This window comes from Mycobacterium sp., from assembly GCF_049608025.1.
Lineage (GTDB): Bacteria > Actinomycetota > Actinomycetes > Mycobacteriales > Mycobacteriaceae > Mycobacterium.
Genome location: NZ_JBMYXC010000012.1, coordinates 1 through 57,671, shown reverse-complemented (window position 1 = coordinate 57,671; position 57,671 = coordinate 1). Strand labels below are relative to the sequence as shown.

At 66.4% G+C, this 57,671-nt stretch carries 50 protein-coding genes, 2 pseudogenes and 1 riboswitch (1 of these 53 running past the window's edge); of the genes and pseudogenes, 28 read left to right on the top strand and 24 right to left on the bottom strand.

The features are described from left to right. Together ACPGXI_RS06525 and nei2 are read left to right on the top strand one after the other, a co-directional pair. Positions 1 to 2,597: the 3' portion of an ATP-dependent helicase gene (locus tag ACPGXI_RS06525; protein WP_526651020.1), read on the top strand. 1,945 nt of this gene lie to the left of the window's left edge; only the last 2,597 of its 4,542 coding nucleotides appear in the window; the start codon falls outside the window, past its left edge; it ends in the stop codon at positions 2,595 to 2,597. Next, the gene (gene nei2, locus ACPGXI_RS06520; protein WP_526651018.1) at positions 2,597 to 3,349 is read left to right on the top strand and encodes an endonuclease VIII Nei2; all 753 of its coding nucleotides are present in this window, start codon (positions 2,597 to 2,599) and stop codon (positions 3,347 to 3,349) included. Before ACPGXI_RS06525 ends, nei2 begins: the two co-directional genes overlap by 1 nt. A gap of 100 nt (positions 3,350 to 3,449) precedes the next feature. Here nei2 and ACPGXI_RS06515 read toward each other — a convergent pair whose 3' ends face one another. Next, positions 3,450 to 4,592 (bottom strand): fatty acid desaturase family protein, encoded by a 1,143-nt coding sequence (locus tag ACPGXI_RS06515; RefSeq protein WP_526651016.1) that lies wholly within the window; start codon positions 4,590 to 4,592, stop codon positions 3,450 to 3,452. A gap of 77 nt (positions 4,593 to 4,669) precedes the next feature. Continuing rightward, entirely contained in the window at positions 4,670 to 5,776 is a 1,107-nt protein-coding gene (locus tag ACPGXI_RS06510; protein ID WP_526651014.1) for a ferredoxin reductase, read from the bottom strand. A 71-nt stretch (positions 5,777 to 5,847) separates the two neighbouring features. On the opposite strand from ACPGXI_RS06510, the gene ACPGXI_RS06505 reads away from it, so the two are divergent. Together ACPGXI_RS06505 and ACPGXI_RS06500 are read left to right on the top strand one after the other, a co-directional pair. Continuing rightward, positions 5,848 to 6,564 (top strand): TetR/AcrR family transcriptional regulator, encoded by a 717-nt coding sequence (locus tag ACPGXI_RS06505; protein ID WP_526651012.1) that lies wholly within the window; start codon positions 5,848 to 5,850, stop codon positions 6,562 to 6,564. An 80-nt stretch (positions 6,565 to 6,644) separates the two neighbouring features. Next, positions 6,645 to 7,313 (top strand): TetR/AcrR family transcriptional regulator, encoded by a 669-nt coding sequence (locus ACPGXI_RS06500; protein ID WP_526651010.1) that lies wholly within the window; start codon positions 6,645 to 6,647, stop codon positions 7,311 to 7,313. Here the strand turns inward: ACPGXI_RS06500 and ACPGXI_RS06495 are convergent. The 4 genes from ACPGXI_RS06495 to ACPGXI_RS06480 form a co-directional block, all read right to left on the bottom strand. Next, positions 7,282 to 8,052 carry an SDR family NAD(P)-dependent oxidoreductase gene (locus ACPGXI_RS06495; protein WP_526651008.1) on the bottom strand — a complete coding sequence of 257 codons (771 nt, stop codon included), beginning with the start codon at positions 8,050 to 8,052 and terminating at the stop codon, positions 7,282 to 7,284. The genes ACPGXI_RS06500 and ACPGXI_RS06495 overlap by 32 nt on opposite strands. A 193-nt stretch (positions 8,053 to 8,245) precedes the next feature. Continuing rightward, on the bottom strand, positions 8,246 to 9,088 hold the full coding sequence (locus tag ACPGXI_RS06490) for a pseudouridine synthase (protein ID WP_526651076.1): 843 nt from the start codon (positions 9,086 to 9,088) through the stop codon (positions 8,246 to 8,248). A gap of 133 nt (positions 9,089 to 9,221) precedes the next feature. Beyond that, positions 9,222 to 10,991 (bottom strand): glycerol-3-phosphate dehydrogenase/oxidase, encoded by a 1,770-nt coding sequence (locus ACPGXI_RS06485; protein WP_526651006.1) that lies wholly within the window; start codon positions 10,989 to 10,991, stop codon positions 9,222 to 9,224. Between the two features lie 32 nt (positions 10,992 to 11,023). Beyond that, positions 11,024 to 12,439 (bottom strand): NAD(P)H-quinone dehydrogenase, encoded by a 1,416-nt coding sequence (locus ACPGXI_RS06480; protein ID WP_526651004.1) that lies wholly within the window; start codon positions 12,437 to 12,439, stop codon positions 11,024 to 11,026. A 96-nt stretch (positions 12,440 to 12,535) separates the two neighbouring features. Between ACPGXI_RS06480 and ACPGXI_RS06475 the strand changes: the two genes are divergently transcribed. Further along, positions 12,536 to 13,009, top strand: a complete 474-nt coding sequence (locus ACPGXI_RS06475; protein WP_526651002.1) for a gamma-glutamylcyclotransferase family protein — start codon at positions 12,536 to 12,538, stop codon at positions 13,007 to 13,009. Positions 13,010 to 13,078: 69 nt separating this feature from the next. On the opposite strand, the gene ACPGXI_RS06470 is transcribed toward ACPGXI_RS06475, so the two are convergent. The 3 genes from ACPGXI_RS06470 to ACPGXI_RS06460 all read right to left on the bottom strand — a co-directional run bounded on the left by ACPGXI_RS06470 (position 13,079) and on the right by ACPGXI_RS06460 (position 16,468). Beyond that, positions 13,079 to 13,966: a type IV toxin-antitoxin system AbiEi family antitoxin gene (locus ACPGXI_RS06470; protein WP_526651000.1), complete on the bottom strand. Its 888-nt coding sequence runs from the start codon at positions 13,964 to 13,966 to the stop codon at positions 13,079 to 13,081. 166 nt (positions 13,967 to 14,132) lie between these two features. Beyond that, positions 14,133 to 15,293: an amidohydrolase gene (locus tag ACPGXI_RS06465; protein WP_526650999.1), complete on the bottom strand. Its 1,161-nt coding sequence runs from the start codon at positions 15,291 to 15,293 to the stop codon at positions 14,133 to 14,135. Then, the gene (locus ACPGXI_RS06460) at positions 15,290 to 16,468 is read right to left on the bottom strand and encodes a M20 family metallopeptidase (RefSeq protein ID WP_526650997.1); all 1,179 of its coding nucleotides are present in this window, start codon (positions 16,466 to 16,468) and stop codon (positions 15,290 to 15,292) included. The genes ACPGXI_RS06465 and ACPGXI_RS06460 overlap by 4 nt, the downstream gene beginning before the upstream one ends. Positions 16,469 to 16,517: 49 nt before the next feature. Between ACPGXI_RS06460 and ACPGXI_RS06455 the strand changes: the two genes are divergently transcribed. Together ACPGXI_RS06455 and ACPGXI_RS06450 are read left to right on the top strand one after the other, a co-directional pair. After that, positions 16,518 to 17,330 (top strand): purine-nucleoside phosphorylase, encoded by an 813-nt coding sequence (locus tag ACPGXI_RS06455; RefSeq protein ID WP_526650995.1) that lies wholly within the window; start codon positions 16,518 to 16,520, stop codon positions 17,328 to 17,330. Between the two features lie 12 nt (positions 17,331 to 17,342). Next, a complete protein-coding gene (locus ACPGXI_RS06450; protein ID WP_526650993.1) occupies positions 17,343 to 18,968 on the top strand; it encodes a phospho-sugar mutase in 1,626 nt (541 codons plus the stop codon). On the opposite strand, the gene upp is transcribed toward ACPGXI_RS06450, so the two are convergent. Next, positions 18,965 to 19,588: a uracil phosphoribosyltransferase gene (gene upp, locus ACPGXI_RS06445; protein WP_526650991.1), complete on the bottom strand. Its 624-nt coding sequence runs from the start codon at positions 19,586 to 19,588 to the stop codon at positions 18,965 to 18,967. The two genes, ACPGXI_RS06450 and upp, sit on opposite strands and share 4 nt — an antisense overlap. 63 nt (positions 19,589 to 19,651) lie before the next feature. Between upp and ACPGXI_RS06440 the strand changes: the two genes are divergently transcribed. The 3 genes from ACPGXI_RS06440 to satS are packed head-to-tail and all read left to right on the top strand — an operon-like array spanning position 19,652 to position 22,352. Beyond that, positions 19,652 to 19,948, top strand: a complete 297-nt coding sequence (locus ACPGXI_RS06440) for a type VII secretion target (protein WP_526650989.1) — start codon at positions 19,652 to 19,654, stop codon at positions 19,946 to 19,948. Further along, a complete protein-coding gene (locus ACPGXI_RS06435) occupies positions 19,948 to 21,039 on the top strand; it encodes a C40 family peptidase (RefSeq protein WP_526650987.1) in 1,092 nt (363 codons plus the stop codon). Before ACPGXI_RS06440 ends, ACPGXI_RS06435 begins: the two co-directional genes overlap by 1 nt. Before the next feature lie 53 nt (positions 21,040 to 21,092). After that, positions 21,093 to 22,352 (top strand): protein export chaperone SatS, encoded by a 1,260-nt coding sequence (gene satS, locus ACPGXI_RS06430; protein ID WP_526650985.1) that lies wholly within the window; start codon positions 21,093 to 21,095, stop codon positions 22,350 to 22,352. Between the two features lie 96 nt (positions 22,353 to 22,448). On the opposite strand, the gene ACPGXI_RS06425 is transcribed toward satS, so the two are convergent. Genes ACPGXI_RS06425 through ACPGXI_RS06415 form a run of 3 tightly spaced genes read right to left on the bottom strand, consistent with a single transcriptional unit; the run spans position 22,449 to position 25,277 of the window. Further along, positions 22,449 to 23,537, bottom strand: coding sequence for an adenosine deaminase (locus ACPGXI_RS06425; RefSeq protein ID WP_526650983.1), 1,089 nt, complete (start codon positions 23,535 to 23,537; stop codon positions 22,449 to 22,451). Positions 23,538 to 23,547: 10 nt separating this feature from the next. Beyond that, a complete protein-coding gene (locus ACPGXI_RS06420) occupies positions 23,548 to 24,873 on the bottom strand; it encodes a thymidine phosphorylase (RefSeq protein WP_526650981.1) in 1,326 nt (441 codons plus the stop codon). Further along, on the bottom strand, positions 24,870 to 25,277 hold the full coding sequence (locus ACPGXI_RS06415) for a cytidine deaminase (protein ID WP_526650979.1): 408 nt from the start codon (positions 25,275 to 25,277) through the stop codon (positions 24,870 to 24,872). Before ACPGXI_RS06415 ends, ACPGXI_RS06420 begins: the two co-directional genes overlap by 4 nt. 252 nt (positions 25,278 to 25,529) lie before the next feature. On the opposite strand from ACPGXI_RS06415, the gene sdhC reads away from it, so the two are divergent. The 7 genes from sdhC (at position 25,530) to ACPGXI_RS06380 (ending at position 32,596) form a co-directional block, all read left to right on the top strand. Then, positions 25,530 to 25,967: a succinate dehydrogenase, cytochrome b556 subunit gene (gene sdhC / locus ACPGXI_RS06410; protein ID WP_526650977.1), complete on the top strand. Its 438-nt coding sequence runs from the start codon at positions 25,530 to 25,532 to the stop codon at positions 25,965 to 25,967. Between the two features lie 125 nt (positions 25,968 to 26,092). Beyond that, entirely contained in the window at positions 26,093 to 26,512 is a 420-nt protein-coding gene (locus ACPGXI_RS06405) for a succinate dehydrogenase hydrophobic membrane anchor subunit (RefSeq protein WP_526651074.1), read from the top strand. 58 nt (positions 26,513 to 26,570) lie between these two features. Next, entirely contained in the window at positions 26,571 to 28,364 is a 1,794-nt protein-coding gene (sdhA, locus tag ACPGXI_RS06400; protein WP_526650975.1) for a succinate dehydrogenase flavoprotein subunit, read from the top strand. After that, the gene (locus ACPGXI_RS06395; protein ID WP_526650973.1) at positions 28,364 to 29,152 is read left to right on the top strand and encodes a succinate dehydrogenase/fumarate reductase iron-sulfur subunit; all 789 of its coding nucleotides are present in this window, start codon (positions 28,364 to 28,366) and stop codon (positions 29,150 to 29,152) included. The genes sdhA and ACPGXI_RS06395 overlap by 1 nt, the downstream gene beginning before the upstream one ends. 79 nt (positions 29,153 to 29,231) lie before the next feature. After that, the gene (locus tag ACPGXI_RS06390) at positions 29,232 to 30,086 is read left to right on the top strand and encodes a DUF4436 domain-containing protein (protein ID WP_526650971.1); all 855 of its coding nucleotides are present in this window, start codon (positions 29,232 to 29,234) and stop codon (positions 30,084 to 30,086) included. A gap of 96 nt (positions 30,087 to 30,182) precedes the next feature. After that, complete coding sequence (locus ACPGXI_RS06385) at positions 30,183 to 31,694, top strand: amino acid permease (RefSeq protein WP_526650969.1); 1,512 nt, start codon at positions 30,183 to 30,185, stop codon at positions 31,692 to 31,694. A gap of 41 nt (positions 31,695 to 31,735) precedes the next feature. Continuing rightward, positions 31,736 to 32,596, top strand: coding sequence for a universal stress protein (locus ACPGXI_RS06380; RefSeq protein ID WP_526650967.1), 861 nt, complete (start codon positions 31,736 to 31,738; stop codon positions 32,594 to 32,596). Positions 32,597 to 32,620: 24 nt separating this feature from the next. On the opposite strand, the pseudogene ACPGXI_RS06375 reads toward ACPGXI_RS06380, so the two are convergent. After that, positions 32,621 to 33,103 (bottom strand): annotated as a pseudogene (locus ACPGXI_RS06375) (aldehyde dehydrogenase family protein); the annotation flags it as partial. Positions 33,104 to 33,113: 10 nt separating this feature from the next. On the opposite strand from ACPGXI_RS06375, the gene ACPGXI_RS06370 reads away from it, so the two are divergent. From ACPGXI_RS06370 to ACPGXI_RS06355, 4 genes are all read left to right on the top strand, one after another. Beyond that, the gene (locus tag ACPGXI_RS06370; RefSeq protein ID WP_526650965.1) at positions 33,114 to 33,272 is read left to right on the top strand and encodes a hypothetical protein; all 159 of its coding nucleotides are present in this window, start codon (positions 33,114 to 33,116) and stop codon (positions 33,270 to 33,272) included. Next, complete coding sequence (locus ACPGXI_RS06365; protein WP_526650963.1) at positions 33,269 to 34,666, top strand: aspartate aminotransferase family protein; 1,398 nt, start codon at positions 33,269 to 33,271, stop codon at positions 34,664 to 34,666. The genes ACPGXI_RS06370 and ACPGXI_RS06365 overlap by 4 nt, the downstream gene beginning before the upstream one ends. A gap of 88 nt (positions 34,667 to 34,754) precedes the next feature. Beyond that, positions 34,755 to 35,756 (top strand): SMP-30/gluconolactonase/LRE family protein, encoded by a 1,002-nt coding sequence (locus tag ACPGXI_RS06360; protein ID WP_526650961.1) that lies wholly within the window; start codon positions 34,755 to 34,757, stop codon positions 35,754 to 35,756. A gap of 928 nt (positions 35,757 to 36,684) precedes the next feature. Continuing rightward, a complete protein-coding gene (locus ACPGXI_RS06355) occupies positions 36,685 to 37,902 on the top strand; it encodes a D-alanyl-D-alanine carboxypeptidase family protein (protein WP_526650959.1) in 1,218 nt (405 codons plus the stop codon). 45 nt (positions 37,903 to 37,947) lie between these two features. Here ACPGXI_RS06355 and yhjD read toward each other — a convergent pair whose 3' ends face one another. The 3 genes from yhjD to ACPGXI_RS06340 form a co-directional block, all read right to left on the bottom strand. Further along, positions 37,948 to 38,991 carry an inner membrane protein YhjD gene (yhjD, locus tag ACPGXI_RS06350; RefSeq protein ID WP_526650957.1) on the bottom strand — a complete coding sequence of 348 codons (1,044 nt, stop codon included), beginning with the start codon at positions 38,989 to 38,991 and terminating at the stop codon, positions 37,948 to 37,950. Between the two features lie 15 nt (positions 38,992 to 39,006). Further along, the gene (trpS, locus tag ACPGXI_RS06345) at positions 39,007 to 40,020 is read right to left on the bottom strand and encodes a tryptophan--tRNA ligase (protein WP_526650955.1); all 1,014 of its coding nucleotides are present in this window, start codon (positions 40,018 to 40,020) and stop codon (positions 39,007 to 39,009) included. Between the two features lie 129 nt (positions 40,021 to 40,149). Next, positions 40,150 to 40,974: an exodeoxyribonuclease III gene (locus ACPGXI_RS06340; protein WP_526650953.1), complete on the bottom strand. Its 825-nt coding sequence runs from the start codon at positions 40,972 to 40,974 to the stop codon at positions 40,150 to 40,152. 104 nt (positions 40,975 to 41,078) lie between these two features. Beyond that, a riboswitch (SAM riboswitch) is annotated at positions 41,079 to 41,198 on the top strand. A 123-nt stretch (positions 41,199 to 41,321) separates the two neighbouring features. On the opposite strand from ACPGXI_RS06340, the gene ACPGXI_RS06335 reads away from it, so the two are divergent. Genes ACPGXI_RS06335 through ACPGXI_RS06325 form a run of 3 tightly spaced genes read left to right on the top strand, consistent with a single transcriptional unit; the run spans position 41,322 to position 44,558 of the window. Next, entirely contained in the window at positions 41,322 to 42,689 is a 1,368-nt protein-coding gene (locus ACPGXI_RS06335; RefSeq protein ID WP_526650951.1) for a bifunctional o-acetylhomoserine/o-acetylserine sulfhydrylase, read from the top strand. A gap of 10 nt (positions 42,690 to 42,699) precedes the next feature. Next, the gene (gene metX / locus ACPGXI_RS06330; protein ID WP_526650949.1) at positions 42,700 to 43,830 is read left to right on the top strand and encodes a homoserine O-acetyltransferase MetX; all 1,131 of its coding nucleotides are present in this window, start codon (positions 42,700 to 42,702) and stop codon (positions 43,828 to 43,830) included. Beyond that, positions 43,827 to 44,558 (top strand): class I SAM-dependent methyltransferase, encoded by a 732-nt coding sequence (locus ACPGXI_RS06325; RefSeq protein ID WP_526650947.1) that lies wholly within the window; start codon positions 43,827 to 43,829, stop codon positions 44,556 to 44,558. The genes metX and ACPGXI_RS06325 overlap by 4 nt, the downstream gene beginning before the upstream one ends. A gap of 76 nt (positions 44,559 to 44,634) precedes the next feature. On the opposite strand, the gene ACPGXI_RS06320 is transcribed toward ACPGXI_RS06325, so the two are convergent. Beyond that, on the bottom strand, positions 44,635 to 44,928 hold the full coding sequence (locus ACPGXI_RS06320; protein ID WP_526650946.1) for a DUF3017 domain-containing protein: 294 nt from the start codon (positions 44,926 to 44,928) through the stop codon (positions 44,635 to 44,637). A 19-nt stretch (positions 44,929 to 44,947) separates the two neighbouring features. Beyond that, entirely contained in the window at positions 44,948 to 45,805 is an 858-nt protein-coding gene (locus ACPGXI_RS06315) for a bifunctional methylenetetrahydrofolate dehydrogenase/methenyltetrahydrofolate cyclohydrolase (RefSeq protein WP_526651072.1), read from the bottom strand. Positions 45,806 to 45,881: 76 nt separating this feature from the next. On the opposite strand from ACPGXI_RS06315, the gene ACPGXI_RS06310 reads away from it, so the two are divergent. Both ACPGXI_RS06310 and ACPGXI_RS06305 read left to right on the top strand, forming a co-directional pair. Beyond that, complete coding sequence (locus tag ACPGXI_RS06310) at positions 45,882 to 47,090, top strand: NADH:flavin oxidoreductase (RefSeq protein WP_526650944.1); 1,209 nt, start codon at positions 45,882 to 45,884, stop codon at positions 47,088 to 47,090. A gap of 222 nt (positions 47,091 to 47,312) precedes the next feature. After that, complete coding sequence (locus ACPGXI_RS06305; RefSeq protein ID WP_526650942.1) at positions 47,313 to 49,895, top strand: FHA domain-containing protein; 2,583 nt, start codon at positions 47,313 to 47,315, stop codon at positions 49,893 to 49,895. Positions 49,896 to 49,926: 31 nt separating this feature from the next. On the opposite strand, the gene ACPGXI_RS06300 is transcribed toward ACPGXI_RS06305, so the two are convergent. After that, entirely contained in the window at positions 49,927 to 50,478 is a 552-nt protein-coding gene (locus ACPGXI_RS06300; protein ID WP_526650940.1) for a pentapeptide repeat-containing protein, read from the bottom strand. Positions 50,479 to 50,775: 297 nt separating this feature from the next. After that, positions 50,776 to 51,381: a class I SAM-dependent methyltransferase gene (locus ACPGXI_RS06295; RefSeq protein WP_526650938.1), complete on the bottom strand. Its 606-nt coding sequence runs from the start codon at positions 51,379 to 51,381 to the stop codon at positions 50,776 to 50,778. A 330-nt stretch (positions 51,382 to 51,711) separates the two neighbouring features. On the opposite strand from ACPGXI_RS06295, the gene ACPGXI_RS06290 reads away from it, so the two are divergent. Then, the gene (locus tag ACPGXI_RS06290; RefSeq protein ID WP_526650937.1) at positions 51,712 to 52,386 is read left to right on the top strand and encodes a hypothetical protein; all 675 of its coding nucleotides are present in this window, start codon (positions 51,712 to 51,714) and stop codon (positions 52,384 to 52,386) included. Between the two features lie 193 nt (positions 52,387 to 52,579). Next, on the top strand, positions 52,580 to 53,032 hold the full coding sequence (locus tag ACPGXI_RS06285; protein ID WP_526651070.1) for a tRNA (cytidine(34)-2'-O)-methyltransferase: 453 nt from the start codon (positions 52,580 to 52,582) through the stop codon (positions 53,030 to 53,032). Positions 53,033 to 53,069: 37 nt separating this feature from the next. Here ACPGXI_RS06285 and ACPGXI_RS06280 read toward each other — a convergent pair whose 3' ends face one another. The 3 genes and pseudogenes from ACPGXI_RS06280 to ACPGXI_RS06270 all read right to left on the bottom strand — a co-directional run. Beyond that, the gene (locus tag ACPGXI_RS06280) at positions 53,070 to 53,711 is read right to left on the bottom strand and encodes a nitroreductase family protein (protein WP_526650935.1); all 642 of its coding nucleotides are present in this window, start codon (positions 53,709 to 53,711) and stop codon (positions 53,070 to 53,072) included. Between the two features lie 111 nt (positions 53,712 to 53,822). Further along, positions 53,823 to 57,167 carry a DNA polymerase III subunit alpha gene (locus ACPGXI_RS06275; RefSeq protein WP_526650933.1) on the bottom strand — a complete coding sequence of 1,115 codons (3,345 nt, stop codon included), beginning with the start codon at positions 57,165 to 57,167 and terminating at the stop codon, positions 53,823 to 53,825. A gap of 116 nt (positions 57,168 to 57,283) precedes the next feature. Next, positions 57,284 to 57,671: pseudogene (locus ACPGXI_RS06270) on the bottom strand (IS481 family transposase); the annotation flags it as partial.

Here is a 57,671-nt window from a genome sequence, read left to right as displayed (position 1 = left end):
TGATCGACGAGCAGCGGGCAGCGACCTCATCCGTACCATCGGACACCGCGCTGGTCGTCGAGCGCTTTCGCGACGAGCTCGGCGACTGGCGGGTGATTCTGCACTCGCCCTACGGGCTGCGGGTGCACGGGCCTTTGGCGCTGGCGGTCGGCAAGCGACTCTACGAACGGTACGGCATCGACGAGAAGCCGACCGCCTCCGACGACGGCATCATCGTCCGGCTGCCCGATACCGACGGAACTGCTCCTGGCGCCGATATCTTCGTCTTCGATCCCGACGAGATCGAACCGCTGGTCACCGCGGAGGTGAGCGGTTCGGCGCTGTTCGCGTCCCGCTTCCGGGAGTGCGCCGCCCGAGCGTTGCTGCTGCCGCGCCGCCACCCCGGCAAGCGGTCTCCGCTGTGGCATCAGCGCCAGCGGGCAGCTCAACTGCTCGATGTCGCCCGCAATTACCCCGACTTTCCCATCGTGCTGGAAGCGGTGCGCGAATGCCTGCAGGACGTCTACGACGTACCGACGCTGGTCTCGCTGATGGGGCGGGTTGCCCAGCGTCGGGTGCGCCTGCTGGAGGTCGAGACTCCGACGCCGTCGCCGTTCGCCGCTTCGCTGCTGTTCGGTTATGTCGGGGCGTTCATGTACGAGGGCGACAGCCCGCTGGCCGAACGCCGAGCCGCCGCGCTGTCTTTGGACCCCAAGCTGCTGGCCGAACTGCTGGGTCGGGTTGAGCTGCGCGAACTGCTCGACGCCGCGGTGGTCGCCAACACCGAACGCCAGCTTCAGCATCTGACCCCCGACCGGTTAGCCCGCGACGCCGAGGGCGTGGCAGACCTGCTGCGTCTACTGGGGCCGTTGACGGCCGACGAAGTCGCCCAACGGTGCACCCGCGCCGATGTCGGCGGCTGGCTGGAAGGTCTGCTGACGACCAAGCGCGCCGTGACGGTCGCGTTCGCCGGCCAGACCTGGTGGGTCGCGGTCGAGGACATCGGCCGGTTGCGCGATGGCGTGGGGGTCGCGGTGCCCGTCGGCGTCCCGATGGCGTTTCTCGAGGAGCTGGTCGATCCGTTGGGTGAGCTGCTGTCACGGTACGCGCGCACCCGGGGGCCGTTCACCACCGTCGACGCGGCGACCCGGTTCGGCCTGGGGCTGCGAGTGGCCGGTGATGTACTCGGCCGGCTGGCCGCCGACGGCAAGTTGATGCGCGGCGAGTTCATCGACGTGCCGGTGGATTCCGGCGGTGCGGACCAGTGGTGCGATGCCGAGGTGCTGCGCATTCTGCGGCGGCGATCACTGGCTGCGCTGCGGGCCCAGATCGAGCCGGTGAGCCCCGCCGCGCTGGGTCGCTTCCTGCCAGCCTGGCAACTATTGGGCGGTGAGGCCGGATCCGGCGTCGACGGGCTGGCCGCGGTGATCGACCAGCTCGCCGGTGTCCCGATGCCTGCGTCGGCGGTGGAGCCGCTGATCTTCAGCCAGCGAGTGCGCGACTATCAGCCGGGCATGCTTGACGAACTGCTCGCCTCCGGTGAGGTGCTGTGGTCCGGCGTCGGGGCGCTGTCGGCGGCCGATGGCTGGGTCGCGTTCCACCCCGCCGAAACCGCAGCGCTGTCGCTGGCCCCGCCCACAAACGTCGACCTCACCGATGTCCACCACGCCATCCTGGCTGCCCTCAGCGGCGGCGGGGCGTATTTTTTCCGCCAGATCGCAACCGACGGGGTGAGCACGGAGTCACTCAAAGCAGCACTATGGCAACTTATCTGGTCGGGAAGCGTGGGCGGTGACACCTTCGCGCCGGTGCGCGCGCTGTTGGCCGGATCCCGGGGCTCGGGTACGCGTCGGGCGGCCGCGCCGTCGCACCGCCATCGTCGCGCACCGAGGCTGAGCCGCTACTCCATCAGCTCGGGTGCGCACCGCGACTCCGACCCCACAGTTGCCGGGCGCTGGTCGGCATTACCCGCCGCCGAAGGGGACTCGACGGTACGGGCGCATTTCCACGCCGACCAGTTGCTGGCCCGCCACGGAGTGCTGACCAAAGGTGCAGTGGCGGCCGAGAACATCCCGGGTGGCTTCGCCTCGCTGTACAAGGTGCTCACCGCCATGGAGGACGCGGGTCGTTGTCAGCGCGGCTATTTCGTCGAATCCCTCGGTGGGGCACAATTCGCGACGGCCAGCACCGTGGACAGACTGCGCACCCACGCAGACAGCATCGACGAAGCGCAGGGCGCTCTGCAAGCGATCGCCCTGGCCGCGACCGATCCAGCCAACCCGTTCGGGGCCGCGCTGCCCTGGCCGGCACGCAGTGGAACCGATACCGCCCACCGGCCGGGCCGCAAAGCCGGGGCGCTGGTGGTGCTCGTTGACGGCGAGCTGGCCTGGTTCGTCGAGCGCGGGGGCCGCTCGCTGCTGAGCTTCACCACCGATTCCGCGACACATCACGCGGCGGCAGTCGCCCTGGCAGAGCTGGTTACTCGCCGGCAGGTGCCGGCGTTGCTGGTGGACCGCATCGACGGTGTGGCCGTGTTCGACGACCGTGACTCCGTAGTAGCCCTGGCGCTGACGCAGGCGGGGTTCGCCAAGACCCCGCGCGGGCTGCGGCTGCGCTGATGCCTGAAGGCGACACCGTTTACCGCACGGCCGCGAAACTGCGGACGGCGTTGGCGGGAAAGGAGTTGACCCGGTGCGACGTCCGAGTCCCCCGCTACGCCACCGTCGACCTCACCGGTCAGCTGGTCGACGAAGTACTCTGCCGAGGCAAGCATCTGTTCATCCGGGTGGGGTCGGCCAGCATCCATTCGCACCTCAAGATGGACGGCAGCTGGCAGATCGGCCGCCTCCGAGCTCCAGCCCATAAGGTGCGAATCATTCTGGAAACAGCCGACTCCCGGGCGTTCGGTGTGGACCTCGGAATACTGGAAATTCTCGACCGCGCCACCGATGTCGATGCTGTCGCCGGTCTGGGCCCCGACCTGCTCGGCGATGACTGGTCGGCCGACACCGCTGCGGGCAACCTGACGGCCGCGCCGGACCGCCCGCTGGCCGAGGCGTTGCTGGACCAGCGGGTGGTGGCAGGCGTAGGAAACGTCTACGCCAACGAGCTCTGTTTTATCTTCGGGTTGCGACCAACGACCGCCGTCTCCGAGCTCGCGGACCCATTGCGCTTGGCCACCCGGGCACAGCAGATGTTGTGGGCCAACCGGTCACGGGTAAACCGCACCACGACCGGCGACACCCGTGCGGGCAAGGATCTGTGGGTGTACGGCCGATCCGGCCTGGCCTGCCGTCGCTGCGGCACGCTCATCGACACCGATAGCTCCGGGGACCGGGTCACCTACTGGTGCCCGGGCTGCCAGCGCTAGTGATCTTCTTTGGCTGACTTGGCATTCCCGCAGAGAAGCGTAGGCCGCAGCGTCAGTTGCGATCTCGGCGAGGTTGGGGCGTGGGAGGGCGAACTCCGGCTCAGGTCCAGGGCAGCGCGAGCTTGACGATCTTGCGCACCACGGTCGCGAACTGTCGCGGCAGCGGCCCGGTGTTATAGGGAACGCCGTAGCGTTCGCAGATGTCGCGCACCTCAGTCGAGATCTCCGCGTGCCGGTGGGCCGGGATGTCAGGAAACAGATGGTGCTCGATCTGGAAGGACAGATTCCCGCTGAGAATATGAAAAAGCTTTGCCGATTCGGGCCGAGCGGAGCGACGGGGGGAAAACCCGGTGAGGTTCGCCGAGCCGAGGACCTGGCGAAAATACCATTGGCCCCGCGACTCCGCCTTGGTCTCCTCGATCGAGAACTCCTGGACGTCTTCAGGGAAATGCCCGCAGAAGATGATCATGTACGACCAGACATTGCGCATCAGGTTGGCGGTCAAGTTGCCGGTGAACACCCATGGCGCGAAGGGCCCGGCCAGCAACGGGAACGCCACGTAGTCCTTCAGCGTCTGGCGCTTGGTCTTGCGCCAAATACCCTGCAGAATCTCGCGCTTGTCCGACAGCGAGATCTCGCCGGTGCGGATGCGGTCAGCCTCGAGTTCGTGCAGCGCCACCCCGTACTGGAACATCAACATCAGCAGGAAGGCATATACCGGGTTACCGAGGAAGTACGGCCGCCACTTCTGGTCCTCGCTCATGCGCAGGATGCCGTAGCCGACGTCACGGTCCAAGCCGACGATGTTGGTGTAGGTGTGGTGCATGTAGTTGTGCGAGTGGCGCCACTGATCGGCCGGGCATGCGGTGTCCCATTCGAAGCCCTTGCTGGAGATCGCTGGGTCGCCCATCCAGTCGTACTGGCCGTGCATCACGTTGTGGCCGATCTCCATGTTGTCGATGATCTTGCTCAGGCCCAGCATCGCGCTGCCGGCCAACCAGAACGGCGGCAAGATTCCGCCGAACAGCATTGCGCGGCCGCCGACTTCGAGTGCGCGTTGCGCTTTGATCATCCGGCGGATGTAGCTGGCGTCGCGATCGCCGAGATCGGCGATGACGCGCTCCTTGAGTTCGTCCAGCTCGGCGCCGAAGGCGTCAGCCTGCTCGGGGGTCAGGGTGACTTTTCGGCCCCCGACCATCTTCTCGAGGGTCTTGGCCTGAACGGGGTTGATGGCGAGAGTCATGGGAGACTCCTTTTCTGTCTAGAGGGGTTGAGTTCTGTCCCAGAACTAAAGGGCTACAGAACTAAAGGGATACGTCACTAAAGGGATACGTCGACGTCGCCGACGGGGGCTGACACACAGATCTGCACGTCCTCCTGTTCGGCGCTGGACACCGCACCGGTGATGACGTTGCGCACCGCACCACTGGTCTTGCGGCGAGTGCAGGAAAAGCAGATTCCCATCCGGCAGCCGCTCTCGGGCGTCAGCCCGGCCGCCTCGGCTTGATCGAGCAGCGTCCGGCCGTCATCGGTGATCTCGACACCGCTGTCGGCGAAAGTCACTCGGCCACCCGACGGTTCGGTCGGCAGGTCCAGTACCGGCGGCACGAAGCTCTCCGCCTGGGCATCTGGATAGCGCCGGCGGACCGCCTCGACAAGCGCAGGCGGCCCGCAAACGAACACCGCTTGCGATTTCGGCGCAGTTCGTCCTGCTGAGAGTGACGTACTGCGCCGAAATCCCGCGGCGGCGAGATGCACAGACCCGAAACGGCCGGACAGATCCGAACCTGCGGCGGCCCGGCTGTATCCGTGCAGCACCTGCACATTCGGTAGCGCGCGAGCGATGTCAGCGAGTTCGTCGCGGTAGCAGGCTTCCACCGCAGACCGCGCGTAGTGGATGAACGCGACCTCGCCCTTGTACCGCTGCGCCCGCAACGTACGCAACATCGACATCACCGGGGTGATGCCGCTGCCGCCGGAGATGAACAGCAACCGGTCGCCTGGGCTGTCGGGCAGGGTGAAATCGCCGCCGACGGAGTCCAAGCCGACGACCATGCCCGCGTGGGCGTGCTCGAACAGATAGGTCGACACCAGACCGCCCTCGTGGCGGCCGATCGTCAACTCGATGAACCGGTCGGTGTCGGCGTTAGCCGGTGAGTACGGCCTGGTGCGGCGGCGGCCGTCGATCTCGACCGACAGGTTGATGTGCTGCCCGGCCCGGAATCCGGGAAACGCCCGGTTGGGCTCAAGGGTCAGCGTGACGCTGCGCGGGGTGGTGCGGCGCACCGCGCCGATTCGGGCGCGGGCTTGGCTACGGGTCCAGGTGGGGTCTACCAATTCGGTGAAGCGGTCGACTCCATGCGGACCGGTGAGTAGGTCCAGCAGCGCCGAGCGCCGTCGTGGTTTGACCAAAGTTTGAGTGAACATATGTACACCATTGACCAGATGCGCCCGGCTCGTCAATGCAAAACCACTGGTTGTGGTACGTTTCACACATAGTGAACAGTCGTACGCCCAGATCGCCCAACGAACGCCCGGGCAGATCGAGCCGGTCGCGATCCAGAGAGTCCAAACGCAGCAGAGAGGGCCCGGAAAAAGCCACTCTGACCAGGGAGCAGCGCAAGGAAGCGACCCGGCGCGCCATCGTCTCCGCGGCGTTGCAACTGCTTGCCGACCAGAGCTTCAGCGCGATGAGCCTGCGCGAAGTCACCCGCGAGGCCGGCATCGTGCCTGCCGCGTTCTACCGCCATTTCGAGTCGATGGAGGCCCTGGGGCTGGTTCTCATCGACGAATCGTTTCGAACCCTGCGCGACATGTTGCGTGGCGGTCGCGCCGGAAAGCTGGACCCCAACCGGGTCATCGAATCCTCGGTCGACATCCTCATCGAGGGCGTCCAGGAACGCCGGGAACACTGGCGTTTCATCGGGCGTGAACGCAACAGCGGCGTCACCGTGTTGCGGTACGCCATTCGCACCGAGATCCGGTTGATCACCTCCGAACTGGCCATCGATTTGGCCCGCTTCCCCGGCCTCAACAACTGGAGCAGTGAAGACCTCAACATCTTGGCCAGTGTGTTCGTCAACTCGATGATCGTCATCGCCGAAGCGATCGAAGACGCCTCGGACGCCGCGACGGTCGAAGAGATCCGGCGCACCGCCATCAAACAGCTACGGATGATCACCATCGGCGTCGCCGGCTGGCGCAGCGACGGCTGAAAGGCGATTGGCCGGGGCTCGCTGTTGGAATGCGATTTCGGCGCAGCGTCAATGTTGACGGTGACTATCATCGGTGAGCAATGCGAAGCCACGGTTGGTCGGGAAATCCGCCCGCGTCCGACGAGGAGGCGATTTCGCGCATCCTGGTCTCGGCGGACCGCATCGTCGCCGAGCGTGGCTCGTCGATGCGCATCGCCGACGTCGCACGCGACCTCGGTGTCACCCGCCAGACCGTGTACCGCTATTTCCCCAGCACCGAGGCGCTGCTCGTCGCCTGCGCGATGCAGAAGGCCGACGGGTTCCTTGACCGTCTACAAAGGCGGGTACGCGAGGAGACCGACCCGGTCACCACACTGGTCGAAGGCATGGCGTTCACCATCGAATCGCTCGCCGACGACCCCCAGATCGAATTCTTGCTCAGCCAGCGGGGCACGCACTCCGTCGGCGGTTCCTTCACATCTGACACCGCCCACACATTCGGTCGGTCGATACTGCACCGACTGGACATCGATTGGGCTGCATACGGTTTCGATGAACCGGCACTGGCTGAGCTGAACGAGTTCCTGCTGCGGGTGATGAATTCGTTTCTCATCGACAGTGGCAACCCCCGGCGCAACAGCACCGAGTTGCGCGCTTTCCTGTCCCGTTGGATCGGTCCTGCGATCGTGTATCCGCGACTGGCAGATACTGTCGGCCCGCTCATTGCGCCCCGTGGCGCTAGCGCGGCGTCCCCCCGCCGTCGACCATAACCACCTGGCCGGTGATGTAGCTACCCGCATCTGAGGTCAAAAGCAATGCAGCACCCAGCATTTCGTCTGCATCCGCGAGTCTGCGCAGCAGCGTGCCATCAACCATCCCGTCGATGGCCTGCTGCGGGTTCTTTCGCATCATGTCGGTATCGACTGGACCGGGGGCCAAGGCGTTCACCCGGACGCCGTCGTGCGCGAACTCAGCGGCCATCGAGCGGGTGAACGACATCAGCCCGGCCTTCATGGACGCATAGATGGACAGCATCGGTGCGAACACAAACGCGCCGACCGAGACGACGTTGAGCACCGCGGCGTGCGGACTGACCTTCAGGTGCGGCAATGCCTCCTGAACCAGTAACACCGGTCCGCGCAGATTGACCTCGAACGACTTCGTCAGCGCGTCGACCGTCACCTGCCCCAGCGGCTGGGCCAGTGCGTTGGCCGCGTTGTTCACCAGGACGTCCACACCACCGAACTCAGCGACGGCGCGCGCAACGAGCGCACCGAGGTCGTCGACGTCTCCGACGTGCGTCGGCACCCCGATCGCCTCGCCGCCCAGATCGCGCAGCTGCCGCGCCGCCCGCTCGCACGCATCAGCCTTGCGGCTGGCCACCACGACACGGGCGCCGGCCAGAACATAGCCCTGCGCCAGAGACCACCCGATTCCGCGGCTCCCACCGGTCACGATCACCGTTCGGTCCGTCATGTCGAACAGCCTGTCGAACTTCGAGCGGTCCACCTAACTGCCGCTCTTCTGGACCGGCACGGGGCTGAACACGCCGCAGTGGCACAGCCTGACTGTGGCAACGAGCCAGTTCTCGCGCACTGTTGCGCTCCTCAGGGTTTCTACGACCGTGGCCGCCGACGTACCCCTGATTGTGGCAGTCGGGGCGACTTCGCGGGGCTGAACGCAGCCACGGCCGTGCACACACTCAGCCGCCGGGCATCGTCCTGGCACTGGCGAACCGCTGCATGTCCCCGGTCAGCGGATTCTCGAACTCCAGGCTGTGTGCCAGCAGACTGAGCGGCGTGGAGAAATCGTCGGCGTCGACATCAACAACGTCGGGGTACAACGGATCACCGGTAATCGGCAAACCCAGCGACGCCATGTGCACGCGCAGTTGGTGGGTACGCCCGGTGCGCGGGGTCAGTCGGTAGTTTCCGCCGCCGCGGTGCTCGACAAGCGTCTCGGCATTCGTCACACCCGACACCTCGACCGCCTGCAAGTGGCCCCGCCGCTTGATGATTCGACTTCGCACCGTCACCGGGAACACAAGGTCAGCGTTGACGGGCGCCTGCGCCAGGTACGTCTTGCGCACCATCCCCTGGGCGAACATCGACTGATAGACCCCGCGCACCTCGCGTCGAACGGTGAACAGCAACACCCCCGCGGTCAGCCGGTCCAGCCGGTGGGCGGGGCTCAGCTCGGGCAGGTCCAGCTCGCGACGCAGCCGCACCAGTGCGGTCTGGGCGACGTGGCGTCCGCGTGGCATGGTGGCCAAAAAGTGGGGCTTGTCGACGACGACGATGTCCCGGTCGCGGTAGAGGACAGGGATATCGAATGGGACCGCTACCTCGACAGGTAAGTCGCGGTACAGATAGACAGGCGAGTTAGGTGGCAGCACGGTCGATGCAGTGACGATGCCGCCCTCAGCGGTCAGCACGTCGCCATTGAGCACCTTGGCCGCGGCCTCCTCCCCGAAGCGATCCGCCAACTCCGCCAGAACCGCGCCGCCGCGCAACCTGACCCGCGCCGGCCCAAGTCCATCTCGCACCGGTAGCGGTGGCTGTGACCTCGCGCGGGCCTTCTTGCGGGCCGTTCCACGGGCCTTCTCCCGGGCCCTACCCCCGGGGTCCGGAGTCACCGAAGCCCCGGGGCCCACCGAATCCCAGGGGCGCGCCGGCTCGTCATGTGAGCGGCACCGGCTCGAGGATCTCCGCGCGGGCCTCCGGTGCGGCCACTCGAAGCGCATCGGCGGATTCGTCGTCGGGCTGGGCCTGAGAGAGCACCTCCGCCTCGACCCGCGCCAGGTACGTCGCGACCTCGCGGTCGACGTCTTCGGCGGTCCAACCCAGTATCGGCGCAACGACTTCGGCGACTTCGCGAGCGCAATCAACGCCGCGGTGCGGGTACTCGATGGAAATCCGCATCCGGCGGGCCAGGATGTCCTCGAGATGCAGCGCCCCTTCGGCCGCCGCAGCGTATGCCGCCTCGATCTTGAGGTAGACGGGCGCTTCGGTGATCGGATTCAGCAGGTCGGGCCGGTCCTCACCCAGCTGCAACACCTCACCGATGAGCGAACCGTACCGATCCAGCAGGTGGCGTACCCGATAGGGATGCAGGCCGTAATGTGCTCCGACACTCTCAGTTTGGTTCACCAGCGCAAAGTAGCCGTCAGCGCCCAGCAGGGGGACTTTTTCGGTGATCGACGGCGCCACCCGGGTCGGCACGAACTCCGCTGCGGCATCGATCGCGTCCTGCCCCATCACTCGATAGGTGGTGTACTTGCCGCCGGCAATCGCCACCAGGCCCGGTGAGGGCACCGCCACGGCGTGCTCACGGGACAGCTTTGAGGTCTCCTCGCTCTCCCCCGCCAGCAGGGGCCGAAGCCCGGCATACACGCCGTCAATATCGTTGTGGGTCAACGGGGTTGCCAGCACGGTATTGACGGTGCTGAGGAGGTAGTCGATGTCGGCCTTGGTGGCCGCTGGATGTGCCAGGTCGAGGTTCCAGTCGGTGTCGGTGGTACCGATGATCCAGTGCGTGCCCCACGGGATCACGAACAGCACCGACTTGTCTGTGCGCAGGATGATCGCGACTTCGCTCACGACCCGGTCGCGGGGCACCACGATGTGCACGCCCTTGGATGCCCGCACCCGAAATCGACCGCGCTCCTTGGACAGTGCCTGAATCTCGTCGGTCCACACACCGGTGGCATTGACCACGACGTGACCCTGCACCTCGGTGACCGCGCCGGTTTCGGAGTCGCGTACCTGCACCCCAGTGACGCGATCACCCTCTCGCAGCAACGCCACCACCTGCGTCGACGTGCGAACCACCGCACCGTAGTGCGCTGCGGTACGGGCCACCGTCATCGTGTGCCGCGCGTCATCGACAACGGTGTCGTAGTAGCGGATTCCACCGATCAACGAACTGCGCTTCAAGCCGGGCGACAAGCGCAGCGCGCCCGCCCGCGTCAAATGCTTTTGCGCCGGAACGGATTTAGAACCACCCAGCTGGTCGTAAAGCATGATGCCCGCCGCCATATAGGGTCGTTCCCACCAACGATTGGTCAGCGGAAACAGGAACGGCAAGGGTTTGACCAGATGTGGCGCCAGCGTCGTCAACGACAGCTCACGCTCGTGGAGCGCCTCGCGCACCAGGCCGAACTCCAGTTGCTCCAGATAGCGCAGTCCGCCGTGGAACATCTTGCTGCTCCGGCTCGAGGTTCCCGAGGCGAAGTCGCGGGCTTCGACCAACGCCACCTTGAGACCCCGCGTCGCCGCATCCAGTGCCGCGCCGGCGCCGACGACGCCGCCGCCCACCACGACGACGTCGAACTGCTCGTCACCGAGCCGAGTCCAGGCGCGTGCGCGCTGCTCGGGGCTCAGAAAGGTCTGCCCGTTACCCGGGCCGGGGATCGGGTCACCCACGTTGACCGACTCCTTGTTACTCATCAGTACTGTTGTCCGCCTCAGGCTACTTGTGTTCAGTCCAGATCGTCGTGCGCCATCAGTCGGCGCGCTGCCTCCACGATGGAACCCGACAGCGAGGGGTACACCGACAGCGTCTGCGCGAGGTCGGTCACCGAGATCCGGTTCTGCACCGCCAGCGTGATCGGCAGGATCAACTCCGAGGCGATCGGCGCCACCACCACGCCGCCGATCACCACGCCGGTGGCCGGCCGGCAGAAGATCTTGACGAAACCGTGCCGGAGCAGCGACATCTTCGCCCTGGCGTTGGTGTTCAGCGGCAACATCAGGGTGCGCGCCGGCACACTGCCGTCGTCGATCGCCGATTGCGGGATACCGACCGCAGCGATCTCGGGACGGGTGAACGTCGCCGACGCGACCGTGCGCAGCCGGATCGGAGACACCCCATCCCCCAGCGCGTGGTACATCGCGATGCGGCCCTGCATGGCGGCCACCGAAGCCAGCGGCAGCAGACCCGTGCAGTCGCCCGCGGCGTAAATGCCCGCAGCCGAGGTGCGCGAAACCCGGTCGACGGGGATGTAACCACCGCGTTTGAGCTCGATGCCGACCCTGTCCAGGCCCAGCCTGTCGGTATTGGGCACCGATCCGACCGTCATCAGAGCGTGGCTACCCTCGACCGTACGGCCGTCGGCCATGCTCACCTTGACCCCCGCGGCAGTCCGGGTGACCGAGTCGGCGCGAGCGTTCTTCACCAGCGTCACGCCACGCTCGGCGAACACCTTCTCGAGCACCGCGGCGGCATCGGAGTCCTCGTGCGGCAGGATCTGGTCCCGGCTGGCCACCACCGTCACCGTCACCCCGAGCTCGGTGTAGGCATTGCAGAATTCCGCGCCGGTCACCCCCGAACCCACGATGATCAGGTGCTCCGGTAGCTCAGGCAGCTCGTAGAGCTGGCGCCAGGTCAGGATGCGTTCCCCGTCGGGGACAGCGTTGGGCAGCACCCGCGGGCTGGCACCGGTAGCGATGAGCACCACGTCGGCCTTCAACACACCGACCTTGCCGTCGGGTGTGGTCACCTTGACTCTGTGATGGGCCATCCCCGAGGTGTCGTCGACGAACTCACCGTATCCACCGATGATCGTCACACCCTGATTCATCAGCTGGCTGCCGATGTCGGCGGACTGCGACGCGGCCAGCGTCTTGACCCGGTTGTTGATCTGGCTGAGCGAGATTTTCGCGACGTCGATGCTGATGTCGAAGCCAAGCCCCTGGGCGCGACGCAACTCGGTGCGCACCCCGGTCGAAGCGATCAGCGTCTTCGATGGCACGCAGTCATAGAGGACGCAGGCACCACCGATCCCGTCTGAGTCGACCACCGTCACCTGGGTGACGTCCCGTCCATGGGCGGCGGCTACCAGTGCGGCCTCATACCCCGCCGGCCCGCCGCCGATGATCACGATGCGCGTTGCCACCGTTTCAACCTAGGACACCTGGGCCGCCGAAGGGTTCAGATCCTCCGAGCCTGCGCGATGTCGGCCGGCCTACTACGATGCGACTAAGCTGCTCGCGTGCCGATCTACGCCGCCTACGGATCAAATATGCATCCTGAGCAGATGCTGCAGCGAGCACCGCACTCCCCCATGGCCGGGACCGGATGGCTGCACGGCTGGCGTCTGACCTTCGGCGGCGCAGACATCGGTTGGGAAGGCGCACTGGCCACCGTCGTCGAGGATCCGACCTCCAGGGTGTTCGTCGTGCTCTACGACATGACCAGGGACGACGAGGCGAACCTCGATCGTTGGGAGGGTTCCGAGCTCGGCGTTCACAAGAAGATCCGCTGCCGGGTTGAGCGGTTGTCGTCGGACACGACGACCGACCCGGTGCTGGCGTGGCTGTATGTGGTGGACGCCTGGGAGGGGGGCATCCCGTCGGCGCGCTATCTGGGAGTGATGGCCGAGGCAGCTGAAATCGCGGGAGCTCCAGATGAATACGTACACGGTTTGCGCACCCGGCCGGCCAGAAACATCGGCCCAGGCACCTAGGCCCTTTCGCCCCGCGAGCGCGCGTGTTTGCACCGTGGCGCGCGGCATTTGCCGGCATTTTGCGCGCATTCATGCCGCCCGAGCGTGACGAAGCTGATGCTCCAAACGTGCGGCCAATTCCCAAGCGCGATAACGGACGTCCTCGAACACGATCGGCACCACGGTCCAGCCGACATCCAGCAGCGCAGCCAGCCGCCTGCGGTCCCGCCGCATTGCCTCGGGGCCCGAGTGCCAGGCCGTTCCGTCGTATTCCGCAGCGACCCGGTGTTCGGGCCAGGCGAAGTCGAGCCGTCTGAGCTCCCCGTTTCCGTCGACGATTTCATGCTGCAGCACTGGAATGGGCAGGCCCCCATCGATCATGACCAGCCGAGCCTCGCTCTCCATGGGCGATTCCGAGCGGGTGTCGGCCAGGGAAATGAGATCGCGAACCGCGACAATGCCTCTGCGCCCTTTCTGCTCGGCAGCGGCACGCCATAGGTCGGGCCGGGTGCAGCTGCCGCTACGCAGCGCCGCGTCGAGTGTGGCCAGGGCTCGGGGACGGCGCAGCGCTCGCCCGACCTCAACAGCCGTCCACGCGGGCGCAGTCACACGCCGACCGTTCCGCACAACCAACGGCGCCCCGTCGCGGCGGTGCACCACCAGACCGTCGGCGCATCGCAACGCACTGCCGGGCGGGTTGAGGACGTGCAGATCGCGCGATTCCTCGGTATCGAAGCCGAACAGCTCAGCCGCTGTACCGAGGCACACAGCGACCGGCTTCCCGCAGGCCAGGTCCAGGCCACGCAGCCGAAGCTCGTCGGTAGGTTCGCCCTGGCAGTAGAGGCCGTGCCACATCCGTTCCAGCGAACCGGAATTGACCTGCGCCTCAAAGCTGCGCCGGGTCAGGTGGGTCAGGATCTGGCCGCTGGTGGCGACGCCGCCCTGCGCCTCCAGCAGCCGGCCGAGTTCGTGGCTCATGGCCGCCATCGTCTGCCGCGATGACCCGACCGCAGTGGGTGTCGATGGTCATCTGTGGATCAGATGGCAGTTGTGCATAACTCGTCATGGCCGAGCGCGCGCAAAATGCCAGAAATTGCGGCGCGCCATTGTGCAGACACGCGCGCTCGCGGGGAAAAGGGGGACGTCAGCTGTGCTCGATGATGTTGACCAGCAGCCGAACCCCGACCCCGAGCGCAGCCTCGTCCAGGTCGAAAGTCGGCTGGTGCAAATCCATCTGAGCACCCCGCCCGCTCCACACGCCCAGCCGCGCCATGGCGCCCGGCACCTCCTCGAGGTACCAGGAGAAGTCTTCGCCACCACCGGACTGCTGGGTGTCGGCAAGCACGGCAGGTCCGATCGCCTCGATCGCGTGGGTGAGGATTCGGGTGGAGACCTCTTCATTGACCACCGGCGGCACCCCGCGTCGGTACAGCACGGTGTGCTCAATGCCCAGCGGAGCCAATATCGCCGTAACTGTCTCCCGCACAATACCTTCCAGCGTCAGCCAGGTCTCGCGGCTGGACGTTCGGATGGTGCCGGACAGCATGCCGGTCTGCGGGATCGCGTTGGCGGCCACACCCGCATTCACCGCACCCCACACCATCACTGTGCTGTTGCGCGGGTCGATGCGGCGCGACAGCACACCTGGTAGCCCGGTGATCACCGAGCCCAGTCCGTACACCAGGTCGCTGGTGAGGTGCGGCCGCGATGTGTGCCCGCCGGGCGAGTGCATCGTCACCTCGAGCTGGTCGGCCGCAGAGGTTATCGGCCCCGGTCGGGTCGCGACCTTTCCGACCGCCAGCCGTGGGTCGCAGTGCAGCGCGTAGATCCGCGTCACCCCGCTCAGCGCTCCCGCGGCGATCGCATCGCTGGCACCACACATGAGCTCCTCGGCCGCCTGGAAGATCAACCGGACGCCGACGGGCAGTTCAGGCGCCGAGGCCAGCGCGAGCGCGGCACCCACCAGCACCGCGGTGTGCGCGTCATGGCCGCAGGCATGGGCGACGCCGGCGACCACCGACGCGTACGGTGCTCCGGTCCGGTCGCCCATTGGTAGCGCGTCCATGTCGGCGCGTAGGGCCACTCTGGGCCCGTGTTCGGGGCCGAAATCACACGTCAGACCGGTACCGCCGGGCAGGACCTTGGGGTTGAGACCGGCGTCGGCCAGCAGCGAGGCGACGAACTGCGTCGTGCCGAACTCCTGGCACCCGAGTTCGGGGTGAGCGTGCAGGTGGCGGCGCCATCCGACCAGGTCGTCGTAGTGGGCGTTCAGCCACGCGTCGGCGGACTCCGAGAGCCCGGTCATGATGCCCGCCTTCGCCACTGCTCGAGCACCCGGTCGCGCTCGATCGCGTTTTCGGCCAGCGCAACCACCGTGCGCGCCAGCATGATCGAACCCTCAACCACCGCGGTGTCTGCGCTCTCGCTCACCGCCGCCGCGGTGAATGCCGGTTGGTGCAGGGATGCGCCCCCTGCCTCGACACCGACGATCGGGTGGATGCCCGGCATCCGATGGGTCACGTTGCCCATGTCCGTGCTGCCCAGCGGCATCGACGCTTCGACATCCTCAGGAATCGGGGTACGCCCGAGACGGACCATCTCGGCCCGCAGCGTCGAGGCCAGCCAGCCATCGGGACGCAATTCGGCATAGGGCGGCGCAGACTCGGCGACGACGTGCTCACAGCCGGTACCGACTGCACCCGCCGCGAAGCATCCGGCCATCCGGGATTGCAACTCGCACAACGACTCTGAATTGTTCGCCCGCATCGTGTAGCGCAGCTCGGCGCGCGCCGGAATGATGTTGGTCGCCTGACCACCGTCTGTCACCATGCCGTGCACCATCTGCCCGGGTGCCAACTGCTGACGCAGCAGCCCGACGGCCACCTGGGCGATCGTGACGGCGTCTGCGGCGTTGAGCCCGAGATACGGGGCGAGCGCGGCATGGGATTCCCGCCCGGTGTACTGGATCTCGGCCTCCGCCAGCGCCAGCGAGCGGGCAGCCGCGATGTCGAGCGGCCCGGGATGCAGCATCACCGTCGCGGCGATGTCATCGAACACACCGGCATCGAGCATCAGCACCTTGCCCCCGCCCGCCTCCTCGGCGGGGGTCCCCAGCAGCACCACCGTCAGGCCGAGGTCGTCGGCGACTTCGGCAAGCGCCAGCGCGGTACCGACCGCCGATGCGGCAATGATGTTGTGCCCGCAACCGTGACCGATTCCGGGCAGGGCGTCGTACTCGGCGCAGATACCGATGACCAGCTGGCCGCTGCCGTAGTCGGCGCGAAACGCGGTGTCCAGACCCGCCGGCGCCGGGGTGATCTCGAATCCCCGCTCGGCGGCCATCGCCAGGGTCTTGGCGCAGCTGCGGTGCTCGTTGAACGCCAGTTCGGGCTCGGCGTGCAGGGAGTGAGACAACTCAAGGAGATCGCCGCGGCGTCGGTTCACCGCGTCGTGCACGCATGAGGACGCAGCGGTGGGCATGCTGGCAGTATCTCACTGCTCTGCTGGACGCCGAACTAAGCTACCGTTCGTGGACAAACCGGCAGATCCGGCGGTCGAGGCTCAGCTGGCAGCGGTCGCGCTAGCCGAGCGGACCGGCGTCGACGCTCACGACGTCGCGGTGGTTCTCGGATCCGGCTGGGCCCCGGCGGCGAGACAGCTGAGCGAGGCCGATGGCATCACAGCGATTGTGCCGATGGCCGAACTGCCTGGTTTCAGCCCGCCCAGCGCCGAGGGCCACGGCGGCCAGGTGTTGTCGTTGCGGATCGGCGCACATCGTGTGTTGGTGGTGCTGGGCAGAATCCACCCCTACGAGGGGCACGAACTGCGCCACGTGGTGCATCCGGTTCGGACGGCCTGCGCGGCGGGCGCGCACACGGTGATACTGACCAACGCCGCTGGCGGCCTGCGCTCGGAATACACCGTGGGCCAGTCCGTGCTGATCAGCGACCACCTCAACCTCACGGCACGCTCACCGCTGGTGGGCGCACAGTTCGTGGACCTCGTCGACGCGTATTCGCCGCGGCTGCGGGCCATCGCGCGCGAGATCGACGCGACCCTGGCCGAGGGCGTCTATGCAGGCCTGCCGGGGCCGCACTACGAGACGCCGGCCGAGATCGCGATGCTGCGCACGCTGGGGGCCGATCTGGTCGGAATGTCGACGGTGCACGAGACCATCGCCGCCCGCGCGGCAGACGCGCGGGTGCTGGGCATCTCGCTGGTGACGAACCTGGCAGCCGGAATGACCGGCGAGCCGCTCAGTCACGCCGAGGTGCTCGAGGCGGGCCGTCAGTCGGCCGCCCGGATGGGTTCCCTGCTCGCGGCGGTGATCGAGCGGCTCTGATGTGGTGAGGCGATGAGAGAACTGCCGATCGCGGTGGCCGAGTGGCTGTCGCATGACCCCGATCCGGACGCCGCTGCCGAGCTCACCGCCTGCAGCGACGAGGAACTCGCAGAGCGGTTCGCGCGGCCGCTGACCTTTGGCACCGCAGGCCTGCGGGGGCCGCTGCGTGCCGGGCCCAACGGGATGAATCTGGCCGTAGTGCTGCGTACCACCTGGGCGGTCGCCAGGGTACTGGCCGACCGGTCACTGGGCGGTAGGAGCATCGTGGTGGGCTACGACGCGCGCCACCGCTCTGCGGAGTTCGGCCGAGCTGCGGCGGAAGTGTTTGCCGCCCAGGGCTTTACCACTACGCTCATGTTCACCCCGGTCCCCACCCCGGCAGTCGCGTTCGCGGTCCGGAACTCCGGTGCCGCCGCGGGTGTACAGATCACCGCGTCGCACAACCCGGCCAGCGACAACGGTTACAAGGTGTACTTTCCCGGCGGGCTGCAGATTGTGGCGCCGACCGACCGCGACATCGAGTGCGCCATCGCTGCGGCACCAGCCGCCGACGAGATCCCCCGAACGCCACTCGCCGACCCTCGCGCCGAACAGGCGCACGACTCTGCCGGCGAACAGCTACGCGGCTACATCGAACACGCGGCCACCGTTCGCCGCACCACCGGTTCCGCCCGGGTGGCGCTGACGCCGCTGCACGGGGTCGGCGGCGAGTTCGCCCTCGACGCGTTGGCACTGGCCGGTTTCGGCGACGTGCACGTCGTCGACTGCCAGTTCGCGCCCGACCCGGACTTTCCGACCGTCGCCTTCCCCAACCCGGAAGAACCGGGCGCCGTCGACGAACTCCTTACCCTTGCCGCCGACGTCGGGGCGGAGATCGCCGTCGCACTGGACCCCGACGCCGACCGGTGCGCCGTCGGCTTTCCGACACCGTCTGGTTGGCGAATGCTCACCGGTGACGAAACCGGTTGGTTACTAGGCGATTACATCCTCTCCCACAGCAACGCAGCGAGCGCGGTGGTAGCCAGCACGGTGGTGTCGTCGCGGATGCTGGCCGACATCGCCGCCGACCACGGGGCACGCCACGTCGAAACGCTCACCGGGTTCAAGTGGCTGGCCCGCGCCGATGACGACATCGCCGATGCGACGCTGGTGTATGCCTACGAGGAGGCCATCGGGCACTGCGTGGATCCAGCCGCGGTCCGCGACAAGGATGGCATCAGCGCTGCCGTGTTGCTGTGCGACCTCGTCGTTGCGCTGCGCCGGCGGGGACGCACGGTGCTCGACGCACTCGACGACCTGGCCCGTCGCTACGGTGTGCACAGCACCACCGCGGTCACCCGCCGAGTCGAGACACCTCAAGCCGCAGCAGCGCTGATGGCCCGACTGCGCGCCGATCCGCCGCAGCGCCTGGCCGGCTTCGCCATCTCGGTCACCGATCTGGCAGTCCGAACCGACGCACTCGTCTTCGCCGGCGCTGACGACACCGCATCGGTGCGGGTGGTGACTCGCCCGTCCGGGACCGAGCCGAAGTTGAAGTCCTACATCGAAGTTCGTTGCGACGGTGAACTTCCCGCAGCCCGCGAACGGGCCGCCAACCTGCAGGACGCCGTCGCCGCGGCCGTGCGGCAGTGGGCCTAGCGGGGCCCGAACTGACGGTCCCCCGCGTCGCCCAAACCTGGAACAATATAGGCGATGTCGTTGAGTCCGGAATCTATTGCCGCGGTGAACAGGCGGATCCTGGGCGCCACTTTCTCCAGCGCCGCAAGCCCTTCCGGGGCGACGACAACGCAAACCACGGTGATGTCAACCGCATCGCGGGCGTAGAGCAACTCGATGGTGTGCACCATCGAGCCCCCAGTCGCCAGCATGGGGTCGAGCACCAGCACCGGTCGCCCACTGAGGTCGTCGGGCAGCGACTCCAGATACTGCATGGGCCGGTGTGTCTCCTCGTCACGGGCCACCCCCACGAAACCGACCTGGGACTCCGGGATGAGCCCCAGCGCCTGATCCACCATGCCCAGGCCGGCGCGCAGTACCGGAACCAGCACGGGCGGATTTGCCAATTTCGCCCCGGCGGTGTCGGCCATCGGCGTGCGAACCGGGACGGTCTCGATCGCCAGATCCCTGGTGGCTTCGTAGACGAGCATCACGGTGAGATCCCGCAGCGCGGCGCGGAACGCCGCATTGTCGGTGCGCTCGTCACGCAAAGTGGTCAGCCGTGCGGCGGCCAGCGGGTGATCGACTACGCGCATATCCATGAATTCCGACCTTAACGGGAACCGGGAGCCGCTGCCCGGCGTCCTAAACGTATGTTCGCGCGCTTGTCTGCAGACACCGACCTCATTCGGGCTTTCGGCTCCGCTGCTGCCGGCCAGGTCGCAGACCTCCAGGCGGTCGCGGTACGACTGAGTGCGCTGAGCGGCCCGTCCACCTCGATGTTCGGACCGGTTGGGGCCCGGTTCGGCGCGGCGCTGAGCCGAGCCGCCGACATCGAGGCCCGCCGCATCACCGAGTTGGGTGCCTCGATCGCGGCGGCACGCCCGGCCGCGCACGGTGCGGCGCAGGCCTACGAGGGCGCCGACGCAGACGCCGGGACGCGGCTCACCGGTACCTGGTGATGCCCAGCGCTCTGGTCGCGTCGTTGTCGGCGCCGATCCGCGAGGTGCGGGCGCTGGTAGGCCCCGGATGGTCGGGCGACCCGGCAGCAGACCCGGCCGCGCTCCTGACCGGCGTCCGCCACATGTTGGTCGACGTCGCGAACTCCGTCGTGCAGGCCTGGCAGCGCACCGGAGCAGGGTGGTCCGGTGCGGGAGCCAGCGCCGCCGCCGAGTTCGCCACGACGACGACCGCCGCGCTCGACGATGCCGCCGAGCGGGCCGGGCACCTGGGTGCGACGGCCGACAGCGCCGCCGGCGCGGTTGCGCGGGCACACCGTCGCCTGCAGGCCATCGTCGACGAGTTCGAAGCCAGGGCGAGCGCGCTGGAGCAGAAGTTGGGTTCCCCAGGAGTGGCAGCGGAACTGCTCGGCGAGGCGCGCCGATGTCTGGCGGAGGCGATCTCGGTGGTCGAGGAGTTGCTCGCCGAACTCGACGGCCACGCCACCGCGTTGGACAACTCGGGACCGGCCGGCTCCCCTGCCGCGACAGCGCCGGCGGGCCTCGGTGGCACCGGGTCGAATACCGGCCTGGGCTCCGGCCTAGGCGGTGGCGCGCCGCTGGGGACACCCGCGAGCTGGAGCGGCGTTGGCGGGCTCGGGGAGCTGTCCGGATTCTCCGAAGACTGGAGCCGATCGGCGGAGGAGACGACATACGGCGACGGGCTGGCGGTGCGGCTGCCCGACGGCACCATGGTGATGGCACCGAACGCGCTGGCAGCCAGCGCTGTGCGGCATGCGCTGACCCAGCTCGGGGTGCCGTACCAATGGGGCGGAACCACGCCGGGCGTCGGACTTGACTGCAGCGGCCTGACCCAGTGGTCGTATCGCGAAGCGGGACTGAATATTCCGCGACTTGCTCAGGAGCAGGATATCGGTGCCGCCGTCGCCCCGGGTGCGCTGTTGCCCGGGGATCTGGCGGTATGGGACGGCCACGTGGCGATGGTCGTAGGCGACGGCACCATGATCGAGGCAGGCGACCCCGTCAAGCTGTCACCGGTTCGGACCAGCAACGCGGGCCAGGGTTTTCAGGGGTTCTGGCGGCCCACGGCGTGAACACCAGGACCGTGATCGCCGTGCGCAATGGCCTCCTGGCTAGGCTGTGCCGCATGGCTGCTGACATCGTGCCGATCCGGCTGAGGCTGACCAAGGGCGACGTGTACACGCTGTGGGCGCCGCGGTGGCGCGCCGACGGCGACGAGTGGGAGGCCTTCCTCGGCAAGGATGAGGACCTCTACGTGTTCGAATCGGTCGCCGACCTGGTGGCGTTCGTCCGGACCAACCGCGACAACGACATCACAGATCACCCGGGTTGGCAGAAGCTGACCGAGGCCAACGCCCACGTACTGGAACCGGCCGAGGACCACACGCACGACCTCGCAGGATTCGAGGAACTGCTGGCCGAGAAGCCGACCGACGACAGTCTCGGCCAACTGCACGGCGCGCTGGCGGTGGTGTCATCGATCGGGACGGTCTGTGAACTGCCGTCGGTCACCAAGTTCTTCAACGGCAACCCCATGCTCGGCACCGTCGGGGGCGGGGCGGAGGCGTTCAGCGGCCGTCCCGGACGCAAGCGCTGGGCCGCGATCGAGAAGATCATCGCCCGCAGTTGGGACAAGGTGGTCGATGCGATCGACGAGATCGTCACCACCCCCGAGGTCGACAGCACTGCGGTCGAGAAGGCCCAGGCCGAGCTCGACGAGCCCGCCCCGGTGCGAGACGACGACGACTCCGCGGTCGTCGTCATCGACGATATCGTTGATACCGACGAGGAGGCGGCCCAACTGGCTGCCGCTGCCGAACACCGGGTGCTGGGCAGCGACGAGGATTTCTGGCAGCGGGTCGGCATCGACCCGGTTCGTCTCATGACCAGTAGTGGGACGTTCTTCACGCTGCGCTGTTACCTGCAGGACCGACCGATCTTCCTGGGCCGCAACGGGCGCATCAGCGTGTTCGGATCGGAGCGAACGTTGGCGCGCTACCTTGCCGACGAACATGACCACGACCTGTCCGACCTGGCCACCTACGACGACATCCGGACCGCGGCCACCGACGGATCACTGCGCGTCGAGGTCACCGAAGACAACATCTATGTGCTGACCGGCATCGCCGACGACCTGGCCGAAGGCCCCGACGGTCTGGACCGCGATCAGCTCGAGTTGGCGGTGGAACTGCTGCGCGACGTCGGCGAGTATGCCGAGGAGACCGGCGTGGAGGCCAAGCTCGCGCGCGACACGGCGCTGGGCCGGCTGATCGCTTACGTGCTCGATCCCGATTCGACGGCACGCCCGAGCGCGCCGTTCGCTGACGCGGTCGCCCAGTGGCTTTCCCTGGAGACCTTCCTCGAGTCCCGACTGCGCCAGGAGTGAGCCACCCCTCCCTCATCATCACGAGCGCGCGCAAAATGCCGACGCTAGCGGCGCGGCACTGCACAAACACGCGCGCTCGCGGAGAAAAGGGACCGGCTAGCCGACGAGCACCGCGTAGCGCGGCTTGATCACGTCGTCAATCAGCGCCAACCGCTCAGGGAACGGGATGAACGCCGACTTCATCGCGTTGACGGTAAACCGCTCGAGATCACTCCAGCCGTAGCCGAACGCCTCGACCAGGCGCAGCATCTCCTGGCTCATCGTTGTATCACTCATCAGCCGGTTGTCGGTGTTGACGGTTACCCGGAACCGCAGCTTGGCCAGCAAGGCGAACGGGTGCTCGGCGATGCTGGCGACGGCCCCGGTCTGCACGTTGCTGCTGGGACACAGCTCGAAGGGCACCCGCTTGTCCCGCAGGATCGAAGCCAGCCGTCCCAGCGTCGCCTCCCTGTCCCCGTGCACCGCGATGTCGTCGACGATCCGCACCCCGTGGCCCAGTCGGTCAGCGCCGCAGAACGAGATCGCCTCCTGGATGGACGGCAATCCGAACGCCTCGCCAGCATGAATTGTGAAGCGGGCGTTGTTTTTCCGCATGTACTCGAATGCGCCCAGGTGCCGGGTCGGGGGGTAGCCGGCCTCAGCGCCGGCGATATCGAAGCCGACCACGCCCTTATCTCGGAACCGGATCGCCAGCTCGGCGATCTCTCGCGAGCGCGCCGCATGGCGCATGGCCGTGACCAGACAGCGCACCACGATGGCGCGCCCGGATGCGGCCACGGCCTTCTCACCGTCGGCGAAGCCCGCGAGCACCGCGTCGACGACGGCGTCCAAGGACAGCCCGGCGTCGATGTGCAACTCGGGGGCGAACCGGATCTCGGCGTAGACGACGTTGTCGCGAGCCAGGTCCTCGACACACTCGTGGGCCACGCGATGTAACGCCTCAGGTGTCTGCATGACTCCGACGGTGTGCGCGAACGGCTCCAGGTAGCGAACCAGCGACCCGCTGTGGGCGGCCGTCCGGAAAAAGCTGGTGAGCGAATCGACGTCGGTGGCGGGCAAGCCCCGGTAGCCGCACTGGCCGGCTAGGTCGAGCACCGTGGCCGGTCTCAGCCCGCCGTCGAGATGGTCGTGCAGCAGGGCCTTGGGGGCCCGCCGGATGTTGTCCAGATTCAGCGCGGTCGTCACCGCGAGCTCCTCACGTGATCCGGTCGATGATGAGCGGCCGGACAGCCGGCGCCTGGTCACCGACGGTCCAGGCGCCGTCGAGCTCTGACATGGCCCCCCCGAATCGTTCCGGGGTGTCGGTGTAGAGGGTGAACAGTGCTTCACCCGCGGCGACGGGCTCCCCGGGCCTGCGATGTATGCGCATTCCGGCACCGGCCTGAACGGGGCGGCCCGGCTCGGAGCGGCCGGCTCCTAGCCGCCAGACTGCCAGACCCACTGCCAACGCGTCGATGTCTCCCATCGTGCCACCGCGGGTGGCCGTGACGGTCTCAGTGTGCGCACCGATGGGCAGTCCGCGGTTGCCCGCGTTGGAGGTGAGGGCGCTGACGTCCCCGCCCTGGGCGGTGACGAGATTGCGGAACCGGTCCATCGCGGAGCCGTCGCGCAGGGTTTGCGCCGGGTCGACGGCGTCGATACCGGCGACGTCGAGCATCTCGCGCGCCAGGGTCAGCGTCAGCTCGACCACGTCGTCGGGTCCGCCGCCCTCGAGCACCTCCAGGGATTCGACGACTTCCACGGCATTGCCCACGGCCCGGCCCAACGGCACGTTCATATCGGTGAGCAGCGCGCGGGTTTCCAGCCCGTACTCGGAGCCCAGATCAACCATGGTGCGGGCCAGCTCCCGAGCCTGCGCCTCCCTGGACATGAAGGCCCCGGACCCGACTTTGCAGTCCAGCACAAGCCCGCGGGTGCCCTCGGCGATCTTCTTGCTCATCACCGAGCTGGCGATCAGCGGCAGCGAGTCGGTGGTGGCGGTCACGTCCCGCAGCGCGTAGATCAATCGGTCGGCCGGGGCCAGTTCCCCCGCGGCGAAGATCGCCGCACCGAGGTCGCAGAGTTGTCGGCGAATCTGGGCCTTGCTGAGTTCGGCGGTGAAACCCGGAATGGACTCCAATTTGTCCAGGGTGCCGCCGGTGTGGCCGAGACCGCGACCCGACGCCTGGGGAACTGCGCCGCCACAGGCCATCACGATCGGTACCAACGGAATCGTGATCTTGTCCCCGACGCCGCCGGTGGAGTGCTTGTCGACCAGTGCCAGCGGCTGGCCGGGATCGTCTGTGCGACCGAGGTCGGTGAAGTCGAACCGCTCCCCCGAATCGACCATCGCGGCAGTCCAGCGGGCGATCTCGGTGGTGTTCATGCCACGCAGGAAGATGGCCATCAGCAGCGCCGACATCTGAGCCTCAGCGACCTGGCCGCGGGTGTAGGCGTCGATCATCCAGTCGATGGCCTCGTCGGACAGGACCCCGCCGTCCCGCTTGGTTCGGATGATCGTCGGAGCATCGAAGGACGTCATGATCGGTGGACCCGGGCCAGGTCCTCCGGACCGAAGGCGTCGGGCAGTAGCGCGGACAGCTTGCGCGGGCCCCGGGGATGGTCGACGAGCATGTCCGGCCCACCATGTTCGAGGAGTAACTGCCGGCACCGCCCGCACGGCATCAAGGTGTGGCCCGCGCCGTCCACACAAGACAGTGCGATCAACCGGCCGCCGCCGGTGCCGTGCAGCGCGCACACCACAGCACACTCAGCACAAAGCCCTAGACCGTATGAGATATTTTCCACATTGCACCCGGAAATAATTCGGTAATCGTTCACCATTGCCGCCGCCCCTACCGGGAATCCCGAGTAGGGCGCGTAGGCCGCGGCCGATGCCTCAATCGCGCTGTTCCGCAATGACTTCCAATCGATAACTCCGGCCATCACTGCCCCTTCAGCATACTTCTCAGTGCACTCGTGAACTTCGTCCACCGACGTCTTTTCTAGATAGGTAAGACTAATTTTGTGAATAGAGTTTCGCGATCGGCTACACCGTAGTTCGATAACCAGTATGAAGTGGGGTTAGATATGAAGTGGGTTTAGAGTCGCCCCGAGGTTTGGGAAGCGGTCCAGGCCACGCCCGTCCGGGGCCTGCGGGACCTCCCCCGAGCGTCCACCGATGGCGTTGGAGGCCAGATGAGTACTCAGACATCAAGTCTGACACCCAGAAGCGGGGACCTGCCCGCTCCGCGAGCCCAATCGCGAAGACGGACCCTCTACCGTGGCGATCCGGCCATGTGGTCCTGGGTGCTGCACCGCATCACGGGTGCGACCATTTTCTTCTTCTTGTTCGTCCACGTGCTCGACACCGCGCTGGTGCGGGTGAGCCCGGAGGCCTACAACGCGGTCATCGAAACCTACAAGACCCCGATCGTCGGGCTGATGGAGATCGGTCTGGTCGCCGCGGTCCTCTACCACGCCCTCAACGGCGTGCGGGTCATCCTGATCGACTTCTGGCAGCACGGTCCGAAATATCAGAGGCTGATGTTGTGGATCGTCGCCGGCGTCTGGCTGGCGGTCTTCATCCCGGCACTGGGCGTGATCGGCATGCACATGGCGGAGCGGTTCCTGTGAGCGGGCCGACGGGCAGCAGCGGTGGGCCCCCGAGCAAAGTGCCGCCGACGACCGGGGGATCAGCTCCCGTTCGGGGGGAGAATCCCTACGATCACATCAGCGACCGTGGCGGCCCGGCCCCGGTCATGCAGCGCACTTACGACCGGCCCGCGAGCCTGGACAACCCGCGCGCACCCCGGCGCGCCGCGGGAATGCCCAACTTCGAGAAATACGCCTGGCTGTTCATGCGGTTCTCGGGCGTCGTCCTCGTTTTCCTGGTCCTGGGTCACCTGTTCATCGGGCTGATCTGGGATGGCGGTGTGTACCGCATCGACTTCAACTACGTCGCGCAACGCTGGGCCTCGCCCTTCTGGCAGACCTGGGACCTGCTGATGTTGTGGTTGGCACAACTGCACGGCGGCAACGGGATGCGCACCATCATCGCCGACTACACCCGCAAGGACTCCACCAAGTTCTGGCTCAACACCTTGCTGGCGGTCTCGATGGCGTTCACGTTGATCCTGGGTACCTATGTACTGCTGACCTTCGACGCGACAATCTCGTGAGCATTCCGATGATCTTCCCGATGATCTTCCCAGTGAGCTCTGCAAGGAGACGGCAACCTTGATTCAAGAACATCGTCACGACGTCGTCATCGTCGGCGCGGGCGGGGCCGGCATGCGCGCAGCAGTCGAGGCAGGCCCGCGGGCACGCACCGCGGTGCTGACCAAGCTGTACCCGACACGCAGCCATACCGGCGCGGCCCAGGGCGGTATGTGTGCCGCGTTGGCCAACGTCGAAGAGGACAATTGGGAGTGGCACACCTTCGACACCGTCAAGGGCGGTGACTACCTGGCCGACCAGGATGCCGTCGAGATCATGGCCAAGGAGGCCATCGACGCGGTGCTCGACCTCGAGAAGATGGGGATGCCGTTCAACCGCACTCCTGAGGGCCGCATCGACCAGCGCCGCTTCGGCGGGCACACTCGCGATCACGGCAAGGCGCCAGTGCGACGCGCCTGCTACGCCGCCGACCGCACCGGCCACATGATCCTGCAGACGCTGTACCAAAACTGCGTCAAACACGACGTGGAGTTCTTCAACGAGTTCTACGCGCTCGACATCGCGATGACGCAGACTGCGGCCGGCCCGGTCGCCACCGGCGTCATCGCATACGAGTTGGCGACCGGCGACATCCATGTGTTCCACGCCAAAGCGATCGTGTTCGCCACCGGGGGTTCGGGTCGGATGTACAAGACCACCTCCAACGCGCACACGCTGACCGGCGACGGCCTGGGCATCATCTTCCGCAAGGGACTTCCCCTGGAAGACATGGAGTTTCACCAGTTCCATCCGACTGGCCTGGCCGGACTGGGCATCCTGATCTCCGAAGCCGTGCGCGGCGAGGGCGGGCGCCTGTTGAACGGCGACGGTGAACGGTTCATGGAACGCTACGCGCCGACGATCGTCGACCTCGCGCCCCGCGACATCGTGGCCCGCTCGATGGTGCTCGAAGTGCTCGAGGGCCGGGGCGCCGGGCCCGACAAGGATTACGTCTACATCGATGTACGACACCTGGGCGCCGACGTCCTCGAGGCCAAGCTGCCTGACATCACCGAGTTCGCCCGTACCTACCTGGGCGTGGATCCGGTCAACGAACTCGTCCCGGTGTATCCGACGTGTCACTACGTGATGGGCGGCATCCCGACCACGGTCAACGGTCAGGTGCTCAGCGACAACACCACCATCGTTCCCGGCCTGTACGCCGCCGGCGAATGCGCATGTGTGTCGGTGCACGGCGCCAACCGCCTGGGCACCAACTCGCTGCTCGACATCAACGTGTTCGGCCGTCGCGCCGGCATCGCTGCAGCCAACTACGCCCTGGGCCGCGATTTCGTCGCCTTGCCGCAGAATCCAGCCGCCATGGTGACCGGTTGGGTCGGTGACATCCTCTCCGAACACGGCAACGAGCGAGTCGCCGATATCCGCAGCGCACTGCAACGGTCGATGGACAACAACGCCGCAGTGTTCCGCACCGAGGAGACACTCAAGCAGGCGCTGACCGACATCCACGCACTCAAGGAGCGGTATTCACGACTGACCGTGCAGGACAAGGGAAAGCGTTACAACAGCGACCTGCTCGAGGCCATCGAGCTGGGCTTCCTATTGGAGCTTGCCGAGGTCACCGTGGCCGGGGCACTGAACCGCAAGGAATCGCGCGGCGGGCACGCCCGTGAGGACTACCCCAACCGCGACGACACCAACTACATGCGTCACACGATGGCCTACAAGGTCTCGAAGGGCGGCGGCGACGCGACCGGGGTATCCCACAGCGCACCCGAGCTGCTGAGCGACATTCGGCTGGACTACAAACCGGTGGTCCAGACGCGGTACGAGCCGATGGAACGGAAGTACTGATGACAGTTGCCGATGTCCGGACGAAGGATTCGGAGTTGCCGCCGGTGCCCGAGGGCGCGGTCATGGTGACGCTGAAGATCGCCCGGTTCAACCCGGAAGACCCCGACGCTCACGCCGATTCGGGCGGCTGGCAGAGCTTCCGCGTACCGTGCCTGCCGTCCGACCGGCTGCTCAACCTGCTGCACTACGTCAAGTGGTACCTGGATGGCACCCTGACGTTCCGCCGGTCCTGCGCTCACGGCGTGTGCGGATCCGACGCGATGCGCATCAACGGGGTCAACCGCCTGGCCTGCAAGGTGCTGATGCGCGACCTGCTGCCCAAGAATGCGAGCAAGCAGCTCACCGTCTCGATCGAGCCGATCCGCGGACTACCCGTGGAGAAGGACCTGGTTGTGGACATGGAGCCGTTCTTCGACGCGTTCCGCGCGATCAAGCCCTACCTGATCACCACGGGCAATCAGCCGACCCGCGAGCGGATCCAGAGCCAGACCGACCGGGCGCGCTACGACGACACCACCAAGTGCATTCTTTGCGCGTGCTGCACCACGAGCTGCCCGGTCTACTGGAGCGCAGGTTCCTACTTCGGTCCGGCCGCCATCGTCAACGCGCACCGGTTCATCTTCGACAGCCGAGACGAGGGAGCCGCCGAGCGGCTCGACATTCTCAACGACGTCGATGGCGTGTGGCGCTGTCGCACCACGTTCAACTGCACCGACGCCTGCCCGCGGGGCATTCAAGTGACCCAGGCGATCCAGGAGGTCAAGCGCGCGCTGATGTTCGCGCGCTGACTCACCGGCGATTTCGGCGTACTTGGTCACGGTCAGCGTGACGAAGTACGCCCACATCGCGCGGCGCTATCATCCTCAGGTGCCCGATGACACCCGCCCGCCCCGTAGGCGGGTGAGCACGAAGGCAAGTATCGCCATCGTCGGGCTGTTGTACATCGCTTCGCTGGTCCCGAACTGGTGGGTCAGCGGCTCGGCCCAACCTCTTGAGCCGTTCGACCCCCGGCCTGCCGACATCCCGGTGGTCGCCATCGAGATAGACGACATCCATCCCGCGACCAACGAGTTAGAGATTCGAGTCTGGATCATCCCGCCGAAGCGCTACCTCGACGAGAGACTGGGCGTCCTCAATACCGACATCGTGGTCCGCCTGTATCCGTGGGTGAATCTGGGCGAGATCAGGTTTGACGAGGGTCAGACCCCGGCGAGCACAATTGCGACGATCGGGGCCCAGGGTGATGCCAACCGTTGGCCCTTCGACAGCTATCGCACGAGACCGGTGACTGCCGACGCGCTTGTCGGGTCGGGTGATTCCCGTTTCGTGGAACCCGCCGAGATTCGCTTCAGTGGCAGGATCGGCGGCTGGAACGTCGACGTCGAAGAATCTGATTCACAACCCGCTGAGTCGGTCGTTGCGCTGCAGCGCAGCCGCGGCACGTTGGCGTTCGACCTGGGCATCATCCTGGTGCTCATCACCTTGCCCGCGCTGGCGCTGTTCGTTGCCATTGAAACCGCGATGGGCAAGCGGAAGTTCCTGCCACCGCTGACGACGTGGTTCGCGGCGATGCTGTTCGCCGTTGTGCCGCTGCGCAACTTCCTGCCGGGTGCACCGCCAACCGGTGCCTGGGTAGATCAGGCGATCGTCCTGTGGGTGCTCATCGGGCTGGCATCGGCGATGGCGATCTACATGGTGGCCTGGCACCGCGACTCGGAATGAGGTGCTCGGGCGCCGGATTTCCACGCAAATCGCCGCCCCTCCATCGTTTTCCCCGTACGCCGCGCACCCCCGACACCGGAACCGTATATTGCGCGAATGGCACTCGCGGAGGAAGCTGCGGCACCTGCCGTTGGTGACAAGGGCCTGCAGGCGGGAGCGCTCGGCCTCGCCGGCAACATCGTCATCGGTCTTGCCGCCGTCGCCCCCGCCTACAGCCTGGCGGCCACACTCGGCTACGTCGTGCTCGCCGTCGGCGAGAAGGCGCCATCGATGTTCGTCCTGGCGTTCATTCCGATGCTGCTGGTTGCGTTCGCCTACAAAGAACTGGCGCAGGACACGCCCGACTGCGGCACCACATTCACCTGGGGCACCAAAGCGTTCGGACCCTGGATCGGCTGGATCGGCGGCTGGGGCCTGGCCGTGTCGGGGATCATCGTGCTGGCCAACGTCGCCGAAATCGCGGCGATCTACCTGTTCGAGTTCCTCGGCCTCGACGACCTGGCCGACAACCTCTTCGCGAAGGTCGGCCTCGGCTCGTTCTTCATCATCGCGATGACGCTACTGTCGGCGCGCGGCATCGTGATCAGCGAGCGGGTGCAGAACGTGCTGATGGCCATTCAGTTCGGCGTCTTGATCACCGTCAGCCTCATCGCACTGATCCGGGTGTTCGCCGGAAACGCCGGCGCCCAGTCAATCACCCCGCAGTGGTCATGGCTGTGGCCCAGCGGGCTCGACGTATCGTCGATCGCCGCGGCGATCATCTTGTGCATCTTCATCTATTGGGGCTGGGACGCCTGCCTGGCGGTGGGTGAGGAGACCAAGGATCCGGGCCGGACGCCCGGCCTCGCCGCGTTGATCACCACCGGGATCCTGGTGTGCACCTACGTCTTGGTGGCCTACGCCGTCCAGTCGTTCTCCGGGTTCGGCGACGTCGGTATCGGCCTGAACAATGCGATGAACACCGATGACGTGCTGACGGTGCTCGGCGAGCCGGTCGCCGGCAGCATCGCTGCGTCACTGCTGCTGCTCACTGTGTCGGTTTCGGCACTGTCATCGACGCAGACCACGATCCTGCCCACAGCGCGTGGCACGCTGTCGATGGCGGTCTACGAGGCACTGCCCCAGCGGTTCGGCTACGTCCACCCTCGCTTCATGACCCCGGTATTCGGCACCATGGTCATGGGCGTTTCGGCGCTCTGCTTCTACCTGGTGTTGTCGGTGTTGTCAGAGAATTCGCTACTCGATTCGGTGGCTTCGCTGGGCCTGGCGGTGGCGTTCTACTACGGCATAACCGCTTTCTCCTGCGTCTGGTATTTCCGCCACACCCTGTTCACCTCGGCCCGAAACCTGTTCTTCCGTGGCATCTTCCCGCTACTGGGCGGGATGTCGATGGCCGTGGCGTTCGGCATCAGCGCCAAGGACATGATCCAGCCCGACTACGGCTACACCGCCTTCGGACCCATCGGCGGGGTATTCGTGCTCGGCATCGGCATGCTGGTGCTTGGCATCCCGTTGATGCTGGCGTGCTTCGCATTCGGCACCAAGCGATTCTTCCGCGGCGAGACACTGCATGCCAGTACCGAAGTCAAAGTTCCCGACGCGTATTAAATGACCGTGTATTAAATGACTCTGAAAGAGCAGGATTATCAATGCATCTGACTGTCGGCTACCTCGCCACCCCGACCGGCGACGACGGCATCGCACTGGCCAGTGCGCTCGCCAAGACCTTCGACGCCACCGTCGACGTCCTGTTGGTGGTCCGCGAGGAATTGCCCGACGGCCACCCCGGCCGAGCGCAGTACCAGCAGTTGCTCGTGGCACGGGGAGAGCAGTGGGTGTCCAGAGCGCTGTCCAGGCTGTCGGCGGACGGGGTCACCGCCGCGTCCACGGTCACCGTCGGCGAATCCTTCGCCCAGTCCCTGATCGACTTCGCCGAGCAGAAATCGTCAGACCTGATCGTGGTCGGCGGCGCACGGGACGGATTCTTCGGCCGCCACACGATCGGGCCGGTCGCCGGTGCGCTGCTGCATTCCTCCCCGATCCCGGTGGCGCTGGCACCGCGTGGCTACGCCGAAGACCCCGACGTCGTGATCGAAGGGGTCACCGCCGCGGTACCCACCCGGGCCACCGACGACAACCCGCTGCCGTACGCGATCACGCTGTCCAGTGGCGCCGGGCTGCCCATCCGAATGCTTTCACTCGTGTCGGCGGAAAACCTCAGCGAGGCAAGCAGCGCCAGAGAGGTCCGGCAGATGCAGGTCACGGCCGTCGAGGAGAACCTCGCCGCTGCCGCCCGTGCACTGCCGGACGTCCCCGATATCACTGCCCTGGTCGCCGACGGCACGACGCTGGAGTCGGCGCTGAAAAAGCTCAACTGGGACGACGGTGATCTGCTCGTCGTCGGGTCCAGCAGATTCGCCGCGCCACGCCGAATCTTCCTGGGCTCGACAGCGGCGCGCATCCTTGCCGGCGTCGACATCCCGGTGATCGTGGTTCCGCGCACCGAATAACCCCCCGGTCGGTCAACCCCACGCTCAGCGCTGAGTGAAAACAGTGCGGTGCCAGGCCTTGTCGGCCACCCCAGTGATATCGCTCCTGACGTGCTTGATGGTCACGTACTCCTCGAGCGAGTAATCGCTCATGTCCTTTCCAAAACCTGACGCACCGAAGCCGCCGTGCGGCATCTCGCTGATGATCGGAATGTGGTCGTCGATCCACCCGCAGCCGGCGTGGATCTGCCGAGATGCGCGCTGCGCGCGTACACATCGCGGGTCCACGCCGACACCGCAAGTCCCTACCGGGTGTCGTTGGCCTGCCGGATCGCGTCGCCGTCGTCGGAAAACGGCCGCACGGTCAGGAGGGGTCCGAAAGATCTCATCGCGATAGATCTCGGATCGCTCGCCCATGTCGGCGACCGTCGAGCGGTGTGCCGATGTGATCAGCGGACCGAGGTCGGTGTCGGGGTCGGCCGGATCCCCGACGACTATTTTGTCCATCACCTCGGCAACACCGGGCACAATCAGGGACATGGCCAATTACGCCATCGTCGAGGTGGTCTCCGGGGACGATGACACCCTGCTCGACATGCTCAGCACCGGGTTCCCCGCGCTGCCGGTAGTGATATCCAACGAGCCATTCGGCTATCTGAAACAGGCTGATCTGAAGGAGAATTGGGGTTCACAATGACCGCTGACAATACCGCCGGCGGGCTGCCATCTGATCTGGCGGCAAAGGCGAACCGGCATCTCTGGGGCCATTTTTCGCGCCACGGCGCGGGCATCACCCCGCCGATCATCACCCGCGGCGACGGTGTGTATATCTGGGATGACCAGGGTCGCAGGTACATCGACGGGCTCTCGGGTCTGTTCGTGGTCCAGCTCGGCCACGGCCGAAAGGAGCTTGCCGAGGCCGCCGCCAAGCAAGCCGAGACACTGGCCTTCTTTCCGCTGTGGTCCTACGCCACGCCGACGGCGATCGAGCTGGCCGAGCGGATCGCCGACTACGCGCCCGGCGATCTGAACCGGGTGTTCTTCACCACCGGCGGTGGCGAGGCCGTAGAAAGCGCGTGGAAGCTGGCCAAGCAGTACTACAGGCTGACCGGGAAACCCGGCAAACACAAAGTGGTTTCGCGTTCGATCGCCTATCACGGCACGCCGCAGGGCGCACTGTCGATCACCGGTATCCCGGAGTTCAAGGCGCCGTTCGAACCGCTCGTTCCCGGCGGATTCCGCGTACCCAACACCAATTTCTATCGGGCCCCGGAACCCTACGACACCGACATCAAGGCCTTCGGACGCTATTGCGCCGATCGCATCGCCGAGGCCATCGAGTTCGAAGGACCGGACACGGTGTGCGCTGTCTTCCTCGAGCCGGTCCAGAATGCCGGCGGTTGCTTTCCGCCGCCGCCTGGCTACTTCGAGCGGGTACGTCAGATCTGCGACGAATACGATGTGCTGCTGGTCTCCGACGAGGTGATCTGCGCCTTCGGACGGATCGGATCGATGTTCGCGTGCAGTAGCGATCTCGGGGACTTCGATTACGTGCCGGACATCATCACCTGCGCGAAGGGATTGTCATCGGGCTACTCCCCAATCGGCGCGATGGTCGCCAGCGACCGGCTGTTCGATCCGTTCAACGATGGGCATACCGTGTTCGGGCACGGGTACACGTTCGGCGGACACCCGGTGTCCTCGGCGGTGGCTCTGGCCAACCTCGACATCTTCGAGCGCGAAGGCATCAATGCCCATGTGCAGCAGATGGCGCCGGCCTTCCGAGCCACGCTCGAGCAACTCTGCGACCTGCCGATTGTCGGCGACGTCCGCGGCGAAGGCTTCTTCTACGGCATCGAATTGGTCAAAGACAAGGCCACCAAGGAGACGTTCAACGACGACGAAAGTGAGCGGCTGCTGCGCGGTTTCCTGACCCCGGCGTTGTGGGCGGCTGGACTGTACTGCCGCGCCGACGACCGCGGCGACCCGGTGGTGCAGTTGGCGCCTCCGCTGATCAGCGGGCAACAGGAGTTCGACGCCATCTACGAGATCCTTCACGGCGTGCTGACCGAAGCGGGCCGACGGATGTAGTAACCCCGGGATCGCGCCGACACAGCATGGGGGCAGAAAAAAGTCGAGTATGGACCTGTCGGAAGGTCATTTCGGCGAGACTGTAGGGGTGCCCAAACCGCGCATCGATCCGGTCCGGTGGCAGGCACCGCCTGTCGACCAGTTGCCCGCGTTTCCGCCCGCCGAGATCACACTTCTCCCGATGCCCGGCGGCGAGCCCGAAGACGTGGTGGTGGACGCCGACGGATGCCTCTGGACCGGCTCGCTCGACGGCAGCATCGTTACGCTGCAACCCGACGGCAGCAGACCGCGCACTGTCGGGAACACCGGGGGCCGCCCACTGGGATTGGCTTTCGCGCACGACGGTCGGCTGCTGGTGTGTGACAGTCCCCGGGGGCTACTCGCGATGGACACCGGCACCGGCAGATTCGAGACTCTGGTCGACACAGTGGACGGTCGGCCGCTGCAGTTCTGCTCCAATGTGGTTGAAACAACCGATGGCACTGTGTATTTCACGGAATCTACCAGCGCATTCACCGTGGCCGACTACCTCGGTGCGATCTTGGAGGCTCGGGGACGGGGCAACCTCTACCGGCTCGACGTCGACGGAACGGTCACGAAGGTGTTGGGCGACCTATACTTCGCCAACGGCGTCACGCTGACCGCGGACGGCTCAGCGCTGGTGATTGCCGAAACCCAGGGGCGTCGGTTGTCGAAATACTGGCTGACCGGCCCGCACGCCGGTACCGTGACGCCGCTGGTGGAGAACCTTCCCGCGATGCCCGATAACCTGTCCACGGGCGCCGGAGGTCGGATCTGGTGTGCGATGGTCACCCCTGCCAACCCACTCGCCGATCGGTTGGCCGCTGGTCCGCCGCTGCTACGAAAGATGGTGTGGCGCCTGCCCAAGCCGCTGCAGCCGAAGCCGGAGGCGGTGGTGTGGCTGGTCGCTTTCGACCCTGACACCGGAAACGCCGTCGCGGGCCTGCGCACGACGCACCCATCGTTCAGTATGGCGACCGGGATGGTCGAGGCCGGCGGCCGGCTGTGGATAGGCAGCATCGGTGCGCCCTGTCTGGCGAGCGTCGACCTTACCGAAACCTCGCTCTAGACAGAAGGTATCGGCGTGGTCAGCAAATGGCAACGGCGCCGGCGGCTAGTCGTCACCGGTCCAGAAGAGGTCCAGAACCTGCGCCTCCAAGGCTTTCTTCTGGAGCATGGCCTCCAGCTTTGGCACAGGGCTGGCTGAAGCGTAATGACCTGGTATGTCTAATGACTCACGGTAGGCCGCGGGTTGGGTCAAGTAGGCCATCTCAGTCTCCAGTCTGCAGTCGACTTTCTCGGGTCGAACATCTCCAGTCTTCATCCGGCAGCTGATACGTACCTGAGATCAGGCTACGAAATGACGGTGAGGTAGCCGCACATTCGCCTCACGGGACTGACGGGGTATTCACCGCCCCGATCGATCAAGATGAACCGGCTCGGTCGGAGTCCGCCGAGATGCAGAAAAGGGCGCCCCCACCGCCGGGGTCGCCCTTTTCTGGGACCTGTTCGGACCGTGGTCCATCGCGTCACGCGATGGCCCTAGCATGCACCCAATCGGTGCAGGGCGTCATCGTCGCCGGCGCCCGGTCCGCTCCGAGATTGAAACGAGGGATGCCTGCGCATCGCCTCGGCAAGTTCAAGGGAGCGCCGTTGAGCAGCGCGGAAGGCTGGGTGCGAGTCCATATGGACAACGGTCGCACCGGCTGTATTGGTTTTCATATCCGCGCCTCCTGGTGAAAACTTCAGGATTCTCCTCGTTCAACGCTTTGAGCATGCTCGGCGTACCTGAGCGTTACCGTCAGGATTAGCCGTGAGCTTGATAAGAAACGTCTGCCCCTCTCCGGCCCCGCCGACAGGGCCTGAGCCCACACCCGACCCGGCGGGAGAGACTCATCCGCCAGGCGCGGATCGAAGTCACATTTGAAACTCTGACCACACCAGTCACCGCGTGGCTCCCCGATATCGCCCCACCGATCGCCTAATCTGCGCACACGATGGCGATGCTAGGACGAATCTCCACGCGCGCGTCGGCGCTGGTCACGACGTTGATGCTGGCCGCAGCCCCGTTCGCTGCCGCCGATCCGAACGCGACGCCGGACCCGAAGACCTGCCCCTACCGGGTAACGACCCCCCCAGCGGTTGACTCCTCTGAGATCCCCAAGGTCGGCGATCCCCCGGCACCGTTGCCCGTGCCCGCCAAACCCTTGGGCGGGGATGCACTCAGAGGCTGCGGCATCATCACCGCGCGCGGCACGCCGCCGGTACCCGGAGATGTCTCCGCGGAGGCATGGCTGGTCGCCGACCTCGACAGCGGTGACGTGATCGCCGCGCGAGACCCGCACGGCAGACATCGCCCGGCCAGCATCATCAAGGTGCTCACCGCGATGCAGGCGATCCGCGAACTACCGCTACACAAGGTGGTTCCCGGCACCGCCCAGGACGCGGCGCAGGAGGGCACGAAGGTCGGAATCGGAGAGGGCGGCTTCTACTCGATCAACGATCTGCTGCACGGCCTGCTGATGTACTCCGGAAACGACATCGCGTACTCGCTGGCTATGCAGATGGGCGGGATGGACACCGCGCTGAACAAGCTGAATGTCCTGGCCAGCCAACTGGGCGCGCGAGACACCCGAGTGGCGACACCGTCAGGACTCGACGGCCCCGGCATGAGCACCTCAGCCTACGATATCGGGCTGTTCTACCGATATGCCTGGCAGAACCCCATATTCACGAAAATTGTGGCCACCCAGTCATTCCCATTCCCTGGACGTGGCGGCGCCGGCTACCCGGTGGAGAACGACAACAAACTTCTCGACAACTACCCGGGCGCAATCGGCGGGAAGACCGGGTACACCGACGACGCCAGGCAGACATTCGTCGGCGCCGCCAACCGCGACGGTCGGCGCCTGGTCGCCGTCCTGCTACGTGGCACCCGGCAGCCGATCGCCCCCTGGGAACAGGCCGCCCGGCTACTGGACTACGGATACGCCACCGCACCGGGCACCAAGGTCGGCACGCTGATTGAGCCCGACCCCTCCCTGGTCGCGAACAGGGCGGACCCGGCCGCCGCGGTCACCAAGACCAATGCCAACGCCGCGCTACCTGATGTCAACGCTCTACCTGTCCGAGTCGGGGTGGGTGTGGTCGGAGCCATCATCGTCTTCACCCTGATCATGGGCGCGCGGGCGATGAATCGCCGACCTCAATATTGATCGACGCCTGATCGATTGACGCCTGATCGATCAACGCCTCATCGATTAACGCCTGCGCCACCGCGAAATACTCAGCGCGCCGAGCGCCCCCACCCCGGCGGCGACCGCCGCCTGCCACGGCCCCAGCCCGGGTCGGGTGATGATCCGGTTCCTGATGACGGCCGGACCCGGTGCGGGGACGAGGTCTTCGCCCAGGTTCTCCGGCGTCGTCGCCGCCCAGGCGGTGGCAAACAGCACCAGCCTTGCCGTGATGTAGGCGAACACCATCAGCCCCAGCACTGGACCGAACGTCGCACCCGCCGGACCGGTGAGCACTGACCGCAGGTAGATCGCCGCGACCAGCTTGAAGATTTCGAACCCGACCGCTGCGATGAGTCCGGCCCTCACACTGCTACGGAAGCTGACCGACTCCCGCGGCAAACGAGCGATCACCCAGGTGAACAGCAGCCACGACACCAGTATCGACAGCGCGATCGAGACCCAGTACAAGAACAGGCTCAAGGCTCGGGTGTCCCCAATGCCGAACCAGTGCAGGATGTTTTCTATCAGCGAGCTGTTGCTCAGCGCCGTCAGCGCAACGGTGACGACGATGGCCACGAAAACCGAGAGCAGCGCCCCCAGATCCGAGAGCTTGGTGCGGACGAATCCCGGGCGCTCGTCGCGGAAGCGGCCCCACATCTGACTCAGCGCCTCGCGTAGATTGTTCATCCAGCCCAGCCCCACCCAGGTCGCGGTGGCCAGGCCGATAATTCCTACCGACGCCCGTGACTGGATCGCCGAATCCATCAGCTCGACGAGCTGCTGACCGAGGTCACCGCTCACGGTGGCCCTGATGCGGGTTCCGATCTCGGCGAGCAGTTCGGGCCGGCTGGCCAGCACGAAGCCGCCGACGGCGAACCCGACCATCAACAACGGAAACAACGCAAAAATGGTGAAGTAGGTGATCCCGGCGGCGTAGAAGTCGCCTTTGCAGTCGTTGTAGCGCTTCTGGGCGCGCATTACGTGGTCGAACCACGGCATCCGCGCGCGCAACCGGTCCAGAATGCCGGGCTTGTCGTCGGATTCGGTCGAGCCGTCCGGCGCGGTCATCCGACCCCCCTGTAGCTAGTGCGTCGGTAGAAACCCTAACCGGTCATACACCCGCCGCAGTGTCTGTCCAGAAACCTCCCGTGCCCGCGCGGCTCCGCCGGCCAAGACGCTCTCCAGCTCGGCCGGGTCGGCGAGGAATTCGTCGACCCGGGCCTTGATCGGCGTCACGAACTCGACCACCGCCTCGGCGGTCTCCTTCTTCAGGTCGCCGTATCCGCGACCGACGTAGCTGTCGACCAGTTTGTCGATGTCGGCGCCCGTCACCGCCGACTGGATCGTCAGTAGGTTCGACACCCCCGGCTTGGCATCGGGATCGAAGCGAATGTCTCGTTCGCTGTCGGTGACCGCAGAGCGAATCTTCTTGGCGGTCTTGGCTGGGTCATCGAGCAGGCTGATCAGGCCGGCGTCGGTGGCGGCCGACTTGCTCATCTTGGCCGTCGGGTCGGCAAGGTCGTAGATCTTGGCCGTGGCCTTGCCGATCATCGCCTCGGGCACCACAAAAGTGTCGGGAAAGCGGGCATTGAACCGTTGGGCTACGTCGCGTGCCAGCTCGAGGTGCTGACGCTGGTCCTCACCCACGGGCACCAACTCGGTGTCGTAGAGCAATACGTCGGCGGCCATCAGCACCGGATAGGTGAATAGCCCGACGGTGGTGGCGTCCGCACCCTGACGCTGCGACTTGTCCTTGAACTGCGTCATCCGCGAGGCTAACCCGAAACCGGTGAAACACCCGAGCACCCAGGCTAATTCGGCATGTGCAGGTACGTGGCTCTGAACGAATACCGTCGCACGGGCGGGATCAACGCCCAGTGCGAGATACTGCGCAGCGGTCACCAGGGTCCGTCTGCGCAGCGTCTCGGGTTCCTGCGCGACGGTTATCGCGTGCAGGTCGACGACGCAGAAGTAGGCGTCGTGGCCTTCCTGCAGTTCCACCCACTGGCTGACCGCCCCCAGCGCGTTGCCCAGGTGCAGGGAATCAGAGGTGGGCTGCGCGCCGGAGAAGACGACCGGCTTGGTATCTGAGCTCATGATGTCGCCATTTTCCCACTGCCCGCCCCCGGCGCCCGATGCAGGCACCGCGGGCGAGCCGTCGGCCCGCGCACTGCAGGGCGGTTTCGGCGTGGTTGTCGGCTCTCAGCGGTGACAAACACGCCGAAGTCACGCGTAGTGGACCGTGACCGGCGCGTGGTCGGACCACCGCAGCCCATAGGCGGCCGGACGTTCGGTACCCGCGCCCGCGACCCGCGCCGCCAGACCAGGCGTAGCCAGCTGGTAGTCGATGCGCCAGCCCGCGTCATTGTCGAACGCCTTGCCGCGCCACGACCACCACGCGTACGGACCAGCCGTCCCCGGATGCGTCTGACGCACCACATCGACCCAGCCGGCGGCCAGCAGATCGGTCAGCCACTGGCGCTCCTGCGGGAGGAAACCGGCCTTCTTGATGTTGCCGCGCCAGTTCTTGATGTCGTTCTCGGTGTGGGCGATGTTCCAATCACCACACAGCACCGACTCTCTTCCGGCCGCGACCGACCGTGACATGAGCGCCGCCATCCGGCCGGCGACGGCGGCCATGAAGCGCTCCTTCTCCGACTGTCGGTCAGTTCCGGCCTCACCGGTCGGGAAATACACGCTGGCCACCGTCAGATCGGCGGCACCCACCTCGACATCCACCTCGAGATAGCGACCATGCAGCGCAAATTCTTCTGCCCCGCAACCGGTCCTGATGCCGTCGAACGGGGTACGCGACAGCACCGCCACACCGTTGCGTCCCTTGATGTGGGGCTGCGCCGACGCCAGGTGCCAGCCACCGTCCAGTACCGGCGACAGGGCGTCGGCGAGTTGGTCGTCATCGGCCCGGGTTTCCTGCAGGCACACCACGTCGGCCGAGGTTTCCTCAAACCACCGCAGCAGGCCGTGGTTGTCCGCAGACCGCTGCTTCACCGCCGCGCGGATGCCATTGACGTTGATGGTGCTGACGATCACTGACCTGCTCCCAGGGTGTCCGTCACGACCGCCGACCCTAACGGAAACGGCCGCACCGCCCACCCACTAGCACCTTCTCACCACCTTGCGATAGTCTTCATCACGGTCATGAGTGCCAGCGTCAAGCCCCGGCTCGCTGGTCGGCAACCCTCCAACCGCGGTGGGGTGCCCCGGGTGATGACCAGGTTGAGCAGCGAATGACGGCTGCAAGGCAAGCGCGGGTCCGCTGTGACACGGGCCCCCTGACGAGACGGGGAAACCTGATGGCGAGGTCGGTAGTGCGCAGTTGTCGATGACTGCTGCGCATTCCAACCCACCGCCAGGCGCCCTTCGGTAGGAGAACATCAATGAGTACCGACAACGAGACGAGCACCGACGCCGGGACCGACGCCGCCACCTGGGCATTCGAGACCAAGCAGGTGCACGCCGGGCAGGCACCCGACATCGCCACCAACGCGCGCGCCCTGCCGATCTACCAGACCACCAGCTACACCTTCGACAGCACCGATCATGCGGCCGCGCTGTTCGGCCTGGCCGAGCCCGGCAACATCTACACCCGCATCATGAATCCAACCCAGGATGTCGTCGAGCAGCGCATCGCGGCCCTGGAGGGCGGCGTCGCGGCGCTGTTCCTGTCCTCCGGGCAGGCCGCCGAGACATTCGCGATCCTGAACCTCGCCGGAGTCGGCGACCACATCGTGTCCAGCCCGCGGCTGTACGGCGGCACCTACAACCTGTTCCACTACTCGCTGCCCAAGCTGGGCATCGAGGTGAGCTTTGTGGATAACCCCGACGATCTGGAGTCCTGGCGGGCCGCCGCCCAACCCAACACCAAGGCATTCTTCGCCGAGACCATCTCCAACCCGCAGATCGACATTCTCGACATCCCCGGCGTCTCGGCCGTGGCGCACGAGGCCGGCGTCCCCCTGATCGTCGACAACACCATCGCAACGCCGTACCTGATCCAACCGATCGCGCACGGCGCCGACATCGTGGTGCACTCGGCCACCAAATACCTCGGCGGGCACGGAACCGCGATCGCGGGCGTCATCGTCGACAGCGGCAACTTCGACTGGACCAACGGGCGGTTCCCCGGCTTCACCACGCCGGACCCGAGCTACCACGGCGTGGTGTTCGCCGAACTGGGCCCGCCCGCCTACGCACTCAAGGCGCGCGTGCAGCTGCTTCGGGACCTCGGCTCGGCTGCCGCCCCGTTCAACGCGTTCCTCATCGCCCAGGGCCTGGAAACGCTGAGCCTGCGCGTCGAGCGCCACGTGTCCAATGCACAGAAGGTCGCCGAGTATCTCGACGGGCACCCCGACGTCATCTCGGTGAACTATGCGGGCCTGCCCACCTCACCGTGGTACGAGCTGGGAAAGAAGCTGGCGCCCAAAGGAACCGGTGCCGTGCTGGCGTTCGAGCTGGCCGGCGGCATCGACGCGGGAAAGGCGTTCGTGAATGCGCTGAAACTGCACAGTCACGTAGCCAACATCGGCGACGTCCGATCGCTGGTGATCCACCCGGCGTCGACGACCCACGCACAGCTCTCTCCCGAGGAACAGCTCGCGACCGGCGTGACACCGGGCCTGGTTCGGCTCGCCGTCGGTATCGAGGGCATCGACGATCTCCTCGCCGATCTAGAGCGGGGCTTCGCCGCGGCCGGAGCTCTTCCTCGGCTGTCGGGTACCGATTCGCTCACAGTGGCATCGTCCTGAGGGTTGTGACGTGACAATCATGGATGTGAGAGCCGACGAGCGCGTGACGCTTCCCCGCGAGGGTGAGGTCGCCGTCGTCGATATCGGCGCGCTGAAGCTGGAGAACGGCGAGGTCATCGACGATGTGTCGATTGCGGTGCAGCGCTGGGGGAAACTCTCACCCCAGCGCGACAACGTCGTGGTCGTGCTCCACGCGCTGACCGGTGACTCCCACATCACCGGCCCGGCCGGAGCTGCGCACCCCACGCCGGGCTGGTGGGACGGGGTCGCCGGTCCCGGCGCGCCGATCGACACAGACCGCTGGTGCGCTATCTCGACCAACGTCCTGGGCGGATGCCGGGGCTCCACCGGCCCCAGCTCGCCAGCTCCCGATGGAAAGCCCTGGGGGTCAAGGTTTCCCGCGATATCGATACGCGACCAGGTGGCTGCAGACGTAGCTGTGCTGGCCAAACTGGGTATCACCGAGGTCGCGGCGGTGATCGGTGGTTCGATGGGCGGCGCGCGCGCCCTCGAGTGGATTGTCACCCATCCCGACAGCGTGCGCGCGGGACTCGTGCTGGCGGTCGGGGCGCGGGCCACTGCCGACCAGATCGGAACGCAGAGCACCCAGGTGGCCGCCATCACCTCCGATCCGAACTGGCGCGGGGGCGACTACCACGGCACCCGGCGCTCCCCCGACGTCGGTGTGCAGATCGCGCGACGCTTCGCGCACCTGACCTATCGGGGTGAGACGGAGTTGGACGACCGGTTCGGCAACGACCCGCAGGGCGACGAGGACCCAACCTCCGGCGGTCGATACTCCGTGCAGAGCTATCTCCAACATCAGGGCCAAAAGCTGCTCGCGCGCTTCGATGCAGGTACCTACGTCGCGCTCACCGACGCATTGTCCAGCCACGACGTCGGACGCGACCGCGGCGGAGTAGAGGCCGCCCTGCGCGGCTGCCCGGTACCGACGGTGGTGGGCGGCATCACCTCCGACCGGCTGTACCCGCTGCGCTTGCAGGAAGAGTTGGCCGAATTGCTGCCCGGCTGTCAAGGTCTCGATGTCCTCGAATCGGTGTACGGCCACGACGGCTTCCTGCTGGAGACCGAAGCGGTCGGGGAGTTGATCCGCCGGACGCTGGAGATGGCGTCGCCGTGACCGGTGCCCCCGAGCAGCGGTCACTGTCGTTCGGTGCCGAAGCTGCGGCCTACGAGCGGGGGCGGCCGTCCTATCCACCTGAAGCGATCAACTGGCTGCTGCCATCTGACGCGCGCGATGTCCTCGATCTGGGCGCCGGCACCGGCAAGCTCACCACCCGGCTGGTAGAACGCGGCCTCGACGTCATCGCTGTCGACCCGATCCCCGAGATGCTCGACCTGCTGAGCAGCGCGCTGCCCGACACGCCTGCGCTGCTGGGTACCGCCGAAGAGATCCCGCTGCCCGACGACAGCGTCGACGCGGTGTTGGTCGCCCAGGCATGGCACTGGTTCGACCCGGGACGCGCGATCAAGGAGGTGGCCCGCGTGCTGCGCCCAGGCGGTCGGCTCGGTCTGGTGTGGAACAACCGCGACGAGCGCCTGGGTTGGGTCAAGGACCTGGGCCACGTCATCGGCCATGAGGCCGACCCGTTCAGCCAGTCGGCGGCTCTGCCCGCCCCGTTCACCGACATCCAGCGCGAACAGATCGACTGGACCAGCTATCTGACGCCGCAGGCGCTGATCGACCTGGTGGCCTCGCGCAGCTACTGCATCACCTCACCGGAGCGGGTGCGGGCCCGCACGCTGGATCGCGTACGCGAACTGCTGGCCACCCACCCTGCCCTGGCCAACGTCAGCGGACTGGCCCTGCCCTACATCACGGTGTGCATCCGGGCCACGCTCGCCTGAGCCACCTCGTCCCCCTCGACGGGCACGCACCAAAGCCGTTGCTGGTATGGCACGTTCGCGCGCAAAGCAGCGGGGACTAACTTGTTCCGAGCGGATCGATGGTCCACGCGATGTAGAGCACGGCTGCGCTGAGCGACGCGGTGGTGAGAACGTCAAATGTCCGGGTGCGCACTGCAAGCAGCCCCGCTCGCTCATCGGTGAGGGTCAAACGCAGAGCGGCCGCGACACCCACGCCAATCGCCATCACCAGCGCGCCTCGGCGCCAATAGCCTGCGGCCACCAACGCGAAGGCCACCACCAGGAAGGCGCCGACCAGAAGAATCGGCCACTGCACGCCGAACACCTTGTGGGTGAACTCCCGCAGTTTCATCGGCTCTTCGCGCAAGCGCTCACTGGCTCATCGACCGCTCGGCGCACTCGACAACATTGGTCAATAGAAACGCCCGCGTCAGTGGGCCGACACCGCCCGGGTTCGGCGAGACATGGCCGGCCACCTCCCACACGTCAGGACGCACGTCGCCGACGAGCTTGCCCGCGTCGTCGCGGCTGACCCCGACGTCGATGACGGCCGCACCCGGGCGCACCATATCGGCCGTCACCATGTGCGGCACCCCGGCTGCGGCCACGATGATGTCGGCCTCGCGGGTGATCTGGGGCAGCTGGCGGGTCGCGGTGTGGCACAACGTCACCGTGGCGTTCTCCGAGCGCCGGGTCAGTAGCAGCCCCAGGGGGCGACCAACAGTGACACCGCGCCCAATGACGACGACGTGCGCACCCGCGATCTCCACCTGGTAGCGCCGCAGCAGGTGCACGATCCCGCGGGGGGTGCACGGCAGCGGCGCGGGCTCGTTGAGCACCAGCCTGCCGAGATTCATCGGGTGCAGCCCATCGGCGTCCTTGCCGGGGTCCACCCGCTCGAGCGCCGCGTTCTCGTTCAGCTGCTCGGGTAACGGCAACTGCACGATGTAGCCGGTGCAGTCGGGGTTGGCGTTGAGCTCGTCGAGGATCTCCTCGAGTGCCGCCTGGCTGATGTCGGCCGGCAGGTCACGGCGGATCGAGTTGATGCCGACCTTGGCGCAGTCGCCGTGCTTACCGCGGACATAGGCCCGCGAACCAGGGTCCTCGCCCACCAGAACAGTGCCCAGCCCCGGAGTCCGCCCTGCCTTGGTGAGGCGGGCAACGCGCTCCTTCAGGTCAACGAGAATTTCATCGCGCGTGGCCTTACCGTCCAATGTGATCGCACCCACGACGGTCATTCTGTCAGGCTCCAATTTCTCCACCGTCGGCGATCTCCGCGGGGCCGGCGTGGCAAGCTCCCAAGATATGACAGCCCCGCATGACGTCTTCAGCCCCGCCAGGCTCGGTCCGGTGACGCTGCGCAACCGCATCATCAAGGCAGCGACGTTCGAGGGTGCCACCCCCGACGCGCTGGTGACCGATGACCTGATCACCTATCACCGCCTTCCGGCGGCCGGCGGGGTCGGCATGACGACTGTCGCGTACCTGGCGGTGACGCCGGGCGGGCGCACCGAGGGCAAGCAGATCTATTGGCGTCCCGAGGCCATGCCGGGGCTTGGGCGCCTCGTCGACGCGATTCACGCCGAGGGTTCGGCGATCAGCGCGCAGATCGGCCACGCCGGGCCCGTGGCCAATGCCCGCTCCAACAAGGCCAAGGCCTATGCGCCGGTACGGTTCTTCAACCCGCTGTCGATGCGCTTCGCCAAGAAAGCCACCCGAGCGGACATCGACGACATAGTCGAGGCCCACGCCAACGCGGCGCGCTGCGCGATAGACGCCGGCTTCGACTCCGTCGAGGTCCACCTGGGACACAACTACTTCGCGAGCGCCTTTTTGTCCCCACTGATCAACCGGCGCACCGACGAGTTCGGCGGATCGCTGGCCAACCGCGCCAAGGTGGCCCGCGCTGCGGTGCTGGCCGTGCGCCGGGCGGTCGAGCAGGCGGGCACACCGATCGCGGTGACGGCCAAGCTCAACATGACCGACGGGGTGCGCGGCGGTATCTCGACCGAGGAGGCGTTGCAGACCGCGCAGTGGCTCGAGCAGGACGGCGGCCTGGACGCCATCGAGCTCACCGCCGGCAGCTCGCTGGTCAACCCGATGTACCTGTTCCGGGGCGACGTCCCCATCAAGGAGTTTGCGGCGGCATTCAAACCGCCGCTGCGCTGGGGCATCCGGATGACGGGCAAGAAGTTCCTGCGTGAGTACCCCTACCGGGACGCCTATCTGCTGCGCGACGCCCGGCTGTTCCGTGCCGAGCTGAGGATGCCGCTGATCCTGCTCGGCGGTATCACCAACCGCGAGACGATGGACCTCGCCATGGACGAGGGTTTCGACTTCGTCGCGATGGGGCGCGCGCTGCTCGCCGAGCCTGACCTGATCAACCGGATTCAGGCGGACGGGCCGGCGCGCTCGTTGCAGTCGGTGTGCAACCACTGCAATCAGTGCATGGCCACCATCTACACCCACACACACTGTGTCATCACCGGGTCGCCGACCACCCAGGGGCGCTGACCGCGCCGCGAAGCGCGGTCCGCGACGATCGCAGCTACGCCGCTGAGGTCGAAAACCGTTCGTGCACTGAACCGCTCGGCGCGCCCGCGCTGCGCGGTGACACCCAACCTCGCGGTCTCGACGTGTTGGTGCCGGAGGGCCAGATAACGGCGCTGCAACAGATCACGAACACCGTCCGGTGGCAGATCGCCACCGGACCGTCTACCGATAGAGTTTCCCCCGATGAGCCGACCAGCATCCCCTGCGCTGACTGTTCGGTACGACGGATCCCCGCGCACTTTCGCCCCTGGCACCGACGTCGTCGTCGGTCGGGACCTGCGCGCCGACGTCCGCATTGCGCACCCGTTGATCTCCCGGGCCCACCTCGTGCTGCGCTCCGAGCAGGGCCGGTGGACCGCCATCGACAACGGCAGTCTCAACGGGATGTACGTCAATGGCCGCCGGGTACCCACCGTGGACCTCACCGACGGCCAGCAGATTCACGTCGGCAACGCTGACGGGCCACTGCTCACGTTCGAGGTCGGCCGTCATCAGGGATCGGCGGGTTCGCCGCCTCCCACCGCGGTGGTCCCGGTGGTTCGGCCCAGCGTGACCCGGCCCAGTCAGCAACCGCCACCGACGGGGTGGCGCCCACAGCCTGGGCAGTATCAATCCGGACCGGGACCGTACCCGACCGGACCGGGAACTCCTTCGCCCAGCGCACCTCCCGCACGCCCGGCACCGGTGCCGCAGTCGATCTCCTCGCCCGGGCAGGAGTCCCCCACGCTGATGGGCCCGGCTGCCGCACCGCGGCCCGGCGACGGCAACCTCGCGACCAACATGCTCAAGATCTTGCGACCCGGACGCGCTGCAGATGTCCCGACGGGATCGATCAAGATCGGCCGGGCAGGCGACAACGACATCGTCATCCCGGACGTGCTGGCCTCACGCCACCACGCCACGCTGGTCCCGGCGGCCCGCGGCCCCGGGACCGCCGAGATCCGCGACAACCGCAGCATCAACGGCACTTTCGTCAACGGCGCCCGCGTCGACACCGCGCCGCTCACTGACGGTGACACCGTGACCATCGGCAACGTCGACCTACTCTTCCGCGATGGCACGCTGGTACGCCGCACGCAGACCGCCGCCGACACCGCAACCGGCGGACTCGACGTCCACGGCGTCACCTGGACCATCGAGGGCAACAAGACGCTGCTGGACAACATCTCCATGTCGGCCCGGCCCGGGACGCTGACCGCCGTGATCGGCCCCTCGGGTGCGGGCAAGTCGACGTTCGCGCGGCTGGTCGCCGGCTACACCCACCCCACGACGGGCCAGGTGTCGTTCGAAGGCCACGACGTTCACAGCGAGTACGCCTCGCTGCGCTCCCGCATCGGGATGGTGCCCCAAGACGACGTGGTGCACGGCCAACTGACCGTCAGGCAGGCGTTGATGTACGCCGCCGAGCTCCGTCTTCCACCCGACACCACCGAGGCCGACCGCGACCAGGTCGTCAACGAGGTGCTCCAAGAGCTCGAGATGACCGAGCACCTCGACACCCGCGTCGACAAGCTCTCCGGCGGGCAACGCAAGCGCGCCTCGGTCGCACTCGAACTGCTGACCGGCCCGTCGCTGCTCATCCTCGACGAGCCGACCTCTGGCCTGGACCCCGCCCTGGACCGCCAGGTGATGTCGATGTTGCGCCAGCTCGCTGATGCCGGCCGCGTGGTGCTCGTCGTCACCCACTCGCTGACCTATCTCGATGTGTGCGATCAGGTGTTGTTGCTCGCCCCAGGCGGAAAGACCGCGTTCTACGGCCCGCCCAGCGACATCGGCCCGTCGATGGGCACCACGAACTGGGCCGACATCTTTTCCCGCGTCGCCGGAGACCCGGACGGTGCAGCGCAGCGCTTCCTCACCCAGCATGGACCTCCCCCGCCCCCGCCGCCCGCATTGACTCCGTCTGATCTGGGCAATCCGACCCGCACCAGCGTGCGTAGGCAGTTGTCCACGATCGCGCGGCGCCAGATCCGGCTGGTGGTTTCCGACCGGGGCTATTTCGCGTTCCTGATGCTGCTGCCGTTCATCATGGGCGTGCTGTCCCTGTCGGTGCCCGGCGACGTCGGGTTCGGCGTCCCGAAGACGGCGATGGAGGGCGGTGCAGCGCCCAACGAACCGGGACAGATCCTGGTGATGCTCAACGTCGGCGCAATCTTCATGGGCACCGCCCTGACCATCCGGGCCCTGATCGGCGAGCGGGCCATCTTCAAGCGCGAGCAGGCCGTCGGCCTGTCCACGTCGGCCTACCTGATGGCGAAGGTTCTCGTATTCACCGCCTTCGCCATCGTGCAGGCCGCGATCGTCTCGTCGATCGCGATCGTGGGCAAGGGGTGGGGGCCGGGGGCCGTCGACAGCGGCGCGGTGATCGGCAACCGCAGCCTGGAATTGTTCGTCGACGTCGCGGTGACGTGCGTGGCCGCGGCCATGGTCGGCTTGGCTCTGTCTGCGCTGGCGAAGTCGAGTGAGCAGATCATGCCGCTGTTGGTGGTGGCGATCATGAGCCAACTGGTGTTCTCCGGCGGCATGATCCCGGTCACCGGCCGCGTCGTCCTCGACCAGATGTCGTGGGCGACACCGGCCCGCTGGGGTTTCGCGTCGTCGGCATCGACCGTCGACCTCATCAGGTTGGTGCCGGGCCCGCTGACGCCGAATGACCGGCACTGGGAACACACCCCTAGCGCGTGGATGTTCGATATGGCGATGCTGGTCGCGATCAGCGTGTTCTACCTCGGGTTTGTGCGCTGGCGGATCAGGCTCAAGGCTTAGCTCTGTCTGCCGAGCAGCGGGGCATTATCAGTCACCCGCCGATGTCCAGCCCATGGGCTGCTGCGTAGGCCAGCGCCTGCTCGATGTCGACCTTGGCGCCCCGCAGTCTCGCGGTGGTCCAGAAGGTCGGCTCGGCACGTGCGCCGCGCAGATCAGCACCCTCAAGTCGGGCATCCTGAACCCGGGCCCCGGTCAGGTCAGCGCGCAGCAACACCGCCTCGCGCAGGTCAGTACCCACGAGGCTGGCCTCGCGCAGCCTACAGTCGGACAGATCGACCTTTCGCAGGTCGGCACCGGCGAGCACGGCCAGCGTGAGATCGACCTCGACCAGCGTAAACGGCCGCATCCTGCATTCGATGAACGTCGACCCGATAAAGCTGCAATGGCTAAACGTGCTGTGCCACAGCGAAGTCCGCCGAAAAGTACAGTTGCGGAACGCGGAGCCGACGTGCTGGGACTCGGACAGGTCGACACCGGAGAAGTCGCATCCGGTGAAAACCACACGTTCGGTGCTCAGACGACTGAGATCGTCGTCGCGAAAGTCGTGACCGTCGAATTCCCGGTCCACTTCGTAAGCGTCCACCCCGTCAGCCTGCGGCCGGCGCCGGCCGGTCGAACGTCACCGGCCACCCACACTGTCGGCGGGGGCGCCCGCGATGTATTGATCGACTGTCATTGATAAGGCTCCTGCTGATAGCGCAGTCGCGCGACCGGGCATGCCGGGCGAGCCTGGCAATTGAACGATAATGGCAGCCACCTCACTCGGTCTGCCCAGTCCCCCGTGAGCACCAGAGGAGTCGGCGAACCCGTGAGCCACGAACGTTGCACGCGACGACGGCCACTCCGGTGCGGCGTCTGCCGGCACCGAATGCCGAATGCCTTATGCGGACCGAAGGACCGCGACGAGGAAATCGGAATCATCGGTGAACGGTTGCAGATCCCAGGTCGACAGCAGCAGATCGGGCGCGAACCCGGCAGTTGCGGCGTCGGCGAGAAACTGGGCGAACGCGTACTCGCGACCGGCCCCGAACCCGATCACCGCACGACCGTCGCCACCAAGGTGCGCGCGTAGCCGGCCGAGCACCTGGATTCGGGTACTCGGGGCAAGAAAGGTCATGACGTTGCCGGCCGAGGCGATGACGTCGAACGGTTCGGTGATGCCGCGCGCCGGGAGGTCGAGTTCGGCGAGGTCGCCGACGAGCCAGCGCGGCCCGGGATAGTCCTGTTCAGCTGCCTCAATGAGGGCCGGGTCGACGTCGACACCGACCACACGGTGACCGACCGTGGCCAGATATCCGCCAAGACGGCCGGGTCCGCATCCGGCATCGAGGATGTGGGATCCGCGGGGTGCCATCGCATCCACCAGCCGCGCCTCACCGGCCAGGTCATCACCGGCGCGCGCCATAGCGCGGAAGCGCTCGACGTACCAGTGCGAATGTCCCGGATCGGCGGCGACCTTCTGCATCCAGATGCTCTGCTCAACCATTCACACCACACGCATTGTCGATGCCGATCTCATCTGTCGAGTATAAGAAGGTTGCCCAGGGGCTGATCTGGCATCGGGCGGGTGTGGCCGCGCGCCACCTGGTCGGGATCAGATTTTCTGCAGCTGGACACCCTGCCCGACAACGAAAGCGGTCTGATGCCAGGCATGCCGGTGGTGGCGACGGCTGACCTCCAGCCTCTCCGGCGTCGGCCCATCGTGGCGTGTACCCGGTCTTCACATCTATGGACCCAGGCAGTCATGTTCGGCAGATCCCGTGGGGGACGATTCAGTACGCTTTTGCGCAAACGGCCTTGTACCAGGGAGATGCCGATGACCGAAGCTCGAGACCCGCCCGCGCGGAAGCCACCCGCGGCGGGCCTTAACGAAGACCTGCGCAGGCTGATGAGCGCTCCGGGGGCCCAGCCACCCACATTGGCTCAACGTATCGGACTGAGCCCGGTCGCCGCATTTGCACCGTGGGCCATCTACTGGCTTGTCACCAACAGCCCGGCGGGATGGTTCTCTGCGGCAGTGACCGCCCTCGCGGTAGCGCTGATATTCGCCGCCCCGACGATCCGTTCCGGACTGAAGGTGTTCGATGCCGTAACCATCGTGTTCTTCGCGGGGTTGGTCGTTGCGGGCGTCGTACTCGGCGCCAGGTACGCAGAGGCAACAGACGTACATTCCACCGTGATCGCCGCCGCAGCACTGGCCCTGTTGGCGTTCGTATCCCTGCTGTTCACACCCATCACTGCGGAATACGCGCGCGAGTATGTCTCACCCGAGGAGTGGGACCAGCCCGTGTTCATACGTATCAATCGGGTCGTGACTTTCGTGTGGGGTTCGGTGTTCGCGGCCATCGCCGTACTCGAACTCATCGCTGATAACAATCCGCCAACCCGCGACTGGGCGAATTGGGTTCTCCCGATCACGTTGTTCGCGTTCGCGGTCAGATTCACCCAGCTATACCCGGCAAGGGCCATCGAACGGGCGCAGCGCACGTAGCCGCGGCGTGATCGAGGTGCGGCCTCCCTGAGCGGGGTTGTCTCTGATGGTGTTTGAGTCGATCCTCGCCAGCAGTTGGGTCACCTCATCTACCGCCTTGGCCAGCATGCGTCGTAACCTTCCAAGCATCCGCGCCAAGCATCCTCGCCAAGCACCCTCGCACAGGAAGGACGGCCGTGTTGTGTTCAAAGTGATGTTCTATTCACCGCAGATCGCCCCCAATACGGGTAACGCGATCCGGATGGTGGCAGGCACCGGGGCCGATCTACACCTGGTCGAACCGCTTGGGTTCGACTTGGCCGAACCCAAGCTGCGCCGCGCCGGGCTGGATTATCACGACCTCGCGTCGGTGACGGTGCACCCTGACCTCACCGCAGCCTGGACGGCGGTAACGCCGGCTCGCGTCTTCGCCTTCACCGCACACGCCACCACGTCGTTCGCCGACGTCTCCTACCAACCCGGTGATGTGCTGATGTTCGGCCCGGAGCCCACCGGCCTCGGGCAGACGACGTTGGCTGACCCGCACATCACCGCGCAGGTGAGGATTCCCATGCTCAGCGGCCGACGGTCGCTGAACCTGTCCAACGCAGCCGCCGTCGCCGTCTACGAAGCCTGGCGTCAACACGGATTCTCCGGGGCGACCTGATCGTCGGACACCCGCTCCGCACGTACCTCGTCGGGCGCTACCAGGTGTCCCAATGGCTCAGCTGCTCGGCCGGCAGCCGCTTGGCCGGGCGGAAGTCGGTGCCCTTGGTGTAGGCGATCGGGAATAGCCCCGCCTGGCTGTACTGATCGAACGGGATGCCGAGCAGTTCGGCTGCCTGCCGCTCGCCGTCGCCCAGAAGGTGCAGCGTCGTCCAGGCCGACCCCAGCCCGCGGGAACGCAACGCCAACATGAAACTCCACGCCGCAGGGAGCAACGAACCCCAATAGCCCGCGCTGGCACCGGACGGAGTGTTGTCCGGCTTGCCTTCCAGACACGGGATCAGCATCACCGGAACTTCGTGAAAGTGGTCGTTGAGGTACATCGCCGAGTCGTAGACACGAGGTAACTGCTCGTCGCGGATGTCACCGTGGGCGGGCCTGGGCGCCGACAGGTAGGGCGTCGCGTTGGTCCGGTAGATGTCGGCGAGGGCTTTCTTCTTGTCCGCGTCTTCCACGAACACCCATTGCCAGCCTTGACTGTTCGACCCGGTGGGCGCCTGCAGCGCGATCTCCAGACATTCCATCAATACGTCGCGAGGGACTGGCTTGTCGAAATCCAGCCGCTTGCGTACCGAACGGGTGGTGGTCAGGACTTCGTCTGCGGACAGGTTCAGAGGCATCCTGCGAGACTACATTCGGCGGGATTGTCGCTGTCGCGTGCGCCGAACGCGCTCAAAATGCCACAGTTTGCGGCGCGTCGGCGTGCAAACGCGCGCGCTCGCGGGGACGGGTCAGCGGAAGTCACGGCTCCGCGAACTCACCCGCATGCTGAGCTTGCTCATCCGGTCGGCGATCACGGTCACCGCGCCGGTGGTGTTCTGCACGATCCCGCGCACCACCAGCGCCGAGGCCGTCTGCGCCAGCCGACGATGGCGCGACCACAACCCCGGCGAGCACAGCACATTGACCATCCCCGTCTCGTCCTCGAGATTCATGAACGTCACCCCTTGCGCTGTGGCCGGACGTTGCCGGTGCGTGACAGCCCCGGCCACCAGCACCCGGGTGCCGTCTGGCACCGACAGCAGCTGGTCGGCGGGAACCACGCCCAGCGCGTCGAGATCCTCCCGCAGGAACCGGGTCGGATAGCTGTCCGGCGAAACCCCGGTCGCCCATACGTCGGCGGCCGCCAGTTCCAGCTCGGTCATCCCGGGCAGCGACGGGACGTGCGACGACGAACCGACCCCAGGCAGCCGATCGGGACGCTGGGTGGCCGCAGCACCTGCAGCCCACAACCCCTCCCGCCGGGAGGCCCCGAAACAGCCCAACGCCCCGGCGGTGGCCAGCGCCTCGGTCTGTGGCACAGAAAGTTGCAGACGACCGGTCAGATCAAGCAGAGAAGTAAAGGGGCCGTTGATATTCCGCTCCTTGACCAAGCGCTCGGCCAGCTCTTTGCCCACATGACGAACGCTGCCGAGCCCGAGCCGCACCTCCAGACCATGGTTCTCCAGAGTGGCGTGCGAGAGGCTGGCGTTGACATCCGGGCCCCGGACAACCACGCCGTGCCTGCGAGCGTCGGCGACCAGCGATTGCGGGGAGTAGAAACCCATCGGCTGCGCCCGCAGCAGCGCGGCACAGAACGCCGCTGGATGGTGCAACTTGAACCACGACGAGTAGAACACCAGCGACGCGAAGCTCAGCGAATGACTTTCCGGAAAACCGAAATTGGCGAATGCCTCCAGCTTCTCGTAGATGCGTTCGGCCACCTCCCCGGTGACGCCGTGCAGTTCGGCCATCCCGGCGAAGAAGCGGCTCCGCAGCCGCCGCATCTTCTCCGTCGAGCGTTTCGAGCCCATTGCGCGGCGCAACTGGTCGGCTTCGGCTGCGGAAAATCCGGCGCAGTCAACGGCCAACTGCATAAGCTGTTCCTGGAACAGCGGTACCCCCAATGTCTTTCGTAAAGCTGACTCCATCGACGGGTGGTCGTAAGTAACACGCTCCAGCCCGTTGCGCCGCCTGATGTAGGGGTGCACCGAGCCGCCCTGGATCGGCCCCGGACGGATCAGCGCCACCTCGACCACCAGGTCGTAGAACACCCGCGGCTTCAGCCTGGGCAACGTAGCCATCTGCGCCCGCGACTCCACCTGGAAGACTCCGACGGAGTCCGCCCGCTGCAGCATCTCGTACACGGCGTGCTCGCCCAGATCCAGCCTGGACAGGTCCACCTCGATATCCTTGTGTTCGGCGACCAGGTCGATGGCGTAGTGCAAAGCCGAGAGCATGCCCAGACCCAGCAGGTCGAACTTCACTAAACCGATTGCCGCGCAGTCGTCTTTATCCCACTGCAGCACGCTGCGGTTTTCCATCCGGGCCCACTCGACCGGGCATACGTCGGCAATCGGACGGTCACAGATCACCATGCCACCGGAATGAATTCCCATGTGCCTGGGCAGGTCGGAGATCTGCCTGGCCAGGTCGACGACCTGCTCCGGGATGCCCTCGAGGTCCGGCGAGCCGGCAACACCGTTCCATCGGCTGACCTGCTTGCTCCAGGCATCCTGTTGGCCCTGGGAAAATCCCAGTGCGCGAGCCATATCCCGTACCGCGCTGCGACCGCGGTAGGTGATCACGTTGGCCACCTGCGCGGCGTACTCGCGGCCGTAGCGCTGGTAAACGTACTGGATCACGTTCTCCCGCAGGTCAGATTCGATATCGATGTCGATGTCGGGCGGTCCGTCACGGGCCGGCGACAGGAAGCGTTCGAACAACAATTCGTTGGCGACCGGGTCGACGTTGGTGATCTTCAGCGCGTAGCAGACCGCTGAGTTGGCCGCCGATCCCCTGCCCTGAGCCAAGATGTTGTTGAGCCGACAGAACCGGGTGATGTCGTGTACCACCAGGAAATAGCCGGGAAACTCCAACTGCTCGATGACCTTCAGCTCATGTTCGATCTGGGCGTACGCGATCCGCGCGTGCTCAGGTGTGCCATAGCGGTCGTGGGCGCCTTCGGCGACCAGATGCCTCAACCAGCTGTTCTCGGTATGCCCGTCGGGTACATCAAAGGGTGGCAATCGCGGGGCGATCAGGGCTAGCCCGAAAGCACACTGCTCACCAAGCTCGGCCGCGGCCGTCACCACCTCTGGGCAATGCGAGAACACCCGCGCCATCTCGTCTCCCGACCGCAGGTGCGAGCCGCCCAGTGGCGCAAGGTAGCCCGCTGATTCATCCATGGATCGCCTGGCCCGGATCGCCCCCATCGCCATGGCCAGCCGCCCCCGGGCGGGTTCGGCGAAGTGCGCAGCGGTGGTGGCGATCACCCTCAAGCCGAAGCGGGGGGCCAAGTCGGCCAGCGCGGCGTTGCGTTCGTCATCGAGCGGGTGGCCGTGGTGGCTCAGCTCGATGACGACGCGGTCGCGGCCGAACCGGTCGACCAATTCGGCGAGCGCCACTGCGGCGGCATCCGGTCCACCTGCTGAAAGTGCCTGACGAACATGGCCTTTGCGGCATCCTGTCAGGACGTTCCAGTGCCCGCCTGCCGCCTCGGTCAATGTATCGAAGTCGTAGTGCAACTTACCTTTCTCGCCACCGGCCAGATGCGCCGACGCCAACTGCCTCGACAGTCGCCGGTACCCTTCCGGGCCCCGCGCCAGCACCAGCAGATGCGGCCCCGGCGGGTCGGGTTCGTCGGTGCGACTTCCACCGCCCAGGGACAACTCGGCGCCGAACACCGTGGCCACGTCCAGTTCCTTGGCCGCCTCGGCGAACCGTACAACTCCGTAGAGCCCGTCGTGATCAGTCAGCGCGATGGCCCGCAGATCGAGCCGGGCGGCCTCCTCCACGAGATCTTCGGGCGTGCTGGCTCCGTCGAGAAAGCTGTAAGCCGAATGAGTGTGCAGTTCGGCGTAAGGCGTCGCGCTCGAGCCCGAATTGGACTTCGGATTCAGGCCGGCGGAACCCTCGCGCTCCAGCGCCCTGGGTTCGTACCCGCCCCGCTCACGTGACCAAGCCGGACTGTCACCACCATCGCCAACCTCGGCGGGTCGGGATAGTCGACCGCTGGTTAATCGACCACTGGTTAATCGACCACTGAGGACGCGCTCCATTTCCGTCCAACTCGGCGGACCGTTGTGCCAACCCACCCCGTCACGGTATCGAACATTTGTTCGATAATCGAGCGTTCCTTAGTCGGTCTTGCTGTGATGTCTCAGGACATCGGTGACAGTTCTGCTTCAGGACATCGGTGACATGTGGTGTGTCAGGACTTCGGTGACGGTTTGTCGGCTGTGGGACGTTGGCCGCGGGGTTTTCCGTTGCCGACGTATTTCACCCCAGGTGCGGGGCGGGTGTGCTCGATGAGGACTTCGCCGTCTAGGTCGGCCACGATGATGGTTTCGGCGTCGGTGACGACCAGGACTTGTTCGCAGGCCAGTTGTCCGTCGACCTTGTAGGTGACGCCGGCGAGTGTGATCGTGCCGGCGGTACTCAGTGTCATGATGCGGGTGCCGGCGGGCAGGTCCTGTTGCTGTGGTGCGGGCCGTTTGGGCTTCGGGGCGAGGGGAAGGAGCCAGGGCAGGTCGGGTTTGGGGCGTGGGGCCGCAGCCTTTGCGGTGGCCTCCCAGGCCGTGCGGGGTGTCACGCGCCCG

Bases quoted from the DNA above. Each gene is read 5' to 3' on its own strand.
- ACPGXI_RS06380 (WP_526650967.1), top strand. From the start codon at position 31,736: ATGCATCTGACTGTCGGCTACCTCGCCACCCCGACCGGCGACGACGGC.
- ACPGXI_RS06285 (WP_526651070.1), top strand. From the start codon at position 52,580: ATGTTCTATTCACCGCAGATCGCCCCCAATACGGGTAACGCGATCCGG.
- nei2 (WP_526651018.1), top strand. From the start codon at position 2,597: ATGCCTGAAGGCGACACCGTTTACCGCACGGCCGCGAAACTGCGGACG.
- ACPGXI_RS06510 (WP_526651014.1), bottom strand. From the start codon at position 5,776: ATGTTCACTCAAACTTTGGTCAAACCACGACGGCGCTCGGCGCTGCTG.
- ACPGXI_RS06470 (WP_526651000.1), bottom strand. From the start codon at position 13,966: ATGAGCCACGAACTCGGCCGGCTGCTGGAGGCGCAGGGCGGCGTCGCC.
- ACPGXI_RS06465 (WP_526650999.1), bottom strand. From the start codon at position 15,293: ATGACCGGGCTCTCGGAGTCCGCCGACGCGTGGCTGAACGCCCACTAC.
- ACPGXI_RS06420 (WP_526650981.1), bottom strand. From the start codon at position 24,873: ATGACGTCCTTCGATGCTCCGACGATCATCCGAACCAAGCGGGACGGC.
- ACPGXI_RS06435 (WP_526650987.1), top strand. From the start codon at position 19,948: ATGCCCAGCGCTCTGGTCGCGTCGTTGTCGGCGCCGATCCGCGAGGTG.
- ACPGXI_RS06500 (WP_526651010.1), top strand. From the start codon at position 6,645: ATGCGAAGCCACGGTTGGTCGGGAAATCCGCCCGCGTCCGACGAGGAG.
- ACPGXI_RS06310 (WP_526650944.1), top strand. From the start codon at position 45,882: ATGACAGCCCCGCATGACGTCTTCAGCCCCGCCAGGCTCGGTCCGGTG.
- ACPGXI_RS06405 (WP_526651074.1), top strand. From the start codon at position 26,093: ATGCAGCGCACTTACGACCGGCCCGCGAGCCTGGACAACCCGCGCGCA.
- ACPGXI_RS06395 (WP_526650973.1), top strand. From the start codon at position 28,364: ATGACAGTTGCCGATGTCCGGACGAAGGATTCGGAGTTGCCGCCGGTG.
- ACPGXI_RS06365 (WP_526650963.1), top strand. From the start codon at position 33,269: ATGACCGCTGACAATACCGCCGGCGGGCTGCCATCTGATCTGGCGGCA.
- upp (WP_526650991.1), bottom strand. From the start codon at position 19,588: ATGGATATGCGCGTAGTCGATCACCCGCTGGCCGCCGCACGGCTGACC.
- sdhC (WP_526650977.1), top strand. From the start codon at position 25,530: ATGAGTACTCAGACATCAAGTCTGACACCCAGAAGCGGGGACCTGCCC.
- yhjD (WP_526650957.1), bottom strand. From the start codon at position 38,991: ATGACCGCGCCGGACGGCTCGACCGAATCCGACGACAAGCCCGGCATT.
- ACPGXI_RS06320 (WP_526650946.1), bottom strand. From the start codon at position 44,928: ATGAAACTGCGGGAGTTCACCCACAAGGTGTTCGGCGTGCAGTGGCCG.
- ACPGXI_RS06450 (WP_526650993.1), top strand. From the start codon at position 17,343: ATGAGAGAACTGCCGATCGCGGTGGCCGAGTGGCTGTCGCATGACCCC.
- ACPGXI_RS06290 (WP_526650937.1), top strand. From the start codon at position 51,712: ATGACCGAAGCTCGAGACCCGCCCGCGCGGAAGCCACCCGCGGCGGGC.
- ACPGXI_RS06415 (WP_526650979.1), bottom strand. From the start codon at position 25,277: ATGGCCGGAGTTATCGATTGGAAGTCATTGCGGAACAGCGCGATTGAG.
- ACPGXI_RS06460 (WP_526650997.1), bottom strand. From the start codon at position 16,468: ATGCCCACCGCTGCGTCCTCATGCGTGCACGACGCGGTGAACCGACGC.
- trpS (WP_526650955.1), bottom strand. From the start codon at position 40,020: ATGAGCTCAGATACCAAGCCGGTCGTCTTCTCCGGCGCGCAGCCCACC.
- ACPGXI_RS06485 (WP_526651006.1), bottom strand. From the start codon at position 10,991: ATGAGTAACAAGGAGTCGGTCAACGTGGGTGACCCGATCCCCGGCCCG.
- ACPGXI_RS06515 (WP_526651016.1), bottom strand. From the start codon at position 4,592: ATGACTCTCGCCATCAACCCCGTTCAGGCCAAGACCCTCGAGAAGATG.
- ACPGXI_RS06385 (WP_526650969.1), top strand. From the start codon at position 30,183: ATGGCACTCGCGGAGGAAGCTGCGGCACCTGCCGTTGGTGACAAGGGC.
- ACPGXI_RS06295 (WP_526650938.1), bottom strand. From the start codon at position 51,381: ATGGTTGAGCAGAGCATCTGGATGCAGAAGGTCGCCGCCGATCCGGGA.
- satS (WP_526650985.1), top strand. From the start codon at position 21,093: ATGGCTGCTGACATCGTGCCGATCCGGCTGAGGCTGACCAAGGGCGAC.
- ACPGXI_RS06335 (WP_526650951.1), top strand. From the start codon at position 41,322: ATGAGTACCGACAACGAGACGAGCACCGACGCCGGGACCGACGCCGCC.
- ACPGXI_RS06305 (WP_526650942.1), top strand. From the start codon at position 47,313: ATGAGCCGACCAGCATCCCCTGCGCTGACTGTTCGGTACGACGGATCC.
- ACPGXI_RS06280 (WP_526650935.1), bottom strand. From the start codon at position 53,711: ATGCCTCTGAACCTGTCCGCAGACGAAGTCCTGACCACCACCCGTTCG.
- ACPGXI_RS06370 (WP_526650965.1), top strand. From the start codon at position 33,114: ATGGCCAATTACGCCATCGTCGAGGTGGTCTCCGGGGACGATGACACC.
- ACPGXI_RS06355 (WP_526650959.1), top strand. From the start codon at position 36,685: ATGGCGATGCTAGGACGAATCTCCACGCGCGCGTCGGCGCTGGTCACG.